General features: G+C 68.5%; 45 protein-coding genes and 3 riboswitches (2 of these 48 cut by a window edge). Of the genes, 25 read left to right on the forward strand and 20 right to left on the reverse strand.

Features of this window, described 5'->3' with window-relative positions:
* The 4 genes from ACFVT1_RS15295 to ACFVT1_RS15310 form a co-directional block, all read left to right on the forward strand.
* Positions 1-526, forward strand: the 3' portion of a protein-coding gene (locus ACFVT1_RS15295) for a hypothetical protein (protein WP_389795346.1). 182 nt of this gene lie to the left of the window's left edge; only the last 526 of its 708 coding nucleotides appear in the window; the start codon falls outside the window, past its left edge; it ends in the stop codon at positions 524-526.
* 149 nt (positions 527-675) lie between these two features.
* The gene (locus ACFVT1_RS15300; protein ID WP_389795348.1) at positions 676-1,302 is read left to right on the forward strand and encodes a hypothetical protein; all 627 of its coding nucleotides are present in this window, start codon (positions 676-678) and stop codon (positions 1,300-1,302) included.
* Between the two features lie 282 nt (positions 1,303-1,584).
* On the forward strand, positions 1,585-3,378 hold the full coding sequence (locus ACFVT1_RS15305) for an ABC transporter ATP-binding protein (protein ID WP_389795499.1): 1,794 nt from the start codon (positions 1,585-1,587) through the stop codon (positions 3,376-3,378).
* Between the two features lie 32 nt (positions 3,379-3,410).
* The gene (locus ACFVT1_RS15310; protein WP_389795349.1) at positions 3,411-5,207 is read left to right on the forward strand and encodes an ATP-binding cassette domain-containing protein; all 1,797 of its coding nucleotides are present in this window, start codon (positions 3,411-3,413) and stop codon (positions 5,205-5,207) included.
* Here the strand turns inward: ACFVT1_RS15310 and ACFVT1_RS15315 are convergent.
* Positions 5,192-7,261: a hypothetical protein gene (locus ACFVT1_RS15315; RefSeq protein WP_389795351.1), complete on the reverse strand. Its 2,070-nt coding sequence runs from the start codon at positions 7,259-7,261 to the stop codon at positions 5,192-5,194. The two genes, ACFVT1_RS15310 and ACFVT1_RS15315, sit on opposite strands and share 16 nt — an antisense overlap.
* 299 nt (positions 7,262-7,560) lie before the next feature.
* On the opposite strand from ACFVT1_RS15315, the gene ACFVT1_RS15320 reads away from it, so the two are divergent.
* The 12 genes from ACFVT1_RS15320 (at position 7,561) to ACFVT1_RS15375 (ending at position 21,774) form a co-directional block, all read left to right on the forward strand.
* Positions 7,561-8,592 carry a glycosyltransferase gene (locus ACFVT1_RS15320; protein ID WP_389795353.1) on the forward strand — a complete coding sequence of 344 codons (1,032 nt, stop codon included), beginning with the start codon at positions 7,561-7,563 and terminating at the stop codon, positions 8,590-8,592.
* Positions 8,593-8,785: 193 nt separating this feature from the next.
* On the forward strand, positions 8,786-9,628 hold the full coding sequence (locus tag ACFVT1_RS15325; RefSeq protein WP_389795355.1) for a TauD/TfdA family dioxygenase: 843 nt from the start codon (positions 8,786-8,788) through the stop codon (positions 9,626-9,628).
* Positions 9,629-9,662: 34 nt separating this feature from the next.
* Complete coding sequence (locus ACFVT1_RS15330; RefSeq protein WP_389795357.1) at positions 9,663-10,943, forward strand: hypothetical protein; 1,281 nt, start codon at positions 9,663-9,665, stop codon at positions 10,941-10,943.
* Positions 10,944-11,077: 134 nt separating this feature from the next.
* On the forward strand, positions 11,078-12,232 hold the full coding sequence (locus ACFVT1_RS15335) for a hypothetical protein (protein ID WP_389795359.1): 1,155 nt from the start codon (positions 11,078-11,080) through the stop codon (positions 12,230-12,232).
* 117 nt (positions 12,233-12,349) lie between these two features.
* On the forward strand, positions 12,350-13,468 hold the full coding sequence (locus ACFVT1_RS15340; RefSeq protein WP_389795361.1) for a hypothetical protein: 1,119 nt from the start codon (positions 12,350-12,352) through the stop codon (positions 13,466-13,468).
* Between the two features lie 91 nt (positions 13,469-13,559).
* On the forward strand, positions 13,560-14,495 hold the full coding sequence (locus ACFVT1_RS15345) for an NAD-dependent epimerase/dehydratase family protein (protein WP_389795362.1): 936 nt from the start codon (positions 13,560-13,562) through the stop codon (positions 14,493-14,495).
* A gap of 55 nt (positions 14,496-14,550) precedes the next feature.
* Complete coding sequence (locus ACFVT1_RS15350; RefSeq protein ID WP_389795364.1) at positions 14,551-15,936, forward strand: NDP-hexose 2,3-dehydratase family protein; 1,386 nt, start codon at positions 14,551-14,553, stop codon at positions 15,934-15,936.
* A gap of 102 nt (positions 15,937-16,038) precedes the next feature.
* Positions 16,039-17,019 carry a clavaminate synthase Cs1 gene (cs1, locus tag ACFVT1_RS15355; RefSeq protein ID WP_389795366.1) on the forward strand — a complete coding sequence of 327 codons (981 nt, stop codon included), beginning with the start codon at positions 16,039-16,041 and terminating at the stop codon, positions 17,017-17,019.
* 324 nt (positions 17,020-17,343) lie between these two features.
* Positions 17,344-18,336, forward strand: coding sequence for a clavaminate synthase Cs1 (gene cs1, locus ACFVT1_RS15360; RefSeq protein WP_389795368.1), 993 nt, complete (start codon positions 17,344-17,346; stop codon positions 18,334-18,336).
* A gap of 107 nt (positions 18,337-18,443) precedes the next feature.
* A complete protein-coding gene (locus tag ACFVT1_RS15365; protein ID WP_389795370.1) occupies positions 18,444-19,382 on the forward strand; it encodes a Gfo/Idh/MocA family protein in 939 nt (312 codons plus the stop codon).
* Positions 19,383-19,464: 82 nt separating this feature from the next.
* Positions 19,465-20,355: an aminoglycoside phosphotransferase family protein gene (locus ACFVT1_RS15370; RefSeq protein ID WP_389795371.1), complete on the forward strand. Its 891-nt coding sequence runs from the start codon at positions 19,465-19,467 to the stop codon at positions 20,353-20,355.
* A 375-nt stretch (positions 20,356-20,730) separates the two neighbouring features.
* Positions 20,731-21,774 (forward strand): LacI family DNA-binding transcriptional regulator, encoded by a 1,044-nt coding sequence (locus ACFVT1_RS15375; protein WP_389795373.1) that lies wholly within the window; start codon positions 20,731-20,733, stop codon positions 21,772-21,774.
* Between the two features lie 400 nt (positions 21,775-22,174).
* On the opposite strand, the gene ACFVT1_RS15380 is transcribed toward ACFVT1_RS15375, so the two are convergent.
* The 3 genes from ACFVT1_RS15380 to ACFVT1_RS15390 all read right to left on the reverse strand — a co-directional run bounded on the left by ACFVT1_RS15380 (position 22,175) and on the right by ACFVT1_RS15390 (position 23,593).
* A complete protein-coding gene (locus ACFVT1_RS15380; RefSeq protein WP_389795375.1) occupies positions 22,175-22,375 on the reverse strand; it encodes a hypothetical protein in 201 nt (66 codons plus the stop codon).
* Positions 22,376-22,378: 3 nt separating this feature from the next.
* Positions 22,379-22,834: a hypothetical protein gene (locus tag ACFVT1_RS15385; protein ID WP_389795377.1), complete on the reverse strand. Its 456-nt coding sequence runs from the start codon at positions 22,832-22,834 to the stop codon at positions 22,379-22,381.
* 126 nt (positions 22,835-22,960) lie between these two features.
* Positions 22,961-23,593 (reverse strand): TetR/AcrR family transcriptional regulator, encoded by a 633-nt coding sequence (locus tag ACFVT1_RS15390; RefSeq protein ID WP_389795379.1) that lies wholly within the window; start codon positions 23,591-23,593, stop codon positions 22,961-22,963.
* Between the two features lie 54 nt (positions 23,594-23,647).
* Between ACFVT1_RS15390 and ACFVT1_RS15395 the strand changes: the two genes are divergently transcribed.
* Positions 23,648-24,607 carry a GNAT family N-acetyltransferase gene (locus ACFVT1_RS15395; protein WP_389795380.1) on the forward strand — a complete coding sequence of 320 codons (960 nt, stop codon included), beginning with the start codon at positions 23,648-23,650 and terminating at the stop codon, positions 24,605-24,607.
* Between the two features lie 465 nt (positions 24,608-25,072).
* Here the strand turns inward: ACFVT1_RS15395 and ACFVT1_RS15400 are convergent, their stop codons facing one another.
* The 3 genes from ACFVT1_RS15400 to ACFVT1_RS15410 all read right to left on the reverse strand — a co-directional run bounded on the left by ACFVT1_RS15400 (position 25,073) and on the right by ACFVT1_RS15410 (position 27,945).
* A complete protein-coding gene (locus tag ACFVT1_RS15400) occupies positions 25,073-25,405 on the reverse strand; it encodes a zf-HC2 domain-containing protein (protein WP_389795382.1) in 333 nt (110 codons plus the stop codon).
* Between the two features lie 634 nt (positions 25,406-26,039).
* Positions 26,040-26,735 (reverse strand): response regulator, encoded by a 696-nt coding sequence (locus tag ACFVT1_RS15405; RefSeq protein ID WP_389795384.1) that lies wholly within the window; start codon positions 26,733-26,735, stop codon positions 26,040-26,042.
* Complete coding sequence (locus tag ACFVT1_RS15410) at positions 26,707-27,945, reverse strand: sensor histidine kinase (protein WP_389795386.1); 1,239 nt, start codon at positions 27,943-27,945, stop codon at positions 26,707-26,709. The genes ACFVT1_RS15405 and ACFVT1_RS15410 overlap by 29 nt, the downstream gene beginning before the upstream one ends.
* Before the next feature lie 306 nt (positions 27,946-28,251).
* Positions 28,252-28,434, forward strand: a riboswitch (cobalamin riboswitch).
* 29 nt (positions 28,435-28,463) lie between these two features.
* Here ACFVT1_RS15410 and ACFVT1_RS15415 point away from each other — a divergent pair.
* From ACFVT1_RS15415 to ACFVT1_RS15425, 3 genes are read left to right on the forward strand one after another with little or no spacing between them, the layout of a single operon-like run.
* Positions 28,464-29,507 carry an ABC transporter substrate-binding protein gene (locus ACFVT1_RS15415; RefSeq protein WP_389795388.1) on the forward strand — a complete coding sequence of 348 codons (1,044 nt, stop codon included), beginning with the start codon at positions 28,464-28,466 and terminating at the stop codon, positions 29,505-29,507.
* A gap of 53 nt (positions 29,508-29,560) precedes the next feature.
* Entirely contained in the window at positions 29,561-30,616 is a 1,056-nt protein-coding gene (locus tag ACFVT1_RS15420; RefSeq protein ID WP_389795501.1) for a FecCD family ABC transporter permease, read from the forward strand.
* Positions 30,613-31,434 carry an ABC transporter ATP-binding protein gene (locus ACFVT1_RS15425; protein ID WP_389795390.1) on the forward strand — a complete coding sequence of 274 codons (822 nt, stop codon included), beginning with the start codon at positions 30,613-30,615 and terminating at the stop codon, positions 31,432-31,434. The genes ACFVT1_RS15420 and ACFVT1_RS15425 overlap by 4 nt, the downstream gene beginning before the upstream one ends.
* An 84-nt stretch (positions 31,435-31,518) precedes the next feature.
* Here the strand turns inward: ACFVT1_RS15425 and ACFVT1_RS15430 are convergent, their stop codons facing one another.
* From ACFVT1_RS15430 to ACFVT1_RS15460, 7 genes are all read right to left on the reverse strand, one after another.
* Positions 31,519-32,763, reverse strand: coding sequence for an MFS transporter (locus tag ACFVT1_RS15430; protein ID WP_389795392.1), 1,245 nt, complete (start codon positions 32,761-32,763; stop codon positions 31,519-31,521).
* Between the two features lie 9 nt (positions 32,764-32,772).
* Entirely contained in the window at positions 32,773-33,573 is an 801-nt protein-coding gene (locus tag ACFVT1_RS15435) for a GntR family transcriptional regulator (RefSeq protein WP_389795394.1), read from the reverse strand.
* 210 nt (positions 33,574-33,783) lie between these two features.
* Positions 33,784-34,608: an ECF transporter S component gene (locus ACFVT1_RS15440; RefSeq protein ID WP_389795396.1), complete on the reverse strand. Its 825-nt coding sequence runs from the start codon at positions 34,606-34,608 to the stop codon at positions 33,784-33,786.
* Positions 34,605-36,278, reverse strand: a complete 1,674-nt coding sequence (locus ACFVT1_RS15445) for an ABC transporter ATP-binding protein (protein ID WP_389795398.1) — start codon at positions 36,276-36,278, stop codon at positions 34,605-34,607. The genes ACFVT1_RS15440 and ACFVT1_RS15445 overlap by 4 nt, the downstream gene beginning before the upstream one ends.
* Positions 36,275-37,453, reverse strand: a complete 1,179-nt coding sequence (locus ACFVT1_RS15450) for a CbiQ family ECF transporter T component (RefSeq protein WP_389795400.1) — start codon at positions 37,451-37,453, stop codon at positions 36,275-36,277. The genes ACFVT1_RS15445 and ACFVT1_RS15450 overlap by 4 nt, the downstream gene beginning before the upstream one ends.
* A gap of 4 nt (positions 37,454-37,457) precedes the next feature.
* Positions 37,458-38,384: a hypothetical protein gene (locus ACFVT1_RS15455; RefSeq protein WP_389795402.1), complete on the reverse strand. Its 927-nt coding sequence runs from the start codon at positions 38,382-38,384 to the stop codon at positions 37,458-37,460.
* The gene (locus ACFVT1_RS15460; protein ID WP_389795503.1) at positions 38,381-41,062 is read right to left on the reverse strand and encodes a prenyltransferase/squalene oxidase repeat-containing protein; all 2,682 of its coding nucleotides are present in this window, start codon (positions 41,060-41,062) and stop codon (positions 38,381-38,383) included. Before ACFVT1_RS15460 ends, ACFVT1_RS15455 begins: the two co-directional genes overlap by 4 nt.
* Before the next feature lie 181 nt (positions 41,063-41,243).
* Positions 41,244-41,388: riboswitch (cobalamin riboswitch) on the reverse strand.
* 87 nt (positions 41,389-41,475) lie between these two features.
* A riboswitch (cobalamin riboswitch) is annotated at positions 41,476-41,549 on the forward strand.
* Between the two features lie 116 nt (positions 41,550-41,665).
* On the opposite strand from ACFVT1_RS15460, the gene ACFVT1_RS15465 reads away from it, so the two are divergent.
* A complete protein-coding gene (locus ACFVT1_RS15465) occupies positions 41,666-43,078 on the forward strand; it encodes a hypothetical protein (protein ID WP_389795403.1) in 1,413 nt (470 codons plus the stop codon).
* Positions 43,079-43,296: 218 nt separating this feature from the next.
* Here ACFVT1_RS15465 and car read toward each other — a convergent pair whose 3' ends face one another.
* The 3 genes from car to ACFVT1_RS15480 form a co-directional block, all read right to left on the reverse strand.
* Complete coding sequence (car, locus tag ACFVT1_RS15470; protein ID WP_389795405.1) at positions 43,297-46,698, reverse strand: carboxylic acid reductase; 3,402 nt, start codon at positions 46,696-46,698, stop codon at positions 43,297-43,299.
* A gap of 350 nt (positions 46,699-47,048) precedes the next feature.
* On the reverse strand, positions 47,049-48,245 hold the full coding sequence (locus tag ACFVT1_RS15475; RefSeq protein ID WP_389795407.1) for a cytochrome P450: 1,197 nt from the start codon (positions 48,243-48,245) through the stop codon (positions 47,049-47,051).
* A gap of 285 nt (positions 48,246-48,530) precedes the next feature.
* The gene (locus ACFVT1_RS15480) at positions 48,531-49,304 is read right to left on the reverse strand and encodes an SDR family oxidoreductase (RefSeq protein WP_389795408.1); all 774 of its coding nucleotides are present in this window, start codon (positions 49,302-49,304) and stop codon (positions 48,531-48,533) included.
* Positions 49,305-49,695: 391 nt separating this feature from the next.
* On the opposite strand from ACFVT1_RS15480, the gene ACFVT1_RS15485 reads away from it, so the two are divergent.
* Positions 49,696-50,784, forward strand: a complete 1,089-nt coding sequence (locus ACFVT1_RS15485; RefSeq protein WP_389795410.1) for an NADH:flavin oxidoreductase — start codon at positions 49,696-49,698, stop codon at positions 50,782-50,784.
* A 337-nt stretch (positions 50,785-51,121) separates the two neighbouring features.
* Positions 51,122-51,997, forward strand: a complete 876-nt coding sequence (locus tag ACFVT1_RS15490) for a M4 family metallopeptidase (RefSeq protein ID WP_389795412.1) — start codon at positions 51,122-51,124, stop codon at positions 51,995-51,997.
* A 747-nt stretch (positions 51,998-52,744) separates the two neighbouring features.
* On the opposite strand, the gene ACFVT1_RS15495 is transcribed toward ACFVT1_RS15490, so the two are convergent.
* On the reverse strand, positions 52,745-53,674 hold the full coding sequence (locus ACFVT1_RS15495) for a LysR family transcriptional regulator (protein ID WP_389795413.1): 930 nt from the start codon (positions 53,672-53,674) through the stop codon (positions 52,745-52,747).
* Positions 53,675-54,549: 875 nt separating this feature from the next.
* On the opposite strand from ACFVT1_RS15495, the gene ACFVT1_RS15500 reads away from it, so the two are divergent.
* Together ACFVT1_RS15500 and ACFVT1_RS15505 are read left to right on the forward strand one after the other, a co-directional pair.
* Positions 54,550-55,110: a DinB family protein gene (locus tag ACFVT1_RS15500; protein ID WP_389795415.1), complete on the forward strand. Its 561-nt coding sequence runs from the start codon at positions 54,550-54,552 to the stop codon at positions 55,108-55,110.
* 180 nt (positions 55,111-55,290) lie between these two features.
* Positions 55,291-55,413, forward strand: coding sequence for a hypothetical protein (locus ACFVT1_RS15505; RefSeq protein WP_389795417.1), 123 nt, complete (start codon positions 55,291-55,293; stop codon positions 55,411-55,413).
* Positions 55,414-55,809: 396 nt separating this feature from the next.
* Here the strand turns inward: ACFVT1_RS15505 and ACFVT1_RS15510 are convergent, their stop codons facing one another.
* Positions 55,810-56,268: a hypothetical protein gene (locus tag ACFVT1_RS15510; protein WP_389795419.1), complete on the reverse strand. Its 459-nt coding sequence runs from the start codon at positions 56,266-56,268 to the stop codon at positions 55,810-55,812.
* A 612-nt stretch (positions 56,269-56,880) separates the two neighbouring features.
* Positions 56,881-57,671 carry the 3' portion of a CehA/McbA family metallohydrolase gene (locus ACFVT1_RS15515; protein WP_389795420.1) on the reverse strand. It continues 199 nt past the right edge of the window, so only the last 791 of its 990 coding nucleotides appear in the window; its start codon lies beyond the right edge, outside the window; the stop codon is at positions 56,881-56,883.

A 57,671-nucleotide genomic window follows, 5' to 3' on the forward strand; every position in this document is an offset into this window, starting at 1 on the left:
CCGCGCGCATCCCTCGTCGACGCACACGTCGATGAGGGATGACGCAGATAATTTCCATACCCAGCCAACGCTCATCCCCGGCAGGTCACCTGTGGAACTCCATGCCATTCGGCTCACGACACCGCGGCGGCGGGGAGTTCGGCCGCACCCCGAGCAGGGCGGACTACCGGGGCACCCCTCACCCGCGTCCGCCGACAGCACCGCCATGCGCCCGGAGCACGAGAGGGCCGACACCGAGTACGGGGCAGCCGACGCCGAGTACAGGGCAGCCGACGCCCTCGACGGCATGAACGAACGATGCGGAGACTCATTCGACGGCACTCCCATCACCCGCCTGAGCATGGGCTTCCGGACCCTGGCGTCTGCGGGCGCCCACCAGTGGCCAGAACGCCTCGGCGGCACCGCCGAGGCCGCGCCGGCCGCACCGAGGCAACCTCGACGAGAGAGCCCGATGTGCCCGCCCGGCCCGGTGCGCGTATCGGGTCATTACTACTGGATCTATTCTTCGCACACCACACAGGCATAAACCCATGCCTTCGATGTAAGCGCATACGTACTTATGGGAACCACTCGATATCTCCATACTTCAGCCATGCTCGGAACCGAGAACAGAGCCAGCCGCCTGCGCCCTCCGCCTCACAGTTACCGGCGCTCGCTCCAACGTGGAGAAGATAAGTGTTCTTCCAATCCCTGAATCCGACACAGGTCCACGCAGCAATAAACAGTGCGCGCCGGGAGGTCATTCTCACCCTTCCGGGCGAATTCACCTGGGACGATAATTCGGAGGATTTTGCAGCCGCCTGTTCCGCAGGAAAATCCGAGCTTCGTGTACGCGTCTTCGCCGCACCCGCCACAAAGACCTCCAGGACGTCTCCGGAAAAAGAAATCGCCCGCCTCGGGAGGACCGGCGTCGAATTTTTACGCATTCCGGAGTCCGTCACACGCATGGCAGTCATCGATCGACGGACGCTCGTTGTCGCCCGTAACAAGTGCGACTACTCAGAGGGCGCATTGATTGGCCAGAACCTGCCATTTGCGCCGCTGATCGCCACCTCACTCGTGAGCCGGCTTCCCCCGCCGAGCGATGCCACCGCCCCTTCGCGGGAGAACCCCCTGCGGGAACCCCGCGTGCAGGACGTCCTGCAACAACTCGCCCAAGGGGCCACGGACGAGGCCGCCGCCCGGGAACTGGGCATGGCGCTGCGGACCTACCGACGGGTCGTGTCCCGCCTGATGACACAGCTTCAGGCGCGGAGCCGTTTCCAGGCCGGCCTGATCGCAGCGCAACGCAACTGGCTGTGAGCGCAGGGCCTTGACCGTGCCCCGCAGCGCTACGGCATCCGACCCCGTCCACCGCGGCAGCCTCCTGCCACTTCACCGCCCGCACGGCCCCGGTCGGCCGGTTGCGCGGCACACTGCTCCAGGATTCGTTCCCACGACTTCTTGGAGACACGGCATGACCTGCTCCCGTCCGAGAACAACCGGCCCCTGTCGGCTGCCGTCGGTACTGAGGCCGGGCCCTTGATCCCAGTCGGACGGCGGGCGGCCGGGTTCCTGAGGGACAGGCTGCTGTTGGTGAACGCCATGCGCGCGGCGCGAGGACCTCTCCTCCTCGCGCTCGCAGGAGCACTCCTGGCGAGCGCGATGGCACCGACCGGTATCGCACTGGCCACCGGCCTGCTGGTGGGCAGCCTCCTCGATGTACCGCGTGATGACGTACTGGCCGCCTGCGTCGTACCACTAACGGCCTTCGCCGCAGTCGTCTTCGTCGGCCGGTCCGCCCGCAGCGTCGCCGATACGCTCCGCCATCTGGCTGTCCAGCGCATCGACGGCACCCACCGCTCGGCCCTGATCCGGCTCGCGGCCGGCACCCGGTCCATCGACGTACTGGAACGCCCGCGCGTCCAGAAGCTGCTGCGGATCGCCCAGGCCGACCGCCAGTCACGCGTGGAGCGCACCCCCGGTCTCGGGGCCACGGCCCAACTCGACCTGCTCATCCGCTTCCTGGGAGCAGCCGCGTCCTGCACCCTGCTCGCCGGCTACGCCTGGTGGCTGGTCCCCGCGCTGCTCGGGCCTGCCCTGGCCAGCCGCGCCTTCGCGCGCCATCAATGTGTCCGCCACATCGCGGTGCAGCAGAAAGGGGTGATGGAGGGGATCCGCGCCGATCACTGGAGCAGGCTGGCCACGGAGTGGACGGGTGGCAAGGAGGTCCGCACCTTCGGTCTCGCCGACTGGGCCGTCGACCGGTCCCGGGCGCACGCTCTGGCGATGTTCCGGCCCCGTTGGGCGGCCGAGGCCCGCAACAACCGTGAACAGTGGATCACGGCTGTGATCATCGGTCCCCCGCTCGCCACGGCGTACCTGCTGGTGGTGTCGAGCGCCGCACGCGGTGATTTCCCGGTGGCCGGTCTCACGACGGTACTGATGGCCGGCTGGGCGCTGCTGCAGACGCTCGTCCCCACCGACGTCTTCGACGTCGAGGGAGGGCTCGTGGGACTGCGGGCCTACGAGAGACTGCGCGCCGAACTCTCCGCCGACTGCGACAAGGCCCCCGACAGCTTGCCGGTCGGTCCCGGATCCCCCCTGGTCCGCTTCGAACGGGTCTCCTTCACCTACCCCGGCACCGAGCGGCAGATCCTCAAGGAGTTGGACCTTGAGATCCGACCCGGCGAACTGCTCGCGATCGTCGGCTTCAACGGGGCGGGCAAGTCCACCCTGATCAAGCTGCTGTCGGGGCTGTACCGGCCCACGTCCGGCCGGATCACCGCCGACGGGACGGACATCGCCCGGGTCGCTGCAGCCGAGTGGCACAGGCAACTGTCCGTGGTGTTCCAGGATTTCGTGCGCTACCGGTTCTCCGCGGCGGAGAACGTTTCGCTGGGCCGTGCCGGACGCCCGGCGGACCGGGCCACCGTCGAAGCGGCGGCCGGGGAGGCCGGGCTCCGTGAAGTCCTCAGCCGGCTGCCGCACGGCTGGGACACTCCGCTCTCCCGCTCCTGCGCAGGCGGGGTCGACCTCTCCGGTGGTCAGTGGCAGCAGGTCGTCCTGGCGCGCGCCCTGTACGCGGTCCGCAGCGGCGCTCGCGTCCTGGTTCTCGACGAGCCCACGGCGCATCTGGACGTACGTACGGAGTTCGAGGTCTTCAAGCGACTGGCCGCGCACCGGGACGACGCGAGCGTCGTTCTCATCTCGCACCGACTGTCCACGGTCCGGCAGGCCGACCGCATCGTGCTCCTCGACGGCGGCCGCGTCACCGAGTGCGGCACCCATGACGAGCTCATGGCCCTCGGAGGAACATACGCGGACCTGTTCCTCACACAGGCGTCACGGTTCCGCGAAGGCTTCGACCAGCTGATCCAGGAAGGCGAAGTCCGGTGAATCCGGTGAATCCGGTGAATCCGGTGAATCCGGTGAATCAGCACATCAGGTCCACGGTCGCGATGCTGCGCCTGTCCTGGCAAACCACTCCTGTCCTGACCTGCGGGTTGTTCCTGCTCGACATCGCTCTGCTGGTCTCGTCCGCAGGGCTCCCCCTCGCGCTGCGCGCCGCCGTCGACGCCACGACCCGCGGTGTGGTCGGAACAGCCGTCGCGGCGGCCGCAGCGGCCGCAGCGATCTGCACACTGACCGCCGTCGTCAATTCGCTCCACATCAGCATGCGCAATCGCGTCATCGACCAGGTCGCCGAGACACGGCTCAAGCCGCGCATCGCGCGGGACATCGCCACGCTGGACGGTATCGAGCACTTGGAGCGCAGCGACTATCTGGACCGTGTGACACTGCTGCGCGGGTCGGCCTGGGGGGTCGTCGAAGGTGCCTGGGCCGCGATCACCGCCGTCTTCACCGCCCTGCGACTGGGTCTCGTGCTGCTGCTGATGGGTACGGTGAGTCCCTGGCTGATCGGCCTCGTCGTCTTCGCCGTCGTCCCCCTGTGGTGCAACAGACGGGGCCGCACCCTGGTGAACCAGGCGGAGATCGACAGCGCGGAGGCCTTCCGACTGCAACGGCACCTCTTCGACCTCACGACCTCCGCCGAGGCGGGCAAGGAAATCCGTGTGGCCCGAGCCGGGGACGAACTGGCCCGCAGGCACGCCGCGGCCTGGGACGATGTGATGGCCGTCCGCTCCCGTGCCCGGTTGCGTGCGACCTGCTGGCGCCTGGTCGGCTGGGCCGCCTTCGCCCTCGGGTTCGCCGGCGCACTGACCGTGGTGGTCCATTCCTACGCACGGGGTTCCGCCTCCGCCGGAGACCTGATCCTGGCCGTGTCCGTGGCGGCGACCCTGGAGTCGGCCGTCCAGGCCGCGGTCAACTCGGCCGGGGAAGCACTCGAAGCGGAGAGGCTGATGCACGCGTACACGTGGTTGCGCGGCTACGCGGCAGCCGAGCGGTCCCGCGCCGCCGGTAAGCGACCCCCGCCCGCGGTTCTGCGGACGGGCATCTCTCTGAAGAACGTCGGCTACGCCCACCCCGGCAGCCGCAGACCGGCCCTGGAAGCCCTGGACCTCACCCTTCCGGCCGGTTCCGTTGTCGCCGTCGTGGGCGAGTTCGGCTCGGGCAAGTCCACGCTGGGAAAGCTGCTGTGCAAGTTCTACCGCCCCACCACGGGCACCATCGAGGTCGACGGCACCGACCTCACGGAGCTGGACACCGCGCTGTGGCGCGCCCGCACCAGTGCGGCCTTCCAGGACTTCGGCCGCTACCCGCAGACGACACTGCGGGAATCCGTGGGGCTGGGGGATCTCCCTCACCTGGGGGACGGCTCCAGGGTGGAGCGGGCCATCCGTGCCGCTGATGCCGAAGCCCTGGTCGCAGCCCTGCCCCAAGGCCTGGAAACCCCGTTGGGGCAGACCTTCGGGGGCGTCGATCTGTCGGAGGGGCAGTGGCAGAAAGCGGCTCTCGCCCGGGCCGGCATGCGCAGCGATCCCTTGCTGTTCCTTCTGGACGAGCCCACGGCGTCACTCGACGCCCCGAGCGAACACGCCATCTTCGAGCACTACATGCGCCATGCCTCCGCGCTGGCCCGCCGGACGGGCGGCATCACCGTCATCATCTCGCACCGCTTCTCCACCGTGGCAGGCGCCGACCTCATCCTGGTGCTCGGGGACGGCAGGCTCGTCGAGCAGGGTACGCACGAGGAGTTGATGGAGCTCGGTGGCACCTACAGCGGTCTGTACGACATCCAGGCGCGGGCCTACAGCCTCGACTGACCGGGGGTGACCGGCACAGCCAGCGCGGCGGCGAGCCAGGGAGCGACACACCAGCTGAGCAGGAAGGGCGCGGCGATCAGGACATGCCCCGGCTCGACGGCCGCGACGGCGGCCAGCAGACACAGCGAAAGGGCGGGCGCGGCCGCCATCATGCGCCACTGACGGGCGGGTCCCAGAGCGGCGACGGTCCGGGAGTCGCTCGCCGAAGCGGTCCACTCCAGGACCTTCCGTCGGCTGACGAAGGAGCGGTACAGAGACCGGAGGACCGCATCGGCGTTGGAAAGGCTGTAGTCGCAGAGAAACACCAGCCACAGGCCCCGGCGGACCGCTTCCCGGGCGAAGCCTGCCCGAGCGGTTCGCATGCGCGTGTGCCACCGGGTCCCACCGACGCGTGACACCGTGTCCGCGCGCGGAGCATCCGGCCCCGGCAGTTCCAGCAGCGCGACGGCGGAACGCAGCAGGACGGTCGCGTTCAACGCGAGAAGCACGATCAGGGTCACCGCCGTCGCCGGGCCGGTGAGCCACCCCACGGCCAGGAGGGCGATCGCGGCGCTGCCGCGCAGATGCTCCATCAGGTCGTTGAGGAGGTGCCATCTGTTCAATGCTCCGAGGGCGCAGTGCTTCCCCCGGCCCGTAGCGAGGATCCAGGGGAGCAGATGGAAGTCACCGCGCACCCATCGGTGATGGCGTCGGCGATGTGTCAGGTAATCCTGCGGTGGGCACTCCAGATAGACCACGTCCGGGACGTACCCGACACGGGTGTGCATTCCTTCCAGCTTGTCATGGCTGAGTACGGAATTCTCGGGAATTCTGCCGTCCAGGGCCGCCATGAATGTGCGTACGTGGTACACGCCGAGTCCCAGGAACAGATCTCGACCCATGTAGTCCTGATACGTCGCCGGCCGGGAGCCGGTACAGGTGTGGTTGTGCGAGGCATCGTAGAGTCCGCTCGGACGCCCTGCGGTGGCCAACTGGAAGCGCGTGAGCCCGCCCGATTCCCCGTATTCCGAACCGGGGCGCAGAATGACGTATGAGTTCAGCGGATGGGCGAGCGTCCCCACCAGTTTGCGGACACCGCCCTGCTGAAGACGGGCATCCGCGTCGAGCGTCAGGACATAGGTGACGGTGCGAAAGGTTTCGACGGTCTGCTCATCGAGGATGAAGCTGGTGCTCCGCCATGCTCCGGAAATGATGCGATTGAACTCCTCAAGTTTTCCGCGCTTGCGCTCCCAGCCCATCCAGACCCGCTCTCTGGCATTCCAGAGACGACGCCGGACCAGCACGTGGAAAGTCGTACTACCGACGCTCTGATTCATCTCGTGGACGGTGCGCTCCGCGAATTCGACGAGTGCGGAATCGGCGTCCGTCCACTCGGTGTCGGAGTCCGGGAGATCCATCAGCAGCGCGTAGACGATGTTCGGCCCGCTGTTGCCCCGCTGATTGCGTTCCACGGTCTCCAGAGCCGACGCGATGTCCCGCTCGCTCTGCACGATGACGGGGCTCGCCACGCAGGTGAAGCACTCCGCGGGCACCCCGTCCCGCCACTCCAGCCTAGGGAGCGGCCGCACGGGCAGGGGTGCGATCTGCAGCAATGACATGAGCAGCGACTTACTCAACGGAATCATCAGGGGCACCAGGAGAAGCACACTGACGAAGCCCCACACCGAGCTCGGCGCGGGGACGACGAACCGGGCCGCTGCCCAGACGAGAGCTGCGGACAGCGCAAGTTGAACACCCAGATAAACTCTGGACCTGATCTTCTCGGAACCGGAGATCAGAATGTCGCGCCAGGTAAGTCGGCAGCCTATGGCTGTCAGGAACTCGGGCCGCCCCGCACCGATCAGCGCCCAACCGATGTGAGCGTCCTCTGTTTCCCTCTCCTCCCCTTGCATGGGACGCCGGGAACAGAACTTCACGGCGGCACGAGCCGTATCCGGAACGGACTTTCCAGATCTGTTCGCCAGCTCCAGAATGACGTGCTCGTAGAGACGTCGGGTCGGCTCATCACAGTGGTCGTAGAGTCCGGCCGGATCGTTGTGCAAGACTTCGGCCATCTTGTCCGCACCATCTCTGTTCGACATCCCTCACGGCTCCCCACCCGATTCACCGTCGCCCGTCGGTCTCGAAGCGAATCCAACTGTGGGCGTCGAGCGCGGGTCAAGGAACATGGCAGCTTCTGGCCGGGCCATTGCCTCCGGGCTCGCTGATCTGGTCCTGTAGGGAACATCCCCCAGCCGAACGAGGGACATCCATGAGAATCCTCTTCGCCGGAGCACCCGGAATCGGACATGTGATACCGCTCGTAGCGCTGTTGAATGAATTTCGCGGAGCGGGCCACCACACGGCTCTGGCCGTGAGCGACGCTTTGCCGCAGGAGATCTTTCCACCCGGTGTGCCCCGCTACTCCAAGGGGGCGGAATCCTTTCCGGTGGACCCGCCGGCGCCCGGCCCTGCCCGGGTGCGATGGTGGGACGAGCACAACCGGAGGATGGCCCGGATCAGCTACCGGGACACCGCGCGCATCATCGGGGAGTTCCAACCGGACCTGGTCGTACGTGACTTCGCGGAGCGCGGTGCCCTGCTGGCCGCGGAGTCCGCCGGAGTCCGCCATGTGACGATGCTGACGGACTCCACCACCGCGCTGGAGCGCCAGCTCACACGGGAGGGGGCCCTGATGGCCCCCCTGCGTACCGCGCTGGGGCTGCCGGCGGACCGGAGCGGCGCGAACCAAGTGCCCCTCATGGGTGTGTCGTTGATGCATCCCGACTTCTACGGCGCGAACGCCCGGCTCATCCCCAACGCACGGTTCTTCCGCCCACCCACCCCGCACACACCGGCCGAACCCGTCGGCCCGGCCGCCGGTCGCGCCCCGCGCATCCTGATCACCATGGGGACCACGACGACGGTTCCCCATCTCGACTTCCTGAGTGTCGCGCTCAGCGGATTGCGCGGCTGCGGCGCCGAGGTCGTGGTGGCCGCCCCGGACGGACTCGCGGACCGACTGGCTTCCAGGTTCTCGTACGCCACCGTCCTGGGGTTCGTCCCGCTCGAACCGCTCATGGACGGGGCCGATCTCGTCGTAGGGCACGGCGGATTCTCCACCATGACCGCGGCGCTGAGCCGGGGCATCCCCCTCCACCTCACCCCGTTCCACAGCGACCAGTTCTTCAACGCCGAACGGACCCGGTCCTGCGGATTCGGCACGGCGCTGCGCTGGGAGGACTGCTCGCCGGAAAACCTCGCCGAAAGCCTGCTCGCCGCCGTGCACTCCCCAGCGATCAGAACGGCCGCCAGGGAGTTCGCCCGGCGCATGCGGGCACTTCCCCCACTGGCGAAATGCACCGAACTGCTGACGGAACCACTGAGGAGAACGGAGATCCTGTGATGGTCCGGATCGACGGGGCCTTCGGCAGCAGCACGACCACTCGGGTCGCCGAGTCCTGCCGACGCCCCCCACAGGCTCCGACGTTCGCCCCCGAAGCCGTCCGTCCCGACGAGGCCGGGCCCACTGCTCGGCTCTCCGGCGAGGTCCTGGCCGGGGCCGGAACCCGCCCGCTGCCAGGAGAAGGGTGAGGATCATGCGTCAGTTGCTGGCCGACTTCAGGGACACACAGTGCGCGCGGCGCGTGGACTTCGCGGCGGACAAGGCGCCGGACCTCCTCGTGAGAGCCCTTCGGGAGCGGGGATTCGCCCTCGTCACGATGGAGGGATCCGGAGAGGCCGACCTCGCGCTCAAGACCCTGTCCGCCGCGCTGCACCTGGGAGATCCGTACGTTCCCGCCCTCTACCAGTACGCGGAGGCACGGGAGTACTCCGCCTCCTACAGTGACATCCGCAGCGATGCCGGGGACCGGCATCCGGGCTTCAGTACGACCGCGGGGCAGGGCTGGCACGTCGACGGCCTCCTCGATGCCATCGGCGTCATCAAGACCACCGTTCTCTACTGCGTCCGGGCCGCCCACCGGGGCGGCGAGACACTGCTCTTCAATTCGCCCGCCGCCTTCGCCGAACTCCGCAGGACGGACCCGGCGGCAGCGAAGGCACTTCTCACGCCCGACGTCCTCACGCGCCGGGCCACCCTTCCGGGCGTCGACGCGAGCGCCACGGGCCCCGCTTTCTCCACCGCGCCGAACGGTGACCTCATGACCCGCTACACGGACAACGAGACCTGTGAATGGGCCTTCTCGGCCGGGCCGCCCGGCGCACTCCACCGGGCGCTGGCCTTTCTCCGTGCGGCATCCGAAGAACCGCGGTACCGGCTGTCGGTGCGTCTGGCAGCGGGCGAAGCTCTCGTCTTCCGCAACGACCGGCTCTCGCACGGCCGGCAACCGTACGAGGACGCCCCGGCCGCACGCCGGCACCTCGTCAGGGCTCTCTATACGAGGGCCCCCGCGGCAATCGGCCGCACCGGCCCCCACTGACCGCGCCGCCCCGATTCCCGACGAAGGAGAGACGGTGGAGACAACGCACCGACACGGCACGGCGCCCGCTGCCGAGGCGGGCAGCACCGCGCACATCCAGCAGGTCCTCACCCGGTTCCGCCGGCACGAGAGGGCCGCCGTCGATGCCGTGAACCTCGTACCCAGCGAGAACCGGATGTCACCGCTCGCGCACCTTCCGCTGCGCGGCGACTACTACAACCGGTACTTCTTCAACGACCGGCTCGACCCCGCCTTCTGGCAGTTCCGCGGCGGCCAGGAGGCCGCCGAGCTGGAAACGGATCTGGCCCTCAACAGCCTCGCCCACCTGGCCCGGGCGCCTCATGTCAACGTACGGCCCATCTCCGGGATGTCGGCCATGATGATCGCCATGGCCGGCCTCGCAGGCCCGCCCGGCGCGACGGTGGTGTCCATCGACGCCTCGTCCGGAGGGCACTACGCGACGTCCGACGTCGCCGCGCGGCTCGGTTTCTCCTCGCGTACCGTGCCGGTCACCCGGGGCGTCGTCGATCCGGAACGGCTTGGGTGTGTCCTGCGCGAGGAGCAGCCGCGACTGGTCTACCTCGACCTGCAGAACAGCCTCCATGAGCTGGATGTGCCCGGCGTCGTCCGCCTCATCGAGGAGCACTCCCCCAGCACGCTGCTGCATGTGGACTGCAGCCACACCCTGGGGTTGGTCCTCGGCGGGGCGATGGCCAACCCCCTCGACGAGGGCGCGGACAGCACGGGCGGCTCGACCCACAAGACCTTCCCCGGTCCGCACAAGGGCGTCCTCATCACCCGGGACGCCGAGCTGCGGGACCGTCTGCGGGACGCGCAGTTCAGGATGGTCAGCAGCCACCATTTCGCGGAGACCCTCGCCCTGGGTTTCGCCGCGGCCGAGTTCTGCCACTTCGGTGCCGGGTACGCGGCACAGGTGCTCGCCAACGGCCGGCTGTTCGGCGCCCTCCTCGGGGAGGCCGGGTTCAATGTCGTGGTCGACGACCACGGGCATGCCACCAGCACCCACCAGGTGTGGGTGCAGATCGGCTCCGCCGCGGACACCGACCGCTTCTCGCAGGCGCTGTACGACCTCGGAATCCGGGTCAACGTCCAGGTCGACCTGCCCGGAGCGCCGGGGCCCGTACTCCGGCTGGGGGTAGGTGAGTTGTCCTTCGTCGGCGGCGGTTCGGAGGCTGTCACCGCCCTCGTCGACGAGTTCAGGAACGCGCGGGACGGCCTCCACCAGGACGGCAAGGGCGGCCGACGTGTCCTTGAGGTCTGCGGAGACCCGCACTACTTCACAGATCTGGGCTAAGGGCTGTCCCGTAATCCCTGGCGGGCGTGCGCCGACAGCTACAGCACCGCACGCTGATCCACCAGGGACTGCGTGACAACCCTTGAGGACCACTCCGCCTCGACGAGGGGCACGCGCCCCGGATGGAAAGCCACATGCCGAAGAAGCCTGCCCTTGTCATCGACTCGGGTTCCTACTCCCTTTCCGAAACATCGATCGCCGGCATGGGCCAGCGTCTTGCCGAAATCACCCAAGTGCTGAGTTCGCGATTCGACGTGCGCGTGATCACTCCGTCGGACACCGACAACGTGTACCTGGGCGAGGCGGAGACAGTCGCAGCGGGTGAGGACGCCGAGCGGGCCGTCTCCACGGCGCAAGCCGTCATGTTCTTCGACACCCCGGACCGCGATCGCATCGAACTGGCAGCTTCCCAACGGAAGTTGATCATTGGTGAATGCCGGGCTCCTATCGAGCACATGGACTTTCCGTCCTTGCTGGCCGATGGTGACGCGACGGGCAGGCACCAGCGCTTCGTAGCCACCTACCACCGCCAGTTGCAGGTGACACATCACTTCATCTGCCGCTCTCAGGGCGAGCGGGCAGCCTTGTTGTCGACCCTCTGCGCATTGGGTCGTATCAGGCCGGCCGACGTGGCCCGCTCCCGCACGTTGAGCCATATGATCAGCACCGTACCCATCGGCTTCACGGAAAACAGTCTCGAAGTCGCGGACGCCGCAGTGCCGCACCACATGGCCGACTTCCTGTGGACCGGCGGCATATGGGCCCTCTACGAGCCGCTCATGCTGGTGGAGGCGGTGCACATCCTGCGCGAGCGCGGTGTGAACGCCAGCGCAGCCTTCCTCTACGCGATTCCGATCGAAGACACCCGGTCCACCATCGGGGAGATCCGCAAGAGGATCGACGACCTGGGGCTTGCCGACCGCGTGCTCATGAACACGACCCCGCTTCCGCTCTCCGAGCGCGACCGATACGTCAAGGCCGCCCAGGCGTATGTGTGTGTCGCAAAGCCCGGCGCTGAGAACGAGACCGCGGTACGTCTGCGGCTCCGCGACACCTGGCTGCACGGGATTCCGACCATCATCGATCCCTTCGGACTCTCCGGTGACCTGGTCGCCCGGGAGGGCCTCGGGATCGTTCTGGACCAGCCCGACGCCCACAGCCTGGCGGACGCCATGCAACAGGTGAAATCGGGCGGCCTCGACCTGCCCGGCCGGCGTATGGAGCGCCTCTATGAAGTCACCTTGAGCGGCTTCATGGACTGGCTGGCCACCGAGCTGCGTACGGGGTGAGCCGCGTCCCCTGTGCGCGACCGACGAGTGCGCGACCGACGAGTGCGGGACTGTGCAGCACGCCCTGTCCGTATGCCGATTCGCATCCAACAGACCGCTAGCCAATGGAGTGAGATCATGGAGTATCGGGACATTGGAATCCGACCTGTAGTGACCGCGCAGGCCAACTCGACCCCGCTCGGGGGCTGCACTCTCAGCGAGGGCGTGGTCGCGGCGATGGGCAACGCCGCGAAGTGCCACGTGAACATGGATGAACTCTGGCAGGCCGCCGGTGACTTCATGGCCGAGGTGACAGGGACCGAGGGCGCATGCCCCATCACGGGCGCAGCCGCGGGAATGGCCATTTCCGTTGCCGCGTGTATCGCGGGTACCGATGCCCTGAGTATCCAGCGCCTGCCCGATGCCGGCGGGCTGCCCAACGAGATCGTGCTGCAGAAGGGTCATTCCATCAGCTACGGCGGGGCTCCGATCACCCAGATGATCGCACTCGGCGGCGGGCGTGCCGTAGAAGTGGGCGCCGTCAATGAAACACCGGCCAGCCACATCGCCGGCGCCATCACGGAACGGACAGCGGCGCTGGTATACGTCACCTCTCACACCCACGCTGTCCACCGCAAGGGGGTGTCCCTCGATGAGATGATCGCTGTCGGCCGGGAGCACGGCGTCCCCGTCATCGTCGACGCCGCGGGCGAGGAGGACCTGCGCCGCTGGCCGGCGTCGGGCGCCGACCTGGTGATCTACAGCGGCCCCAAGGCGCTGGGCGCCCCCACTTCTGGTTTCGTGTGTGGGCGCGCGGACCTGATCGCAGCCTGCCGGGCGCAGTACCACGGTATTGCCCGGCCCATGAAGGTCGGCAAAGAGAACCTGCTGGGCCTGCTCCAGGCCATCCGGGAATACACGTCCGTCACGGCGGACGAGAGGGCCGAGGCCCAGCGAGTCAGGATGGCGCGGCTCTCGGACCGACTGGACAGGATCTCCGGCCTCTCCACCCGGGTGATCCGGGACGAATCCGGGAGAGGTATCTACCGGGTGCTGCTGACCATCGATCCGATGACGGCCGGCCGGAACGCCACGACCCTCGCGAGGGAGATGGTCGATGGTACGCCGTCCGTCTACCTGCGCGATTTCAAGATGCATCTGGGCCAGTTGGAGGTCGACCCCCGCGGACTCACTGCGGACGGTGAAGAGGCGGTTGTTCGCCGACTGGAGGAACTGCTGCGGGGAAAGACGTCATGATCGCCTTCGGCGAGGGGCCTGCCGCCACCGGCCGGCCGGACCGGAACAAATCGACCCGCCGGCAGTCCCCGGTGAAGCGGGAGGCGCGATCATGACCCGGATTGCCCTTGTGGGAGCTGGGTTCCTGGGAAGTGCTCTCGCCGTTGGCGCGGGACGCCGCGGTTGGGACGTCACCGTGATAGGGCGGTCCGATCCGTTCTCCTTGCGAGACCGGCACGCCGCACCCGGTCACGTCCGGCTGATTCTCGGCAGCGGAACCGATCACCTTCCGGAGGTTCTTCTGGATGGTGCAGACGTCGTCGTCATCGCTGCTGGTGGCCGTTTCCCCGTCCCCTCGGTCGACGAGCCGGCAGCCGACGCGGTCGGCACTCTCTCCCTGCTGATCAGCGTCTGCGAAACAGTGCGGTCGTTGAGCCCCGGGACCGAAGTGGTCTTCCTGTCTTCAGCCGGAGGCGTGTATGCGCCCGGAGCACAGCTCAAGACCGAATCGGAAGCCGCGGAGCCGACTTCCCCCTACGGGATGTCGCGGCTGGTCGGTGAACAGTACCTCGAATTCTACCGACGAGTGCATGGACTATCCACCCGCTCACTCCGTTGCGCCAATATATATGGTCGACTCCTCCCGGAATCCCGTGGGCAAGGAGTGGTGTCAGCGGCATTCCGCTGCGCCCTGACCGGAAAACCGTTCCACCGACACGGCGACGGAGGGCAGACAAGAGATTTCCTCCATGTGGACGACTTCACGCGAGCGGCTCTTGATCTGATTTCAATCCGCCGACGCCTACCCGGAACGATTAACATCGGCTCCGGAATCGGGTACTCGATCACCGAGGTCATTGAAAGAGTTGCCCGCGCTACGGATTCTCCCATCTCCATCGTACAGGGGCAAAGCGCAGGAACTGATACCGGCAGCGTGGTGACAGACATATCACTGCTCCGGACGATTATCGATTTCGAACCGCTTGACCCCTCTGCCGGAATTGATCTCATGGCCCGCGAGCTGGGGTCGCTCAACACTCTCAAGTAGCCGCGATTACTACGGCTATAAGTGCGATTCGTGCACCAGTGAGGAGATGGACGGAATGTCGATTCTGGTGAGCGGTGCCGAAGGTTTCCTGGCATCCGCCATGACAGCAGGAACATCGGAGACCCCGGATCCCGAATCCTTTCTCAAGGAACGGGAGACCGCTTCTTCCTATCAAGTCGATCTGGTTCCGTTGAATTCCTTGAAGGAATGGCACCTCAGTGATCGACTGCGGCATTCATCCGGCCGCTTCTTCACCGTCGAAGGGCTGTCCGTACACACCAATTTCGGATCGACCCCCCAGTGGTGTCAGCCGGTCATCGTGCAGCCTGAAATCGGAATCCTGGGCATTCTGGTCAAGCGGATCAACGGCGTGTACCACTTCTTGATGCAGGCCAAGATGGAGCCGGGGAACAGCACCCTGCTCCAGTACGCCGCAACCGTGCAGGCAACCCCCAGCAACTACCAGCGGGTGCACGGGGGGAGGTCGACGCCCTACCTCACATACTTCCTGGAGCCCAGGCCACAGGACATCATCTTCGACCAAATCCTCTCCGAGCATTCCTCCTGGTATCTCCACAAGAGAAATCGCAATATGATCATCGAGATCCCTTCGGATGAATACATTCCGATGGAGGATGATTTCGCGTGGTTGACACTCGGGCAGCTACGGAAGCTGCTTGCGCAGGGGGATTGCGTCAACATGAACGCGCGGACCGTGCTGGCATGCATATCCTATGCCATGGCCGGCGGGTTGAATTCCGGCGACCGGATCGGCAGCGGATTTCATGCGAGCGTGGTCGAATCGCACAGTGTGCAGACATCTGACTCCGATGTCTCCTCCGCAATGACTTGGATCATCGATCAGAAAGTCAGGTTCAACCTCGACGTCAGGCGGATCAGCCTGCGGGACATGGACGCCTGGGTTTGTGACGATCTGGATATTCGACACAAAGACGGGCGTTATTTCCAAATCGTCGGCTTGTCCGTCGGGGCGGACAGCCGGGAGGTCGGCACTTGGTCGCAGCCGATGCTCCAGCCAAATCCTGGAAATGTCGTCGCTTTCATCTGTCAACGCCGTTCAGGAGTCCTTCAGTTCCTGGTGCAGGCAATGGCCCAGCCCGGCTCCACCGACCGGCTCGAACTCGCCGCCACAGTACAACTCACCCCCGGTGACTACTCGGGACCGCAGGACCTGCCGCCACTCGCGGAGTATTTGAGCTGCGATGACTCCTGGATTCGGGTCAATGCGGTGCAGTCGGAAGATGGCGGGAGGTTCCATCGAGCGGACACGGCACACCTCGTCATAAACATTCCCGAAGATCACTCGATCGAGGCGCCGGAGAACTACCGCTGGGTGACTCTCGGACTCCTCAATCGGCTCATGCGTTTCGGGTATTACGTAAATGTCGAAACTCGAAGCCTCATGGCCTGTCTCCTCTGACCGGAAACGCTCACGGCTGCGCTCGCCACCGGTGCACGCCATGCCGGGAGCGGCACGGTGCCACCTGCTTCTCACACCCACAAGAACGGGAGATACCACCTCATGGCTCCTCCGATCGTCGACTGCACTCCGTACCGGGACCAGCTCCGTGACCTCGCCTCGGAACTCCCGGACATTCCCCGCGCCGACATGTACGCCTTCCTGGCCACCGCCAAGAAACTCTCCCGCCAACTGCCCGAGGACATCACCACAGCACTCGACGACTTCCACACGAACGGCAACGCCGAGGGCTACCTCCTCCTACGCGGCCTCCCCGTCGAACCCGACGACGAACTGCCCCCCACACCCACCTCCACACCACCGCCGGCCGACCGCCCCCTCCTGACCATGGAAGCGATGCTCGGCATCATCGGCAGCCACCTGGGGCTCCATACAGGCTATGAGGAACACCGAGGCGGCGCGATCTACCATGACGTCTATCCGCGGCCCGGAGCCCACCACTTGTCTTCGGCGACGTCCGGCTCTCTGCTCGAATTCCATACGGAGATTGCGTATCACGCCCGTCAGCCGAACTATGTGATGCTCGCCTGCTCCCGCGCCGACCACGAGCGCCGGGCCGCGACTCTCATCGGCTCGATCCGCAAAGCACTCCCCCTGCTCGGCGACGAGACGAAAACCCACCTGTTCGACCGCAAGATGCCCCGTCATGTCGGCGGGGCGTCCGACGGCACTGCCCAGAGCCCGGATGCCGTCACGTACGTCAAGCCGCTGTACGGGGACAGGAGCGACCCGCACCTGTGTTACGACCGCGAACTCCTCTCTCCCGAGGACCCGATGGACCGCGAGGCGATCGCCGCCCTGTCCCGGGCCCTGGACGAGGCGGCCGAGCCGGTCCCTCTCGTCCCCGGCGACGTGCTGGCCTTCGACAACTTCCGGGTCACCCACGCACGTACACCATTCACCGCCCGCTGGGACGGCAAAGACCGATGGCTGCACCGCGTATACATCCGCACCGACCGCAACGGCCAACTGTCGGGCGGGGAACGCGCAGGAGACTTCGTGCCCTACACCCCCCGCGCCTGAAGGCTGTCCCGTAATCCCTGGTGGATCAGCGTGCGACGTCGGATGCGGTGCATCGCAAGGCGGAGGGACGCCCTCATGCTGGATGTATTCGGGCGTTCCGACAACGCAGCGAGGTGCCGTAACTGTCGTCGCACGCCCGCCAGGAATTACGGGACAGTCCTTGGCCACCTCCCGGTCAGCCTCCCTCGACACGCGACGCCAAGCCTCTGCACAGGCTCTCCGACCTGCCTCCGAAGCCCGCGCCGAGAACCGTTGATCGCGGTGACCGGGAGCGGCGCGGTGCCGCTTGCATCACACCCCCAGAAGGATGGGAGATACCACCTCATGGCTCCTCCGATCGTCGACTGCACTCCGTACCGGGACCAGCTCCGTGACCTCGCCTCGGAACTCCCGGACATTCCCCGCGCCGACATGTACGCCTTCCTGGCCGCCGCCAAGAAACTCTCCCGCCAACTGCCCGAGGACATCACCACAGCACTCGACGACTTCCACACGAACGGCAACGCCGAGGGCTACCTCCTCCTACGCGGCCTCCCCGTCGAACCCGACGACGAACTGCCCCCCACACCCGCCTCCACGCCCACGCCGGCCGACCGCCCCCTCCTGACCATGGAAGCGATGCTCGGCATCATCGGCAGCCGTCTCGGACTGCACACTTCCTATGACCAGGGCTACGGGAACCGCCGCTCGCGCACGATCCTCCACGAGTTGTTCCCGACGCCCCGGGCCCACCCGCTGTCCCAGGCGAACGCCAAGGCCAAGCTCGAGTTCCACTCGGACCTGTCCCACCACGCCCGTCAGCCGAACTATGTGATGCTCGCCTGCTCCCGCGCCGACCACGAGCGCCGGGCCGCGACTCTCATCGGCTCGATCCGCAAAGCGCTCCCCCTGCTCAGCGACGAGACGAAAACCCACCTGTTCGACCGCAAGATGCCCCGTCATGTCAACGACGTGCATGACGGCGCTACCGACGAACGCGCCGAAGTCACGCACGTCAAGCCACTGTACGGAAGCAAGGACGATCCGTACCTCTGCTACGACCGCTCGTTCCTGACGGCCGAGGACCCGATGGACCGCGAGGCGATCGCCGCCCTGTCCCGGGCCCTGGACGAGGCGGCCGAGCCGGTCCCTCTCGTCCCCGGCGACGTGCTGGCCTTCGACAACTTCCGGGTCACCCACGCACGTACACCATTCACCGCCCGCTGGGACGGCAAAGACCGATGGCTGCACCGCGTATACATCCGCACCGACCGCAACGGCCAACTGTCGGGCGGGGAACGCGCAGGAGACTTCGTGCCCTACACGCCCCGCACCTGAAGGCTGTCCCGTAGGCCGACTCCGAGAGGGACAGAAGATCCTTTCTTCGGAGGCCGTTCACGCGCGGCCCCCGAAGAAAGGAACGCCCATCGACACCCCTGAGAGCCATGGAACTGCTTCTGATCGGCATGTCAAGATTTGCGCGACGCCGGGTATTGCCTGCCGTTTCGTCCATGAGTGAAATCGACACCATAAATATTGCGAGCTCCCACGCGACGCCGGAGAGTGTGGGCCACCTCCCGAAAATCGGGCAGATATACGCTGACTGGCGGGAAGCCCTGGAGGTGACCCGGCCGGGCTTGATCTACATTTCTCTGGTGAATAGCGAACACGCCGCCGCCGTTCACCATGCTCTCGAACGAGGACATCACGTCGTCGTGGACAAGCCGGGCCTGTTGGACCTGAGCACGACCGAAGAAATGGTGGAACTGGCGAGAGCATCGTCTCTCGTCGTCGCGGAGGCCACGTGCTACGCCTTCCACCCCTTGTTCCCCTTCATGAGGAGCCTTGATCCGGATACCACCAAGATCGTGGCGGTTTTCACTCCCCCCGTCCCGGCGGGTGATTTCCGGCACGACCGCCGGAAAGGCGGGGGGGCACTTCTCGACACCGGCCCGTACATGGCGTCATTGGGACGGGTGCTCTGGGATGAGGAGCCCGAGCAGGTCGGGGTCGTCGTGGGGGATCGAACCGCTGACGGCCTGGAAATCTCCTACAGTGCTCTGGCGGGGTACCCCGGCGGAAAAACAATCGTGGGCCACTTCGGATTCACCACCACATATCAGAACACGTTGCGCATGATGAGCAAAAATGCCGTCATGGAGGTGGAGCGCCCCTTTTCCGTCCTGCCGGACATGGTGACCGGTATAAAAATCCAGAGCAATGGGAGAACACACGAGCGAAACGTACCCCCTGCCGACAGCATGAAGATCTTTCTGTATCGAGTCATAGAGGCAGTGAACAAGGGGTCCAGGGAATTCGATGAATTTCTACTCAGCGACGCCCGGACGCTCGACCGTCTGAGGCAAGAAGCTTCAAAGGCTTGACCGTCAGTTCACGGGAATCGCACGACGCACCGACCGAAACCCCCGCACCCATCGATTGCCACGGAGCAAGGAGGCTCCTTACATGGAAAACGTCGAGTTCGACGAGAGGCTGGTGCGATCCCTGCTGGAGGAACAGCATCCGGACCTGGCGGAACTGAAGCTCCATCAGACCGTCACCGGCTGGGACAATCAGCTCTGGCGACTGGGCGACAACTGGGCCGTTCGCCTACCGCGTACGGACCACGCCTCGTCTCTTCTCCGGAAGGAGATGACCTGGCTGCCAGTCCTTGCCCCACGCCTTCCCCTTCCGGTACCCACTCCTCTGCGCCTCGGTGAGCCCTCTGCCCGATTCCCCCGATCGTGGACCGTCGCGACTTGGGTGTCCGGAGAACCGGGCGACCGGGCACCCATCGGTCAGGGGCGTCGAGCGGCCGAGAGTCTGGCGGGGTTCCTGAGGGCTCTCCATGCGGAAGCGCCCGCCGAGGCACCTGCCCATGCGATGCGAGGCGTGCCTCTCCACACGCTCGCGCCACATTTTGAAAGACAGTTCCAGTCCGTCGCCTCCCGTGTTCCCGAAGCGGCCCGGGACGTGTGGGAGGAGGCTGTTTCGGCTCCCGGCCGGCAGGGTCCCCCGAGGTGGCTGCACGCCGACCTTCATCCGGCGAACGTCACCGTGTCGGACGGGGCACTCTCGGGCGTGATCGACTTCGGAGAGCTGTGTGCCGGCGATCCGGCAACGGATCTCGCAGCTGCCTGGGTCATCCTTCCGGCAGGCGCCGCTTCACACTTCTTCGAAGCGTATGGGGACGCGGACGATGCGACGATCCGGCGCGCACGAGGATGGGCTGTCCTGCATGCCCTGTCCCTCATCAGCATTGGCCAGGCATGGGAACAAGGCCTCCCGGGCGGTCAGAAGACATGGGGACCCGCAGGTCGGGCGGCGCTCGATCGCTGTCTGCTCCACAGCTGTTGACCAGAAGAACTCAGCTTGTTCTCGCCGCATCGGTGGGGGCACAGGCAGGACCGACGACTCCGCGAGTCGGACGTGTGATCGTGCGTACAGACGCCGAATTCGCTGGCGCCGACGACGATGCCGTGTCACGCGCTTGCCCCGTTGAATCAGTGTGCGACTCGCCAACTACCTTCCACCGCCGCACCCTCACCCGCACCCTGCCATCGACGCGCCGACCAGGGGCGTGAAGCCGGCTCCTTGCCCACCGCAGGGGCCCACGCCTAGGCTGAATGCGCTTTCATTGCAAGAGATACCCGGTACCCGACCACCGTGACACCGGGCAGCGCATCCCCACAACCACGCGCCACCAACCGGCAGAAGAGGCTGAGCATCAGTATGAGCACCCCCACGGTGTACGACGTCGCCGCACGGGCGGGCGTCTCCATCGCGACAGTGTCGCGCTTCTACCGGAATCCGGGGGCGGTGCGACCCGAAACCAGAGACCGAGTGCAGGCAGCGGTAGACGAGTTGGGCTATGTACCGAGCGGCACCGCACGTGGGCTCGCCAACCGCACCACCGGCGTTCTCGGCCTCTGTTTTCCCGACTTCCACGACGCCGGGGTGGCGAGCGCGGCACACGCCGACGACACCGAGCTGATGTTGTATTCCGACGAAGTCATCCGCGGCATGCAGCGTGCGGCGGGGCGTCACGGCTATGCGCTGTTGCTCACCAACTCACGCGAGGGTCACGCCGGCGAGCAACTGGCCGAGGCTGCGGGACGGATGGACGGGGTGGCCGTGCTTTCGACGACGGTCCCGTCCGAAACACTGGAGGTGGTGTCACGGCGATTACCCGTCGTGATGCTCGCCGGACAGCGGGACGATGCTCGTGATCAGGTCCAAGTGGCGAATTCCAAAGGCCAGTTGGAGCTGACACGGCATCTCATTGTCGATCACGGCCTGCGTCGGCTCACCTTCGTCGGTGGCCCGTCGGACTCCCCCGACTGCGAAGCCCGATTCCGGGGATTCCTGGCCGCCCACCGCGAAGCCGGGCTACCGCTTCCCGAGCAACCGCACCTTCGAGGCGACCTCACCCAGGCCGCCGGGCACCAGGCTGTCGCGGAGCTCCTGGACGGACGGGGCGAGCGTCCTCAGGGAATGGTCCTGGCAAACGATCAAATGGCAGTGGGTGCCTTGCGCGCCCTGGCGTCACGTGGCATCCGCGCTCCGGAAGAGATGGCCGTGACCGGCTTCGACGGGATCGCCCTGAGCCGGCTGGCACAACCGGCCCTGACAACTGTGCGGCAGCCCATGGCACGTCTCGGCAAGGAAGCCGTGGAGCTGCTCATCGCACGGCTCAAGGACCGGAAGCGGGCCACCGTGGCACGGCTGTTGCCGGTCAAGGTCGTGCGCCGGGCAAGCTGCGGCTGCGGCGCGTAGCAGACGCGCTTCCGGACGACCGGGCACATGAGGGGCCGCGCAGCAGCGGTCCCCGGTGGAGTGCGAGCCGTCGATGGCCCGGTGCCCCGGCACGGCGGCTGATGGAGACCGACGACGTATCTGAACAGTCCGGGACATGTCCCGGACAGCACAATCCGTGCGGCCGCCGGCGATGGGGCCGCAGCTCCGGCCTCATCGCCGAACGGCGGACGGCGGACGGCAGACGGCAGACGGCAGACGGTCGAGCCCGCTGAACGCGGGGCGGGGCCGGCCGGACATTCGCATCCGCTAGGACGACGTCGCGCCCACCAGGGCTTCGGCCCCGCGTACGGCGCGCATCACCGTGAGACAGCCCGCTGGTCGGCAGGCATGGCCGGCCGGCCCGGTGTCCCGTCCCGAGTCAGTGGACCTGGGGACTCCTGCGCTCCGGCTCTTCCAGGTATTCGGGGCAGTCGGGGTTGCGGCAGGGGGCCGGGCCCCGCACGGGCACGAAGACTCCGAGAGTCTTGTGCCGCCTCGTGATGGTGGTGTCCAGGGGGTGTTTGCAGACCGGGCACACAAGCGTCCCCTGGGGACCGGTCTCATGCTCGATCTTGCTCATGCTTCAACGATATGCCGTGTGACCCCCGGTCGTGCGAACAGGACCTGAGCCGGTTCCGCGCAGTGGCCGCGGCCGCCCGTTGCGGGCCCCGACACCACCGGGGGCTTCGCCGACCAGCAGGGCAACAAGTCGTCCGGCCTGGTTTCGGGGGTCCGGTGCGCCGGTCCGGCTGATCATCAGGAGGTGGTGGACGGTACCGGCGAGGGCGAGGGCGATCGAGGCGGCGTCGGTGGAGTCCGCGAGCCGACCGGGTCGGACTTCGGCGTCCGGACAGCCGTTGATCGAATCCTGGATCGCCGCGAAGCCGGGTGCGCCCGCCTCCAGCGCCTGGCGAATACGGAGAGAGGTGGCGGGGCGCGTCATGGCCAGGCCGACGACCGCGGGCTCCAGGGAATCGATCAGCGCCGCGGAGGCCGAAGCCGACGAATGGCTGCGGGCCCTCGCGGAGGTGCGCGGCATGCCGGCCCCCCGGGCCGATCCGCACCCCTGCGCGCCGGTTCTCAACCGACCCGCATGTAGCGGACGTTGCCGCTTCACCCGCAGACCCAGGCAGACCCGGCCCAGACTTGTCGCCCCTGATCCACCTTACTTGCCGGGGACCGGCCTGCCGACGCCGACGCCGGGCCGGGGCTTCGCGAGCGAGGCGAGGAAGTCGTCGAGCATGGCGATCTGTACCTCCTCGGGGAACCGGCCGGGGTCGAAGAGAGCCTGGACGACGAGTCCGTGGGTGAACGCGACGGCGGAGGCGGCGAGCTGCTCCGGGTCGGCGGTTGCGGGCAGCTCGCCCAGGTCGCGAGCGGCTTCGAGGTGCGGTCGGATCACCGAGCGCATCCGTGTGTAGCGGTCGGCCTGGTCCGTGCCGAGAGCATCGTCGGCGAGGGCCAGGTCCCAGGAGCTGACCCAGATGCGGTTACGGGCGATGTCGTCCGCGGTCAGCGGCAGGATGTCCAGCAGCATGGCTCCCAGGGCGGCGAGACCCGCGGTGGGGCGTTCACGCCGGGGGCGTTCCGCGGAGCGCTTCTCCAGCAGGTCCAGGGCATGGGCGACCAAGGCTCGTTTGGTCGGGAAGTAGTGCATGAGCATGCCGGTCGAGACGTCCATGGCGGAGGCGACGGCCCGTAGCGTCAGCCCGCCGAACCCCTTGTCGGCGAGTACGTGCCACACCGCCTGGGACACATCCTCACGGCGGGCTTCATGGTCTCCAGGTGCAGGGGGCATGCTGCTACCTTACATACCGAACGCTCGTTACGTATCTGACCTTGGAAGGTGCCCGTGTTTACCCTGTCACTCGGCGACAATGCACAGCTCCGCCCCCTGGAGCCCTGGCATGCGGAGGAGTTCCTCGCGCACATCGACCGCGCCCGGCCCTATGTGGACCCGTGGATACCCTGGGCGACGCTCAGCACCGACCTCGCCTCCGCCACGGCTGTCCTCCAGCGGTACGCCGACAGGCAGGCCGAGGACACCGCCCGGATCTACGGGATCCGGCTGGACGGCACGCTGGTCGGTGGCGTCATGTTCACGAAGTTCGACGCCGCTTCCGGGGTGTGCGAGATCGGCTGCTGGCTGGAGGCCGACGGGTCCGGCCGCGGACTGGTGAACCGGGCATGCCGGGCGCTGATCGACTGGGCCTTCGAGGAACGCGGGATGAGCCGGGTCGAGTGGTGGGTCGCGGCGGGCAACACCCGTAGCGTCGAGGCCGCGCGCCGGCTCGGTATGAGCCGCGACGGTGTGTTGCGCCAGCACTCTCCGTACCGGGGCATCCGGCACGACATCGAGGTCTGGTCGGTCCTCGCCGAGGAGTGGGGAGTGCCCGTGTCCGGCGTCAAGGCCGAGCTCGACGAGCTGATGCGCGCCTTCCTCGGCGCGTTCACCAACACCGGCGGCACCCGGCCGAACGTCGACGTGGTCCGTGAGGTGTTCATCCCCCAGGGAACGATCATCCAGAACGTCGGGGCCGAGCCGGTGATCTACGACCTCGACGCGTTCATCGAGCCCCGGCAGAAGAGCCTCACCGATGGAACGCTGACGGAGTTCTCCGAATGGGAGGTCACCGAGCGGACCGAAATCTTCGGTTCGGTCGCGCACCGGTTCAGCGAGTACCGCAAGTCCGGGTTCCTCGGCGGCGAGTGGTTCGAGGGCTCCGGCCGCAAGACCGTTCAGTTCGTCCGGACGCCCGCCGGTTGGAAGATGAGCTCGATGGCCTGGGACGACGCGCCGGGGACTTCCTGATCCGGCCCGGCGGCCGGGCCCGGACGGCCGTTCTCCATGTCCCGCCGCGGTACGCCCGAGCGGTCGCACGGAGGAGTACGCCGTCGGCCTCCACCCTCCACCGCCGGACCGCCGCGGCAACGGGCGACGGCCTGCTGAAGCGCATCCCCGGCCCTGCCTGCGCCCCGGCCTCGACCCGTACCGCCCGGTGAAGTCGCCTCGCCGTCCGCCGGTCGTGGACCAGAAGGTTCCGAGATCGCGGCACGCCCCTTGATCGTCGGCCCCGGTGAGCCATCGTTCTGCCGGTCCGACGGGCTGCGGTGCACCCTTCGGGCACCGGACGAGAGCGACGGCACGTACGTCATCGGCGGGGCGGCCATGCCTGCCCGGGACATTCGCCGATCGCGCGCAGGCCGGCCGCGATCGGCCGCGCGGCCCGGAAACCGGGTGCCGGGCCGCACGACCGGGATCGCTGTTGCTTTCACGTCAGCTCCCGTCCCCGATCCTGGCGGTCCTGCTGACCCACTGGGACAGGGTGAGCTGCGTGGCCCCGTTCGCGGCCGGACCGCGACGGCAGGGTGCCGCGTGGCGGTGTCCGGGAGTCCCCCGGTGCCGGCCGGTACTGGCGGCCAGGGCGTCGCGGAGAAGGAACAGGTGTACGGGCAGGGCTGCACCGCAGTCGTGCTCGTCCCGGCACGTGGGGCAGGTCTCCAGCTGGGTTCCCACCGTGCTCGCCTCGTCGGCCGCAGGGGCCTTGAGGCCGTGGTCTTCGGCCGGTCGTTCACCGATCGTGCGGTACTTCTCGGTTGCAGTGAGCATGGGAGGGTGTCCTTCCTGAGCTGGGATGCCGGTCACGCGGTCGTCGGGGCCAGGGGTTCGGGCGTGAGTGTCCCGGAGCAGGCGACGCCGGGTCGCCGGGCGGGTGCCGCGGCGTCGGGGCCGCCTTCAGCCCCGCGGTAGCCGTGGGGCGCCGGTGTGCCGCTGTGCCCTCGCGAGGCGCGACGCCCGGGATCCGGAGGAGCGGCGCTCCGCGCCGGGGGTGACCCCCGAATCGGCGGGGGCGTCCGCCCGCGACTGCCGCTTCCCTCCGGGAGCAGGCGTCGCGACGGTGAGAGACCGGGCGACGCCGCCCGGGGCGGGCGGCTGCATACGCAGCGCGAGCGACCGGCCTGCCCGAGGTGCCGTCGCCGGATCGGGGACGGCCACGAACAGAACCGTCCGGCCTCCGGAGAAAGCTGCGGCGCGGACCGCGGTCATCGATGTCGATTCGGCGTTGTACCGCTCAATCGGGCAGTGGGCTTCGATCATGGCGAAACCTCCGTTCGCCTTCCCACCTTCGCCCAGGAGCGGCCCCCGGCGCGTCGTCCCCCCGCACCGATTCCCGGCTACCACGGCTGCGGTATCCGCCACGACCGGCTACGACCGCGACGACAGGCGCATACCGCGCCGACGACTACAGGGGCGCCTGTGAGTCCCCGGATTCCGTTGCCGGACTGACCAGGCCGCACTGATAGGCGATGACTACGAGCTGGGCCCGGTCACGAGCCGCCAGCTTGGTCATGGCCCGGTTGACGTGGGTCTTGGCGGTCAGCGGGCTGACGAAGAGGCGTTCCGCGATCTCGTCGTTGGACAGCCCCAGTGCCGCCAGCCCCACGACGTCGCGCTCCCGCCGCGTCAGGCACTCCAGCCGCTCGTGCACGCCCGCCGGGCACGGGTCCGGCTGCGCGAGGAAGCGCTTGATCAGCGCACGCGTCGCCGACGGGGACAGCAGTGCCTCGCCGGCGGCGATCGTGCGGACGGCGTCGAGAAGCTCCTCGGGCCGGGCCCCCTTGCCGAGAAAGCCGCTCGCACCGGCGCGCAGGGCCTCGGCCACGTGCTCGTCGTCCTCGAAGGTGGTCAGGATGAGCACCTTCACCCCGGTGAGGTCCTCGGACTCGCTGATGAGGCGGGTGGCGTCGAGGCCGTCCATCTCCGGCATGCGGATGTCCATCAGGACCACATCGGGGCACTCCGTACGCGCCAGTTCCAGCGCTTCCTCCCCGTTGGACGCCTCCCCCACCGTCTCCATGTCATCGGTGGAATCGAAAAGCATCTTGAAGGTGCCCCGCAGCAGGGCCTGGTCATCGGCAAGCAGTACGCGAACCGTCATGCCCGTCTCTCCTCGGTGGTTTTCCCATCACCAGGCCGGGACGCAGCGGAAGTTCGGCCGTCACGGTGAAGCCGCCCTCCGGGCGCACTCCCGCGTGCAGCCAGCCCCCGACCGTGGCAGCGCGCTCACGCATCCCGATCAGTCCGTGCCCCGTCCCCGGACGGGCGTGGTCCCCTCCGGTTCGTCCGTCGTCCTCGACGGTGATCGTCAGCCGCTCGGGGCGGTAGTGCAGGAACAACCGGGCATGGTCGGCACCGGCATGCTTGTGCACGTTCGTCAGGGCCTCCTGGACGATGCGGTACGCGGCCAGGTCGACCGTCGGCGCCAGCGGTTCGGCGATGCCCCGCCGGGTATGGCTCACGGACAGACCGGCGCGCTCGAACGACGCCAGGAGCGCCGGTACGCGCGCGAGGCCCGGCATCGGATCACGCGGCGCCACGGGATCGCCGGACTGCCGCAGCAGCCCTACGGTCACGCGTAGTTCGTCCAGTGCGGACCGGCTGGTGTCCCGGATGTCCTCCAGGGCGGCCACGATCTGCTCCGGCCGCCGTTCCACCAGATGGACGGCCACGCCCGCCTGAGCGTTGATCAAGGCGATGTGGTGCGCGACGATGTCGTGCAGCTCGCGCGCGATCCGCACCCGTTCGGCCGCCACCCGTTGCTGCGCCTCCTGCTCACGCGTGCGCTCCGCGTGTTCCGCCCGCTCCTCCACGGCTGCCACATAGGCGCGACGGGAACGCACTCCGTCCCCGATGGCAGCCGGCAGCGCCGTCCACGCCAGCATCGCCGCGTTGTCGGGGGCCAGCCATGCGCGTGGGTCGCACACCACGGCGGCGCCCACCAGGACGGCGGCCGAGAAGGTTGCCGCGGTCCAGGCGGCACGGCGGTCGGTCAGCGCGGCCACGGTGTAGACCGACACCAAAACCGGGCTGATCACCAGAGGGCTCTCGCGGAATCCGAGCACCTGAAAGGCCACCCCGCAGCCAATGGCGACGGCCAGTACGCCGAAGGGGTGATGCCGCCGCCATACCAGCGCGGAGCAACCGATACCCGCCAGCACCACGGCGGGCCACCGCAAGGAGAACGTGTGCTGGTGCGGTACGACCGAGGAAGCCACGACCGCCAGCCCGAACAGCGCGGCCACGGCCAGTGCGTCCACCACACCGATCCGGGGCCGCGTCCACCGCCTCCAACCGCTGATCACCGCCATGTCACCACCGTAGGGTCAATGGCCGCATCGGGCATCGCCGCGCGGGGCAGGGGCGCCTCGGCCACCGGCCCCTGCGAGTCCGACGGGCCTTCGCCGGCGCACAGCCGTCCACGTCGTGCTGCCCGGCCTGCGGCTCCGCTGTCACGAGGACGGGCGGTGGGGGCCGGGCGGCGAGGAGTCCGAGCCGGATGCCGAGGGCGTCGGGCCCGAGGGCGTGGGCGCGGAGCCACCAGGGTCCCGGGAGACCCGAATCGGTCCGGCGACGTGCGATCACTCACACGAGCGCCCTTTGTGCGGCAGCCCCGAGGAAACGTAATATCGGCAGGTCATCGCCGCGACGGGAGACAGGAAGCCGGTGCGAATCCGGCACGGTCCCGCCACTGTGACCGGGGAGTACAACCCTTCGACATGCCACTGCGCCCGGCGCGGGAAGGCGGGGGGAGCGTCGATCCGGGAGTCAGGACACTGGCCTGTCGCGGGCCCGTTTTGAGGAGCGCGGACTCCCCAGGAGGCTCAACGTGTACTTCGGCATACCTCGCCGCCCCTGTTTCCCCCCTGCCCGGCCCCGTCGTGCCCTGCGCGCCGTCGCCGCGGCCGTCGCCCTGTCCACCACCCTGCTGATCGCGGGCTGCGGCACGGGTCACGGCTCCGCCGGGGACGCCAAGGCCACCGCCTCACCGGCCGAGGGCTTCCCGGTCAGCATCGACAACTGCGGCGTGAGGACGACGTACGTCGAACCGCCCTCGCGCGCGGTCACCATCCATCAGCACCCGGCGGAACTGATGCTCGCCCTGGGCCTGAAGGACCGTATGGTCGGCACCGCCTTCCCCGACTCGGCCGTCCTGCCCGAACTGAAGAAGGACTTCGAGGCGATACCCGAACTGGCGAGGAAGGAGCCGTCCTTCGAGACCGTCCTCGACGCGGAGCCGGACTTCGTCTACGGCGGCTACGGCAGCGCGTTCGCCGAGAACGAGGGCCGTTCCCGCAAGGCGTTCGCCGACGCCGGCATCGACACCTACCTCAACCGCGAGTACTGCGGCAAGAAGCAGGTGACGATGCGCGACACCTACGACGAGATCCGCACCGTCGGCAGCATCTTCGGCATACCGGGCCGCGCCGACAAGCTGGTGGCCGATCTCCAGGGACGCATCGACAAGGCCACCACGGCGGTCAAGAACGACGCCGAAGTCTCCGTCTTCGTGTACGACAGCGGCGACAAGACGGCCTTCACCGCGGGCGGCAAGGGCCTGGGCAGCGAGCTGATCCGGCTGGCCGGCGGCCGGAACGTCTTCGCAGACCTCGACGACGTCTTCGGCGACGTCTCCTGGGAGCAGGTCGTGGACCGCAAGCCGGAGGTCATCGCCATCTACGACTACGCGGGTTCCGGAAGCGTCCGGCAGAAGAAGGAGTTCCTGCTCTCGCAGCCCGCACTCGCCGATGTCCCCGCCGTCAAGAACAAACGGTTCGTGGTTCTGCCACTGACCGCGACCCTGGTCGGAATCCGGTCGGCGTACGCGGTCGACGGCCTGGCCCGCGGCCTGCATCCCGAGAGCTTCCGGTGACGGAGGCACCCGCGAAGGCCGGCGATGAGCCGACGACGCGGCGCCGGCGCCGCGTGAACCGGTCGGGTGACGCCGCCCTCGCGCTCACGCTGGGCGTCCTCGCGCTGCTGCTGGTGCTCTCCGCCACGGCCGGCCTGGCCATCGGCTCGGTGCACGTGCCGCCCGGCCAGGTGTGGGGCATCGTGACACACGCCCTGGGCGCCGACTGGACGGATCCCGACTGGTCCCGGGCCCGGGAGACGATCGTCCTCGACGTGCGCGCACCGCGCGTGCTGCTCGGGGCCGTGACCGGGGCCGGACTCGCGGTGGTGGGCACCGCCATGCAGGCCCTGATCCGCAACCCGCTCGCCGAGCCGTACCTGCTGGGCGTCTCCTCCGGAGCCTCCCTCGGCGCGGTATCGGTGATCGTCTTCGGCGTGAGTGTGTTCGGGCCGGTGTCGCTGTCGGCCGCCGCGTTCGCCGGTGCCCTGGGCTCGCTGCTGGTGGTGTACGCGACCGCCCGCACCGGCGGACGCATCACCTCGGTGCGGCTCGTGCTGTCCGGTGTGGCGACCGCGGCGGTGCTCACCGCGTTGATGGACCTGCTGCTGCTCACCACCGGCCGGGGCAACGAGGCCCGCGCGGTCCTCGCGTGGACCCTCGGCGGCCTCGGCGGTGTCGACTGGGGCACGTTGTGGCTGCCCAGCGCGGCCCTGCTGCTCGGCATCGCCGTCCTCCTGGTGCAGTCACGGCACCTGAACCTGCTGCTCGCCGGTGAAGAGGCGGCCACGACCATGGGACTGGACGTGGCCCGGTTCCGGACCCGCATGTTCGTCCTGCTGTCCCTCGTCACCGGCGTCCTGGTCGCGGCGGCCGGACCGATCGGCTTCGTCGGCCTGATGCTGCCGCACATCGTGCGCCTCTTCGTCGGCGGCGACCACCGCCGCGTGCTGCCGACGGCCGCACTGGGCGGAGCGGTCTTCCTGATCTGGGCCGACATCGCCGCACGCACCGTCGCCGCCCCCATGGAGATCCCCGTCGGGGTGCTCACGGCGTTGTGCGGTGGTCCCTTCTTCCTCTGGCTCATGCGCCGCGACGCCCGCCGGAACGCCGACCCAGGAGTGGCATGAGCGCGACCGAACTCGCCGTCGACGGCGTCACCCTGACCGCCGGGGCACGCCACCTCGTCCGGGACGTCTCACTGCGGGCCCGCCCCGGCGAGGTGGTCGGCCTGGTCGGCCCCAACGGCAGCGGCAAGTCCAGCCTCCTGCGCGCCGTCTACCGCGTCCTGCGCCCCGACGCCGGACAGGTACGGATCGACGGTACCGACGCCTGGTCCCTGCCCGTACGCAGGCTGGCACGGACCCTGGCCGCAGTGGTGCAGGAGCCCGCCGCCGGTTTCGACCTGACGGTACGGGAGGTCGTCGCCATGGGCCGCACCCCGCACAAGGGCCTGCTCGCGGGCGACACCGCCGAGGATGCCCGGCTGATCGAGTCGGCCCTTGCGGCCGTGGACGCCACCCTCCTGGCCGGCCGCCCCTTCGACCGGCTGTCCGGCGGCGAACGCCAGCGCGTACTCATCGCCCGTGCCCTCGCCCAGCAGCCCTCGCTGCTCGTCCTCGACGAACCCACCAACCACCTGGACATACGCCACCAGCTCGAAGTCCTCGGCATACTGCGCCAACTCCCCGCCACCGTCCTGGTCGCGCTCCACGACCTCAATCTGGCCGCGTACTACTGCGACCGCCTCTACGTCCTGTGCGACGGCGAGGTCATCGTGTCGGGACCGCCCGCCGAGGTACTCACCGTGGAACTACTGCACGAGGTGTACGGGGTGGCGGGAGAGGTGGTCGTTCATCCGCGCACCGGGGCACCCCACGTCACCTTCCTCCCCGCGGCGATCGGCCGGCCGACCCCGGCCGCCGCGACGGACCACTCCGCATCGTGAGCGGGCGGGCGCCTGGGCCATCGGCATCCTCAACACCCCTGTGGGCGCCGGTCGTTGCGGCCACGGCCTGCCCCTGCGAGGCGATCAGCCGTGCCGGGCCGTTCCGTCGGCGGCGTTCCGCCAGCGGTGAAGGAAGTACGGGAGGACGCTCGTTGTCATGCCGACGGCACCGATCCACAGTGCGGCTCTCGCTCCGAACAGAGAGCCCGAGACTCCTCCCAAGAGCCCGCCGAGCGGAATGCCGCCCCAGGACACGAACCGGGCCGTCGCGTTCATCCGGCCCAGGAGCCGGTCCGGTGTGAGGGTCTGCTGGAAGGACGATTGAGCCACAAAGCGGACGACTCCCCCCAGGGAAAGGCACGCGAGTCCGAGCGCAGCCGCGTACAGGCTCCAACCCGGGTGCGCCAGCGGCATCAGGGCGGTCAGCGGACAGGTGACAAGCGGTGCGAGCCAGATGACCGGGCCCTGGCCGACCCGCTGCGCGACCCTGGTCGCCGACAGCGCGCCCAGCAGGGCACCACAGCCCATTCCCGACAGGACGAGGCCGATGCCGAAGGACTCGAGGTTCATCTCCCTCTTCAAGAAGACCAGCAGCATGGTTTGGTACATGACCAGGAAGAGGTTGAATATCGCGTCTCCCAGGATGAGGGCACGCAGGACCGGATGCCTGAGAACGAACCTCAGCCCCTCTTTGACGTCTCGAAGCAGCTTCGGGTGCTCACTCGGCTCCGGCTTCGGCTCGTGGGTGCGGATACCGGTCGCGAGCAGACCCGACATCGCCATCCCGGCGGAGCTGACCAGAAGCGTCGCAGGAGCTCCGAGCCAGCCGACCAGCGGCCCTGCCATCCCTGGCCCACTGATACTGGTCACCGAGCGTATCGCCGAGAGTTTTGAGTTCCCTTCGACGAGATTGCCGCGTCCCACCAGGTGCGGCAGACAGCTGGCGTACGCCACATCGAAGAAGACCGTCAGCACTCCATGGACCGACGCGACCGCGTAGAGCCACCAGATCGTCAGAAGACCCGACCACCACGCCAGCGGTATCGTCGAAAGGGCCACCGCCCTCGCGAGATCGGTGCTGATCATCACCGACCGCTTCCGCATGCGGTCCACCCACGCGCCTGCCGGCAGCCCGACCAGGAGTGAGCCTGCCGTGGTCATCGCGGTCAGTGATCCGACCTGGAACTCGTCGGCGTCCAAGGCCACGATCGCGACCAGAGGCAGCGCCAGAAAAACAATGCGATCGCCCAGCTGGCCGAGCGCGGTGGCGGCGGACAACCGCCCGAAGTCCGGATCGCGGAAGAGTCCGAGCCGGGAGGGTGATGACATTCGAGTCACCTACTGTCGGCCTTCAGATTTCGCTGTACTGGCTTCAACGGGCTGCGGCCGGTCGACTCCGAACTCGTAGACCACTTCCCGGCGTACGTCCGGAATGACGATGTCGGCGGTCTCCACCGGCCGTCCGTCGGTGTCGTAGATGGTCCGCTCGATCTGGAGCACCAGGTCCCCGACGCTGATGCCCAGCAGGTTCGCCTGCGCCTGGGTGGCACGAGCCGGGCGCGGCAGCTCGACCACGGTCTCGATGTCCACGCCGATGGAGCGCATGCGCTCGACCACGCCCTTTCCCGCGAGGGGGCCCGTCTCGGGCAGCACGATGGGCGTTCCGTCCGTGAGGGCCATCGGCTCCCAGGATTCGGAGAGCTGGACGGGCTGCCCGTCGGCGAGGAATTCGTAGTGCGTGGTGACGCAGAGGTCTCCGGAGCTGATCGCGAGCCTCTCGGCGATTGCCGCAGGGGCGGGGACGCGCGCCTGGCTGTGCGAATCCCAGGCTCCGGCCCTGCCCCGCTCCGTCGCCCCGGCGAGGGAGCGGGAGCCGCCCCGGCGTTCGCGGTGCCGCGAACGCACCATCCGCAGGCGCTCACGCGGCATGCGGACATAGGTGCCCGAGCCCGCGCGTCCTTCGAGGAGGCCCTTGACGATCAGCCCGTCCACGGCCCTCTGCATGACGTTGCGTCCGACGCCGTACTCCTCGGCGAGCTGTGCCCGGGACGGCAGGCGTTCACCGATCTCCCACTCGCCCGCGAGAATCCGTGCGCACAGCGCGTCGGCCACTGCAAGGTACGGCGCCTCTCGGGGCATTGGGGACCCTCCGACTGTTCTGCTGCGCGGCAGCTGGTAATTCCAGCGGCGTTGGCAAGCTACTGCACCAGGTGAAAGCTACTGGAGTAGAAATACGCTCGGTGCCGGACCCGGCCCGGCCGGGCGGGACCACCCGTGCGCGTCCAGCACGTCGCCGGCGAGACCGCCGGCCTCCGGCAGTGCGTCACCAAGCCGTCCGGGCGGTGGCGTTCAGACCTTGCCGGCGTCCGTTGCATCCGGCGAGCGGAACCGGACCGGTGCCCGGAAGCGGGCGCGTCGCGCGGCTCTGCGGAAGGTGGTGAGCACCGCCGGCCCGGCGAGCGTGATGCAGACGAAGTTGGTGACGGCACGGCCGGTGTCCCAGCCGAGGGAGGTGGCGAGGTCGAAGGCGACGTAGCGGTGCCACTGTTCGGTGAAGGGCAGCCCGGGGAGGTAGGCGAGGGAGCTGCCCGGATCGAGGGAGAAGGGCCAGAAGGAGAGGTTGAGCAGGAATCCGAAGAGGTAGCCCGAGACGGATCCGTACACGGCGAGCAGAAGCACTTCCCGTCGGCCGGTCGCAGGGGGGAGGAAGCCGGCGAGCATGCCGACGAAGGCGCAGCCGAACATCTGGTAGGGCATCCAGGGTCCGACGCCACCGGTGATGAGGGCGGAGGTGAAGAGTGAGGTGCAGCCGAGGGTGAATCCGAAGCCGGGCCCGTAGACGCGGCCGGCCAGGACGAGGACGAAGAAGACGGTTTCGATGCCTGCGGTTCCCGCGCCGAGGGGGCGCAGGGCCGCGTTGACGGCGGACAGGACGCCGAGCATGGCGAGTGCTTTGGAGTTGATGCCGCCCTCGGCGATCTCGGAGAGCACCACGCACAGGACGAGGACGAGCAGCACGCCGAAGATCAGGGGTGGTGCGTAGCTGGAGCCGAGTTTTCCCGGGGCAACGACGAACGGCCAGAAGAACGCGACCAGTCCGACGAACGCGGCCAGGGCGATGACCACGCCTGCGCGTGGAGTCAGGCGAATGGCGGACGCGGTGCGGGTGGTCACGTGCCGGCCTCGCTTCCGGTGTGCGCGGTGGTCTCGGCGAGGGCCGAGGTGACCTGGTCGACGGTGAGGAACGGCAGTGGGGCCAGGATCTTGGCGGTCTGGGGCGCGAAGACGGGTGAGGCGACGATGACGTCGGTGGTGGGGCCGTCGGCGACGATGTCTCCTTCGGCCATGACGACGACCCGGTCGGCGGCGCGGGCGACGAACTCGACGTCGTGTGTGGCGATGACGACGGCCCGCCCCTCGGCGGCGAGGCTGTCCACGATGCCGATGAGTTCCGTCTTCGCCCGGTAGTCGAGGCCGCGGGTCGGTTCGTCGAGGAGGAGCACGCTCGGTGCGGCGGACAGCTGGATCGCCAGGACCAGTGCCAGTTTCTGGCCCTCGGACAGGTCGCGGGGGTGGGTGGTGCCGTCGATGCCGGGTGCGAGCCGGTCGAGGATCGACCGTGCGTCTTCGTTCTCCGGTCCGGCGAGGGCCGACTCCTTGTCGGCCTGGGCGAGTTCCTGTTCGACGCTTTCCAGGTAGAGGAGGTCGGCGGGTGTCTGCGGGACGAGTCCGATGGACCGGCGTGCTTCGGCCGGTGGCATCGCGTGGGGATCCCCCGACGCCCGTCCTTCCGGCCCGGTGGTGACCCGTACGGTTCCCGACGTGCGTGGGCCTGAGCCCTGGAGTGCCCAGAGGAGGGAGGACTTCCCTGATCCGTTGCGGCCCATCAGCGCGGTGATTTCGCCACCGCGCAGTTCGAGGCCGATCTCCCGGACGGCGGGGAAGCCGCGGTGGCTGACGGTGACGTCCCGCGCCTTCAGCAGCGTCGGCCGGCCGCCTGCCGGCCGGGGCCGGCCGGACACGGGCCGATGTGCGGCCAGGCGGGTGCGCAGGGGTGCCGCGGCGCGGCGGGCGTCGCGGATCGACAGGGGAAGCGGGGACCATCCGGCGGCCCGGCCGAGGTCCACGATCGGTGGCGCGATGGTTGACGTACGGAAAATCTCGGCCGGTGTGCCGTGGACCACGCGGCCGTCGCCGGGGAGGTGGACGACGCGGTCGGCGTACTGGACGACTCGCTCCAGGCGGTGCTCTGCCATGAGTACGGTGACCCCGAGGTCGTGGACGAGGCGGGTGACAGCCGCGAGGACCTCCTCTGCCGCGCTGGGGTCGAGTGCCGAGGTGGGTTCGTCGAGGACCAGGACGCGGGGGTGGGCGGTGAGGACCGATCCGATGGCGACGCGTTGCTGCTGTCCGCCGGAGAGTTCGTGCAGCGCGCGATGGCGCAGATCAGCGAGGCCCAGAAGGTCCAGCGTCTCCTCGACCCGCTTGCGCATGACGTGCGGGGCGATGGCCAACTGTTCCATCGCGTACGCCAGTTCCTCTTCGACGGTGTCGGTGACGAATCCGTCGAGCGGGTCCTGTCCGACCACGCCGACCACGTCCGCGAGCTCGCGGGGCGGGTGATCCGCGGTGTCTCGTCCGTCGACGGTGACACGGCCGAAGAGGGTGCCGCCGGTGAAGTGCGGGACCAGCCCGTTGACGGTGCCCAGGAGGGTGGATTTGCCGACGCCGGTGTGCCCGACGACCAGGCAGAGTTCGCCCTCCTCGACCGTGAGGTCGACCTCGCGCAGGGCAGGCTGGGCCGTGTCGTCGTACTGGACGGTGACCTGGTCGAAGATGATCACGTGGTCTCGGCTCTCTGGGTGCGCTGCGCGGGTACGACATGCTGCGGGACCGGTGGCGGAGCGAGGAATCCTGCGGTTCCGGCGAGCAGGATCGCGAGGGTCGGGACGAGCGGCAGGGAGGGCCAACTGAGCGGGTGGATCGAAGGATTGAGCTCCGCGGCGTCGTAGCCGATGTTGCTGAACAGCAGGATCGCCGAGAGGACCCCTGCCCCGGCGACGGTCCACTCGGGCACGCGCCAGGGATCGGGCCGGTAGGTGGTGCGGGTGACCCGGCGTCCTCCCAGGCGCAGTCCCGCGACGCACAGCAGTGCGCCGACCGCCGTGGCGGGCAGTCCGAGGAAAGTCGGTGCGGTGGCGTCGAGGAGGCCGTAGGCCCCGGCGCACAGGCCGCACATGCCGAGCAGCATCAGGGCCCCGGTCGTCCGGCGGGAGCGGCGGGTGGCGGTGCCGGCCCGTCCGTAGCCGCGCGAGTCCATGCCGGCGGCCAGGCGCAAGGAGCGTTCGAGCGCGTCCTCCAGGACGGGTACGACGATGCCGCGCAGTGCCTTCAGGCCCTTGCTGCGTCCGGCGCGCAGTCGGCGTGCCCTGGCCACGCGCTGCACGCTCTGCACGAGTTGGGGGGCGACGCTGATGGCGACGGTGACGGCGACGCCGAGTTCGTGGAGTGCGCCGGGCAGGACGCGTAGGGCTCGTTTGGGGTTGGCGAGTGTGTTGGCGGCTCCGATGCAGCACAGCATGCAGGCCAGCCGCAGTCCGTCGGTGGCGGCCGAGAGCAGGGCTTCCAGCGATACGGGTCCGCCGAGCTGGATGCCCGCATACCAGTCGGGGGTGGGGATGTGCGGGAGGGAGAAGAGGAAGTGGTCGTGGCGGGTGATGCCGGTGGCGAAGACGGTCCGGAAGAGGACGCGGACCGTGACGACGGTGAGGGCGAGGTAGAGGTAGTACTTGAATCCTCGGGCCCAGGGGGCTTCGGTACGGCGTGCGGTGACGACGTAGCCGAGGACGGCGAGCACGAGGAACAGCAGCAATGGGTTGTTGGTGCGGCTGACGGCCGTGGCCAGGGCGAGGGCCCAGATCCACCAGGCGACCGGATGCAGGATTCTGGGCAGCCGGCGGCCGCCCGCGTCCGGGGCGCGGCCGCGGGCGGGAGCCGTCTCAGGAGGGGTACGCGGCACGGCCCTACTCCGTACGGCGTCGGCGTCTGGCCGCGAACACGGCCGCCCCGCCGACCACCACGACCAGCGCACCGCCCGCCACCACGGGCGTCAGCGATCCCGCGTCGTGCTGCGCGTCGGCCGCCGGGGCGGCGTCGACGACCTTGGCACCGGCGCCGGACGCCGCTGCCGATTCCCGGCCGGTGCCGTCGGCCGACGGGCTGGAGGGCCCGGGGTGCGACGGGCTGGGCGACGGGCCCGTAGACGGCTTCGCGGAAGCGGAAGCAGACGGGGACTTGGACGGCTCGGGCTTCTTCTCCGCCGGGGCCGGACCGGTGTCCGTGCCCGGCGGCAGCGCGGGGGCGCGGTCCGTCGCTGCGGGCCTGCCCGCGCCGCCGCTCGGCTCGGTGTTGTGGGCGCGCAGTTGGTCGGGGGTGACCCGGGGGCGGCCCTCGGTGCCCTCGATGTCGGTGCCGCCGAAGATCCACAGGTCGACGCTGCCGGGCTTCGGCTTGTAGAGCATGGCGCCGAGTTGGCTGTACTCCCACGTGTTCGTACCCGGGGCGGCGTGCCAGTAGGACCAGTAGGCGGAGGCGGGCGGGGTCAGGACGCAGTCGTCCTGCTGCGGTGTCGGGTACTGCTTGCCGCTCTGGTAACCGCTGTAGCCGATACGGCAGATGAACGCCGGGCCGTCGTGTCCGGTGCCGGTGGTGCCCCAGCCGCCCTGGTTGAGCAGTTCGTACCCGGTGGTGGGTGTGGTGCCGCAGGAACGGTAGACGGGGCCGCCCCAGTGGCTGAAGTCGACGGCGAGGACGACCCCCGACGTGGTGGTGCACCGGCCCATGGGCTGCGGATCGGCCGCAGCGGTGGGCGCCGTCGCTGTCAGGGCCGCGACGGCCAGTCCGAGTGCGGCCGCGGCGTGTGCGGCCCGGTGCCTCAGGGGAACAGTCACCGCTGCTCCCCGGTGGCCCTGCGGCGGCGGGCGGCGACGACCGTGCCCCGGCCGGCAGCGATGAGCGCCGCTGCGCTCGCCGCGATCACGCCGGCCTGCGCGCCGGTGGAGGCGAGCGCTCCCCCGCCGGAGCCCCCGGTGCCGACGGTGCCGCCCGTGCCGCCCGCGGTGTCGCCAGGGGTGACGATGGCGGGTGTGGAGGAACTCGCACCGGGCGCGGGCCGGGGCGTGGTACCGGTCAGGCTGCGTTGCAGGACGCCGAACGAGATGCCGGTGGACCCGCCGACGGCCTGGGTGGACGCGCGCAGGTCGGAGCCGCGCTGGCCTTCCTTCGCGACGTTGAAGCCCCCGTCGTCGTTCTGCTGGGAGGCGAGGAACTTCCGTGCCTCGGCGATCTCGGCAGCGTACTTCCGCGCGTCGAGCGACAGTCCCTGGATCGCGAGGGCGGCGGAGTTGACGGAGTTGCCCGCCGCGCCGGGGAACCCGCCGCCGGGAAGCTGCTTGCCGGCGATCCAGGCGATCGCCTTGCTGACGGCCTTCTCGGCCCTGTCGCCGCCGGCCAGGTCCAGGGCCATGGCGGCGATGGCGGTGGAGTCGACGTCGGAGTCGTCGGTGGAGGGGATCAGGCTGGGCCAGGCGCCGTTGCCGTGTTGCAGGCTCTCCAGGTAGGCGATCGGCTCCTGCGCCGCCGTCTTCTCCCCGGCGCGCAGCTGAGCCGTGATCGCCAGGGACTGGGCGAAGACGGAAGGGGCGTAGGTGTAGGCCCCCTGGGCGGCGCAGCTGCGGTCAGGCGCCTTGCTCGGCGCCTTGCACACGGCCTGGCCGAGGGCGGCGATCATGTCCTTCCCGCCGAAGTTCCGCGGGTCGCGACCCACCGCCTCCGCCAGCAGTGCGGTCTTCCCGAGGGAGCCTCCGGCGGCGTACTTCGTACCCGCGCCGGTCCAGTCGTGCACGGTCCGGCCCTCGCCGTCCCTGCCGTTGCTGTCGAGGAAGTCGACGATGCCGCGCAGTTCGGCTTGGGCGAGGCCGGTGGCGGCAAGCGCGTAGGCACCGTCGATGGTGAGGCCGAAGTCCGCGCGGGTCGAGCCGGGACCGGCGGCGTAGTACCGGCCCTGCTGGAGATGGGACGGCCGGGTGAGGTAGGAGACACCCTTCTTGAGGTCGGGGCCCTCTCCTGCCGGTGTGGTGGGGTGCGTGGTGGGCGGCTCGGTCGTCGGTGGGCCGGTCGGGTCCGCCTTCTTCGCCGTCAGGTGCGCGAGGTCGGTGCCCGCTCCCGCGAGGACGGCCGGGGCCGTCGGATACGGGGCCGGTTCGGTGGCCCCCTCTTCGAAGCCGAAGCCGCCGCCGTCCAGTTGCCGGCGCGACAGCCACGAGACACCCGCGTCCGCCTGTGCGGTGTCCCCGACTGCGCGCAGCGCCTGTGCCGCGTAGGCGGTGGCCGTGACGCTGCCCGTTGTGGCACCGGTGTAGCCGGGGAACGAACCGTCCTCGCGCTGGGCCTTCTTCAGGTACGCCCGTGCCCTGGTCACGGCTGCCTCGTGGCCGCCCGCCCGGTGCAGGGCGAGGGTCACGACGCCCGTGGTCGCGGGGTCACCGTCGCAGTACTCCCCGGGGCGGATGAGGATGCTTGTGATCCCGCCGCCGTCGCACTGCACCTGGGTCAGCCGGTCCACGGCGGCGGCCGGGGGTTCGACGCCGGCCCGCAGAAGCGCCAGCACGGACAGCGCCTGGCCGTCGGTGTACGTGGCGTTGCGGAAGTCGCCCCTGGCGGTGCAGCCGGGGGTCGGACTGCCGGACTCGGGACCGGCGGCGCAGACGTTCCTGGTCAGGTCGCCGATCAGGTCGTGTCCCCCGAAGTGGTGCGGGTCGCCCTCGGTAATCTCGGCGAGCAGCGCGAGGCGCGCGGCGGCGGTCGCGTCGGGGGCCCGGTCCTTGCCCGCCGGGTAGGCATATCCGTCGGTGTGCGCGGCGAGAAAGGCGGTGACCTTGTCGAGAGTCGCGCTCCTGCCGTCCGCGGCGCCCAGCGCGTAGGCGGTTTCGGTGGTCAGGAGGTAGTTGGTGTCGGCGCCGTCGTCGACGATGCGTTCGCCGTCCTTCAGGGCACTTCTGAGCCACCGAGCGGCGGCCGGTACGTCGACCGAGCCGGGAGGGACGGTGGGTGTGCCGCCGGGGTCGGGTGTGGTGCTGCCGCCCCCGGCACGGACCTCGTCGGGGGTGAAGGCCGGCTTGCCGGTGGTGCCGCCGACGTCGGTGCCGCCGAACACCCAGGCGTCCACGTCGCCGTTCTTGGGCTTGCGGTCCATGGCGCCGTACTGGCTGTAGGTCCATGTGTCCTGGCCGGGCGAGGCGGTCCAGTAGGACCAGTAGGCGGTGGCGGGCGGGGTGAGGACGCAGGACTCCTTGTCCTCGGTCGGCTGCTGGGCACCGGCGCCGAAACCGATGCGGCAGATGAAGGCCGGCCCGTCGTGCTGGGTGCCCGTGGTGGTGAAGCCACCCTTGTGGAGGAGTTCGTAGCCGGTGGTCGGGGTGGTGTCGCAGCCGCGCTCGACCTTCCCGCCGAAGGGCCCGAAGTCGACGGCGACGACGGCGCCCTTGGTGGCGGTGCAGTCGTCGAGGGCATCGGCCGCAGCCGGGGTGACGGTGATGAACGTCACGCAGGCAGCGAACATGAGACCCATCGCCGCCAGCAGTGCCAGGGGGCCTGCGGCCGCGCCCTGTCCGCCTTTTCGTCTCTCGGTCCCCACCACGGCCCCCTCGTCCGGTGTCCGCACGAACGGAAACGTGGCTGAAGGGCCTCCACCGCATGGCGTGCCGCGCGACAGGGCTGGTCGACCACGCCGTAGTCCGCGACGGCGTTTCTCGCTGAAAACCACGCTCCAGGCATTCCGGCTCGCCCGGCAGGAACCGGGCCTACGGTTGCGGGTCAGCGCCGGGTTTCGACCGGCTTCCCCTGGAACTCAGTGCATATCAGGCGGATTTGAGCACGGAGTGGCAGAGGCCGTCAAGGTACGGCCATGAGACGGAGAGGTTCGGCCTGCCCCGCGTCTGGCGGGAGTTGTGAGCCTCGGGTAGCGTCCTGGGCTGCCACGTGGGGGAATCCGGTGAGAATCCGGGGCTGACGCGCAGCGGTATGGCACGACGGAGTCGTGCCAAGCCCGAATGCCCATGCGGCGGTGCATTACAGGAAGCCGGTCCACGCGTTCGGGCGGCGGCCCTGCCTGCTGCCTCCGCACGGTGAGGACACGGGTCCGGTCGGCGCCCCTCACTCTCAGGAGCAGGCCATGTCCCGCCTTACGTCCTTCCGCCCCCTGGCGTTCACCGCGTCCGCCACCATCGGCGCGTTCTGCCTGACTGTGCTGCCCGCGGCCGCCACCGCATCGCCCGCGCAGATCACGACATCGAAGACCAACGGTGTCGCGTACCTCAAGTCCCTGCAGGCCGCCGATGGTTCGTACGCCGGCTCCGGGCTGTCGAACGAGTGGGCGTTCAGCGCACTCGCCGCCGCGGGCACGGCCGCGGTGGACGTCACACCGGGCGGGGATACAACGAAGAACGCGAGAACCGTCTACCGCAGCCTCCTGTCCACGGCCGGCTGGCCGTCCGCGACGCCGGTGGTCACCGACTACGAGCGTGCCGCGCTCAACGCCTACGCCGCCGGCATCGATCCGGCCCGTGTCTCGGCTTCCCGCAATCTGGTCGCCGACATCTACAGCCACTGGCAGAACGCCGAGCCCGGCTACTTCGGCCCGTCCGCCAATTTCAACGGCACCGTCTTCGCCGCGCTGGCCCTCGGCGGGGCCAAGACGCAGGCAGGGGCGCAGCGCATACCGCAGGCCCTGCGGGACTCCCTGGTCACCCGCATCCGGGCCAACCAGCACAACGACGGCGGCTGGAACTTCAGCAAGGCCGAGGGCGACCCGGGGCAGCTCGGCGCCACGAGCGACATCGACATGACCGGTGCCGCGATGGCCGCGCTGTGCGTCTCCGGCGTCCCGAGCACCGACTCGGGAATCACCCGGGCCAAGGCGTTCCTCAAGGGCAAGTTGGTGACCGGCACCGGTGCGTTCAATGCCATGTTCGGTGTCAACACCGACTCCAACGGCTGGGCCGTGTCCGGGCTGAACGCCTGCGGCATCAACCCGCAGACCGGGGACTTCCTCACTTCCGCCGGCAAGACCCCCGTCGACTTCCTCATAGCCCAGCAATTCAACCCGGGCGGCGGCTTCAAGTACCTGCCGAGCGACACCACGCCCTCCGCCTACGCATCCGTCGACGGGCTGCGCGCCGTCGCGGGTGGCGGCTTCACCGCCACTCCCCCGCTACCGGTCACCAGCGGCGCACCCCAGTGGGTGGCCCAGACCACCTTCACCGCCGGCACGGCCGCACGGCTGGCTCTCACCGTGGACGACGGTGCCGGAAACGTGAAGGTGTGCTCCGTCTCCGTCACCCCGACCGGGACCACGACCACGCTGGGATCCGTACTCGACGCCGCCACGAGCGCCGCCACCCCGTCCGGCTGCGTGACCGCGGTGATGCCGCCGTCCGGAACAGGCGGCATCACGGCGCTCAACGGCAAGGCCAACAGCGGCTCCAACACCTGGAAGGTCAGCACCGACGGCTCCGCGTTCACCAGTGCCACCCGGGGCACGGCCGTCAACGCGGGTGACACCATCGCACTGCGCTGGGGGGCCTGACCCGCGTCCGGCGCCGGGCTCCCCTCGCGCTGCGGACCGGTCCCCGCCGAACGACCGGTCCGCACCAGGGCACCGCCCGGCGCCGGGAGCACGCGCGCCGCACCCCCGCTCCCGCCGCGACCGGCATCGTGGCCGAACGCCGTCCGGCCGGACAACTGGCCGGACACACTCACGCACGCGGTCGGCGGCCCGAGGCAGTGAGGTCTGTCCTCGGACCCTCAGAGCAGATCGAGCCGGCGCAGGTCGGTGACGTACTTGCGAATGAGGGCTGCCGACAGATGGGGGATGTCCTTGCCGGGGCCGGCCTCCGCGGCTTGCACGGCGGCGTGGAACCGCTCGGCGGGAAACGCCGAACCAGGGACACCTTCCTCGGGTTGCGCGAAGGCGTGCAGCAGGGGCAGCAGTGAGTGCCGGCGCTGCTTCTCCGGCAGGGCGCGGGCCGCGGCCGTGATGCGGGCGAGCCATGCGCCGTAGTCGTCGATCCGCCGGATCGGGTGGCCGGCCTCGGTGAGCCAGTCGACGAAGGTGTCCAGCGAGATGCCGTCGTCGTGCGGGTTCAGCACGTTGAAGGTCCGGTGGCCCTCGGTGGCCTGCGCGCCCAGCGAGGTGATGGCCCCGGCGGTGAAGTCGACCGGCAGTCCGTCGTAGTGCGCGCGTGCGCCGGTCCGATAGAACGAGCCCGGCGCGATGCCGGTGGCGACCAGGCTGAGCAGCAGACGGGTGAACACGTCGGGCACATTCAACTGCCCCTGGTACCTGCTGTGCGCGAGGATCATGTCCGACCGGAAGGTGGCGACCGGCAGACCGCACAGGTCGTGTGCCTCCCGGAGGAGAACCTCGCCGGCCCACTTGCTGGTCGCGTACCCATGGGCGTAGCTCTGATCGATGTACCGCACCGGGCTGGTGGCGCGGATGTCGGCGTCCTCGTCGAGAGCCGCAGCCGCGCCTCCGACCTGCACGGCGACGGTGGACACATAGGTGACGGGCTTCATCCGCGTGGTGAGCGCCAGCCGGATCAGTTCGGCCGTGCCGACGACGTTGGGTCCGAACAACTGGCTGTAGGGCAGCACGTGGTTGACCAGGGCGGCCGGGTGGACGATCAGGTCCACGGTGTCGGCCAGCCTGTGCCACGTGTCCTCGTCCAGGCCCAGGTGCGGCTCGCCGATGTCGCCCGGGAGCACTTCCAGGGTCCCTTCGGCCAGTTCCCGGTACCGAAGGAGCAGTTCGGCGTCGCCGCTGTCGAAGGCGTCCTCAAGCCGTTTCGCCGCTACGGCTGCGTCGCTTCCGCGTACGACGCAGATCAGCCTGCCGCCCGAGGGTGCCAGCCGCTCCAGCCATTCCAGGCACAGGAACCGGCCGAGGTAGCCGTTGGCCCCGGTCAGCAGGACGGCCCGCACGGCACCGTCGGGGCGGGGCAGCGTCGCGGCGGCGGCGAGCGTCGGCGCGTCGACGAACTTCTCCAGGGTGAGGTCACTGGCGCGGACCTCGGAGCTGTTCTCGCCGTGTACGGAGGCGAACGTGGGCCGCTTCGCCCCGGACGCGCGTTCCGCCTCGATGTACCTCGCCACCTGTGCCAGGTCGTTGGCCGGGCTGATGACCACCCCGACCGGAACATCGATGCGGAAGATCTCCTTCATGAGGTGGGAGAAGGACAGCGCGGAGAGCGAATCCCCACCCAGGTCGGTGAAGTGCGCCTCGGCGCTCAGGTCGGTGTCCGGGCAGCCCAGCAATGCCTGGGCGGCCCGGCCGACCGTTTCCAGGACCGGCTGGTCCGGCCCGGCCTGCCGCAGCTCGCGCAACCGCTCGACCTGCCCGTCGGCGAGTTCCGTGTACCTCTGTTCAAGCGCTTCGCCGTAGCGTTCCTTGAGCCTGGGACGGAGCAGTTTGTGGCTCTCGGAGAGCAGGCCGTTCTCGGGGCTGAAAGGTTCCGCCTCGATCAGGAAGTCACGCGGGATCTCGTACGAGTTGAGCTCGGCTTCCTTGGCGATCTGCTGGAGCGACTCGCTGAGCAGCGGCTTGAGCGACTCGACGTCCTCGCCGCATCTGGCCAGCACGTCCGGGGCCGGCACCACCACCGCGAGCAGATGGGCACGCTCGCTGTTGCCGTGCACGAAGATCTGCCGGACGAGGGGGCTGCCGACGAAGACGGTCTCCAGGCGGGAGACGGCCACGAACTCGCCCTGGGACAGTTTCAGGGTGTCCTTGGTGCGGTCGACGTAGACCAACCGGTCGGGTCCGACCTCGGCCATGATGTCGCCGGTCCGGTAGTAACCGTCCTCGTCGAAGATCTCGGCGGTGACCTCGGGCCGCTTGTAGTACCCGGGAATGATGGTGTCCGTCTTGAGCAGCAGTTCCCCGCGCGGATACGGCAAGTCGGTCCGGAAATAGCCCAGTTCCGGGGCGTCGGCCAGCTTGTAGTCGATCACCGGCGGGCGCTGCACCACCGTGTCGAGCAGCACCCCGCCGGCTTCGGTGGACCCGTAGCCGGTGTACAGGTGGAGATTCAGGCAGGACTCGACGAAGGCCGCCACCTCGGCGGAGAGCGGCGCGGTCCCGCAGAAGGCCTTGGCGACGCGCCCGCCCAGAAAGTTCTCCCGCAGGTCCGTCTTGACCGCCGTCTCGACGTCGCCCGGCTCTCCGGCCCGGCGGTCCAGTTCGCTCTGGTACCGCTGGAAGAGCATGTCGCACAGGCGCGGAACCATGGTCAGCTCGGTGGGGCGGATCAGCGTGATGTCGTCGAGCAGCGTGGACAGGTCGCTCTTGGCGGTGAAGTAGCCGACACCGCCCCGGACGAGCGAGCCCATCAGCGAGTAGCGGCCGGCGAGGTGGCTCTGCGGCATGTAGAGGATGCCGGTCGGGGGCCCCTCCGCCGCCCCGTAGCTGAATCCGTACCACGCGGTGCCGACCAGCCGCTGGGTGTACATGGCCCCCTTGGGGGTCCCGGTGCTGCCGGACGTGTAGATGAGCAGGGACAACGGGTCCTCGCCCGCTTCGGCGGTGAACAGAGGAGCGGGCGGCAGGTCGGTCCCGCGTTCGATCACCTCGGCCAGCGGGCCGACGACCACCGGACTGCCTGCTTCGGCCAGGCGCCGCCGGGCGGACTCGAACGCCTCGCGCTGCGCCGCGACCTCGGGCCGGTAGTCGAACACGATCACGCGCTGGATCGACGGTCCCTCGACCACGGCTTCGACAGCGGTGTCCAGGCGTTCGATGCTCGCGGCGAGGACACGCGGCTCCGTCTCCGCGATGATCGGCATCAGTTGGGACAGCGGCGCGCTGGATTGCAGAGGCACGGACACGACGCCCGAGTGGATGCACGCGAGGTCGAGAGTCGCGTAGTCGGTGCTGGTGAAGCCCAGGATGCAGATCCGATCGCCCGCGCTCAGCGGATACTGCGGGTCGTGGTACCACGTGCCGGCGACCGCGCGGATGCGTGCCCACAACTCGCGGTAGCTGATGGTGTCGAACCTCGGGAGCAGACGCGCCGTCGACGGTTCCTTGGCGCGTTCGCCGAGCGCCGGCCGGTCCCCGTAGCCCTCCATGACGGCCGCCATGACCTCGGCAAGTCCCTTGTCCGGATCATTCACCGCCGCGGTGATCGACTCCAGTGGTTCGGCCATGACCAGCCCTCCGGTAGCGTCCCAGTGATCTCGGCGATGCCGATGATGTCGGCGATGTCTGCGCTTCGTGCAGGTGGTCGTCACCGAGCACTTGATTGCGTCTTTCGGCCAAGCGTGGAGTCCGCATGTCCCTGCTCACGGCGATGTGATGGGGACGCGCCCGGCGATGTGGACGGCCCCAGGAGACAGACGTGGGCCGTCGCGGACGGTACGCCCCCGGCGGTGACCGTGCGCGCGGACCTCTCAATCGCCGAGGCGCAGGGGTAGGGGGTGGGTGACGTCGTGGTGGATCCAGGGCAGGGTGCGCGGCCAACGCCGTCCTCGGGCGAGGATTCGGGCCGGCGAGGACCTCACCAGCTGACCGGCAGCGCGTCCACCCCGCGGATGAGGCGGTCGGTCCGCCAGGACATCTGGTCGGCCGGTACGGCCAGGCGCAGACCGGGCAGGCGGCGAATCAGGGACTCGAGCACGATTCGCAACTCCAGCCTGGCCAGTTGCGCACCGAGGCAGTGGTGCACGCCGTGCCCGAAGGTGACGTGCGGAATGTACCCGCGGTGGAAGTCGATCTCCTCGGGGTGGTCGAACACCTCGGGATCCCGGTTGGCCATGCCCAATTCGGCGACCACCGCGTCACCGGCGCGAACGGTCTGCCCGCCCAGTTCCACATCTTCGGTGGCGATACGGGTGAAGCCGGCGGAGGCGCTGATCGGGATGATCCGGGAGAGTTCCTCGACCGCATCGGGTACCAGACCGGGGTCGGCGACGAGTTCCTGCCAGAGATCGGGATTGGTCAGCAGCGTGTAGACGAAGTTGCCGAGCTGGTTGGCGGTGGCCTCCTGGCCGGCGGACAGCAGGCTGACCCCGAGGCTGACCAGTTCCTCCTCGCCGAGCCGGTCCTCCTCGTCCTGTACGGCGACCAGTTCGCCGAGCAGGTCGTCGGTGGGTGCGGTGCGGCGAAGTGCGACCAGACCGGCGAGGTAGTCGTTGAGGTGTCCGCGGGCCTGCGCGGCCTGGTCCGGATCGGACAGCATCAGCAAGCCGTCCACCCAGACGTTGAACCGGTCGCGGTCGGCAACGGGCACACCGAGCAGTTCGCAGATCACCGTGATGGGCAGCGGCCAGGTCAGCGCCTTGGTCAGGTCGGCGGACGGTCCTGCGGCAATCATGGTGTCGAGCAGGCCGTCCACCATCTGCTGAACGCGCGGGCGCAGCGCTTCAACCCGGCGCAGGGTGAACGAGTTGGCGACCCGGCGCCGCAGTCGGCTGTGCTCCGGCGGATCCATGCTCAGCATGGAGGTGCTGGGCAGTCCGACAGCGACCGTGCGGGGCACGTCCTCGCCCACGGCGGCGGCACGGCTGAACCGGGGATCGGCCAGCACGGTCTTGACGTCCGCGTGCCGTGTGACCAGCCAGGCGTCGCCACCGTAGGGCAGGCTCACGCGCAGCACCGGCTGTTCGCCGCAGATCTCGGCCAGCCTCGGGTCCACGTTGAGCCGGTCGACCGGGCCAAACGGATAGGCCCGGACCCCTTCCCCTGTCGCGGTCATCGTGTCAGTCCTTCCAGTCCTGGCAGCGGATACCCATGAACGCTCGGTTACTGGTCCCACAAAGGTTCGTGATCTGCACTGTTCGCGGATGTGTTGTCGCCGACAACGGTCCTGCCGGGCCCGGTGTCGCTGTCGTCGGCGTCTGTGCGGACGCTGCCCGGGACATGTGTGACCCACTCCGCCCGGTGAATGACCGACGAGGCGGACACGTGCCGAATCTGGTCGAGGGTCGACGGAAGGCGTCGGTGTGGCGTCCACGCGAGCGGGCGCCCGCCATGCCGCAGGTCACAGGGATGCGCTCCGCCCGCCGTCGATGACGAGAGTGCTGCCCGTGATCCACGCGGCGCGTGGGGAGACCAGAAAACCGACCGCCTCGGCGATGTCCTGTGACTGGCCGAGGCGCCCGAGTGGAATTTCGTCGGCCCATTCTTCCGAATCGCTGCCGAGATAATCAACGATCTTCTCGCGCGCCTCGTCCGCCCCCGGTGTCATCACATTCCCGAGAGAGACAGCGACGACGCGGATACCCTGCGGCGCCAACTCGGCCGCGAGTCCCTTGCTGTATGTCTCGAGTGCGGCCTTGGCGGCGGCATAGTGCAGAATCATCGGGTAGGACGAAATCGTGGCAATGGACGAGACGTGCACAACAACTCCGCCGCCACTCGCGCGCATGGACGGCACAAGTACGGAATTGACCCGGACGGCGGCGAGGAAGTTGATGTCCACTGTGTACTGCCAGTCGTTCTCGATGTCCAGCGCACTCTGAAAAGCTCGGCATCCACCCGCATTGTTGACGACAATGTCCACTCCGCCGAGATTGTCCAGCGCGGCATCAGCGAACTTGCGCACACCGTCAGGCGTACTGAGGTCCGCTCTCACGAACTTGGCCGCGGACGGAGTGTGCTCGGTCGAGCTACGGGCAGAAGTGACAACGGTAGCGCCGGCGTCGAGCAAGTTCTGCACAATCGCGGCGCCAATACCGCGACTGCCGCCGGTGACCACGGCCCGCTTGCCTTCCAGCTCGTTGGGGATCTTTGCAGTAAAGCGATTCTGACTCACCCTGGATTCCACCCCCTTTGCTGTCTCAACAACCCTGCCCACAACACAGATCGGTCATGGAAATACATTCTCCAGTTGTGATTCAAAACGAGAGTTTCATCCCAGCCGATCACAGTGCAGCGGAATCGCTGGAACCACTATCAATGATCTCATTGATACGGTCAAGATGATTATTCCGATGTACTGGATCGCATCGTGCGATCCAACGTTCCGACGACACTTGTACGCCATCATTGCCAACTGGACGTTGCGATCAGCACGGCTGATAATCGTGCGATATCGATGTGCGGTCGCAGCAGTTTCCGCACAGCCTGGAAGCGCTTTGTCAGGCTGTGGAAACAGGCGTACGCGAAACGTCCGTGCAAGGAGTGCCGACAACTCGGGAGGAACAATGGCGAGCCTGGACGAGCCGTTCATCGTGGGCGATCTCATGGTGCCCAACCGGATCGTGATGGCCCCGATGACCAGGATGAAATCCCCCGGCGGCGTGCCGGGCCAGGACGTGGCGGAGTACTACGCCCGCCGGGCGGCCAACCAGGTCGGGCTGATCATCACCGAGGGCACCTACGTCAACCGCGCGGCTGCCGGCGCGTACGACGGCGTGCCCCACTTCTACGGCGAGCGGTCCCTCGCCGGCTGGGCCCACGTGGTGCGGCGGGTGCACGAGGCCGGCGGCAAGATCATTCCACAGCTGTGGCACACCGGGGTCGCGCGCACCGGGACCGAGCCGCCCGCCGAAGGCCCGTCCGGGCTCGGGCTGGACGGCACCCCGACCGGGAGAGCCATGACCCAGCAGGACATCGACGACACGGTGGCCGCCTTCGCGGAGGCCGCCGTGGCCGCCGAGCAACTCGGGTTCGACGGCATCGAGTTGCACGGCGCGCACGGCTACCTGATCGACGACTTCCTGTGGAGCGGCACCAACCGGCGTACCGACCGCTACGGCGGCGCCCCGGCCTCCCGCGCCCGATTCGGCGCCGAGATCGTGCAGGCCGTCCGCGCGGTCGTCGGTCCGGGATTCCCGGTCTTCTTCCGGCTCTCCCAGTGGAAGGTCAACAGGTACGAGGCCCGCATCGCGGAGACCCCGGACGAACTCGCGCAGATGCTGACGCCGCTGGCCGACGCCGGTGTCGACGCGTTCCATGCCTCCACCCGCCGCTACTGGCTGCCCGAATTCGACGGCAGCGAGCTCAATCTGGCCGGCTGGGTGCGCAAGCTCAGCGGCAGGGCCACGGTGACGGTCGGCTCAGTCGGCCTGGACCAGCAGTACGGCGTCGGCGACTTCGCCCAGGGCTTCACCCAACGGGCCGGCCTGACCGGCATCGACGAGCTGGTGGCCCGCCTGGAGCGCAACGAGTTCGACCTCGTCGCAGTGGGCAGGACGCTGCTGGCCAACCCGGACTGGGCGGCAAAGGCGTTGCGCGGCGATCTGGCCCAGACCGTCCCCTACGACCCGGCCGTGCTCAAGACCCTTGCCTGACAGCTGCCTCGACGGCTGCCCCTGCCCCTCAGTACGCGGGCAGGGACGGCCGTCGTTGCGGATCCGGAGCGGCGGCTGACAGGACGGGAGAAGCGCGGATACAGCCGGAGGGCCTGCGAAGGGGGGCTGGGAGCCGGTTGCTGACGGGTTGGGAAGACCTGCCCCAGCGAGAACAGGCTGCGGGAGTCCAACCGGGATATCCGATCCTCAGGTCTGGGTCACCGGCCCCGGCAAGGAACCCTGGAGGTCTACGTCGTTTATCACGAATACTCAGGACACGGCTCGGAACTACTGAAAGCGCGACAGCCGGGGGTGGCCGATGCCCACACTGGATTGCATGGATGCAGAAGACACTCCCGTGCCCCGCCGTGAGATCTCCGACGCAAGGAACAAAGAGAGCCTCCCAGGCACCCTGGTGCGCTCCGAGGGCGAGGCTGCGGGCAAGGATGACTTGGTCAACAGCGTCTACGATGCGCTCGGCACCACCTTCGACTTCTTCCTCACCGCGTACGGCAGGAACTCCCTCGACGGCGAGGGCGGCCCACTTCGGGCAACCGTTCACTACGGCGAGAAGTTCGCGAACGTGTTCTGGGAGGACGGGCGGCTGGTTCTCGGCGACGGCGACGGCGAGATCATCCAGCTGCGCCCACGCGACCTGCTCGACGTCGTCGCGGCCGGGGTGATCAGGCAGATCCCGAACCCGCAGCTCATGTACTTCGGTCAGTCGGGGGCGCTCTCCGAGTCCATCTGTGACGTCTTCGCCTCCCTCGTCAAGCAGTACTCGCTCGGCCAGAGCGCCGACCGGGCCGACTGGCTCCTCGGCGCCGGGATGCTCGCCCCGGGCCTCAAGGCCAAGGCCCTGCGCTCGCTGGCCTCACCCGGTACGGCCTACGATGCCCCCCGGCTGGGCAAAGACCCCCAGCCGGCCCACATGGGCGGCTACTTCGAGACCCAGCAGGACAACGGCGGGGTGCACGTCAACTCGGGTATCCCCAACCGCGCTTTCCACCTCACCGCCACCGCCATCGACGGCAACGCCTGGGAGAAGGCCGGCCGGATCTGGTACGACGCCGCGACCGGCGGCAAGCTCTCCGCCGATGCCACCTTCGCCGACTTCGCCAAACTGACCGCGATCATCGCCGAAGACCTCTACGGCACCGGGAAGGAACTGGACGCCGTCAACAACGCCTGGAAGTCCGTCGGCGTGCGCTGACCCCTTCCTCACCAACAGATCGTCTGGCAGGGCCCACCGATGGCCTCGCCCCCAGGGGGGCGAGGCCATCACGCTGTCCAGCGAAGACAGCCGATCGAGGCGGGACTTCAACACGCTGAACTCGACAGGGAACGGGGAGTACAAAGGGGCACACCCTCTACTGCGGGCTGCCCCTGGAGCGCTTCACCGACCGCCGCAAGGTCGCCCGGACCTCCGCCGCCGGCCGCACCTGCGCCCGCCCGGGACGACGCGACATCCGCCCTCGGGCTGCGCCCCGCCGATTTCGACCACCTCCTGCGCGCGGGCCTGCTGACCCACTCGGAGACCACCGTCTCCACCTGGCACAAGGGCGTCGTCGTCCGGCTGTACCGGCAGGCCGACATCGACCGGGTGCTGCGTTCGCCCCGGATCGACTGGGCCGCCGTCCGCGCGATGCCGAAGGGACGCCAGCCCCCCGCTCGCCAAGCTCCCCAGTGCGGGATGGCCGCCTTCAGCCGGACGGGCGACCATCATCGACAGGTCGGCCGGGGGCATTCACCGCTGACTAGGACAGACATCCGCCCACGCCGCTTCGGATCCACCCCTGCCGGAGCGGCGTCCTGCGGCCGGACCGGCCGGCGCGGCGGCGCTGAGGGCCGCAGGCCGATCGGAGCCGGCCTGCGGGGAGCCGTACGCCGGGGCCCGGCCACACGGGGGCCGTCGCTGCGACGTCACCCTGTGAGGTGCGCGGATCGGGCACTGCTCGGGTCACGCAACAGAACTCACTTCACGGCTGATCAAAACTGCCGACCTGAGCACTTCCAGGAAAGCCTTGCCGCGGCTGCTCATGGTGAGATCGGGCATCATGGCCACACCGAGAGAAACAGAAGGAGCATCTCCGGAAATCTCGACTGCTCGAACCCTCCCTCCATCCAAAGTCATCACATTCGAAGCGCGTTGATACATCAAAGCGAACCCGGAACCAGCAGCCACAAGACCACGCATTGTCTCAAGACTCGTTGTCGTGACCACTTGAGGCATCGGGACGCCGGCGTCCGCAAAAATCGCCTCGAAATGGCGGAGGACGGTCGGGATGTTCAAGGTGACAAGCGGTCGAGCGGCCAACTCATCCAAACCGATGCGACCGGCCTCGCCCATCGGGTCACCATCAGCCAATAGGGCGTAGGGAGACAATTCGATGAGGGAGTGGAATCTGGAATCGCCTGACAGGAAGTCATAGGTCACAATTAATTCACATCGACCGTCTTGCAGAAAATCCAAAAGTCGATCAGCAGAGGCCTCATGAACGTTCAATTGCAGCGTCGCATACCGCTCTTTAGCCATCCGGTAGACCGAGGGCACCAGAAACGGGGCGATTGAAAGAAAGAATCCGACGTCGAGCTGACCAGCAGTATCGCTCGCCAGGGCATCGCCCTGAGCTTTGAGGTTTCTGGCCTGCCCCAACAACGCGCGCGCCTCTCGCAGCAAGTGCCGACCGCTGGGAGTAAGGGTGACTCCACGGGCATGATGACGAAGGAGGAGCTGCACACCAAGTTGCCGTTCCAGCCTCATGACGGCCGCGGAAACCGTTGACTGTGATGCGCACAGCTTCTCTGCCGCCTCTGATATGTTGCCAAGCTCAGCAGATACAACAAAGTATCGCAATTGCGTAAGACTGAAGCCCAGGCGATCGGTCACCGTGCACGTCCGGAGACCTTTTCCCAGGGTCTGAACATTCGCTTTCCGCGTTCATCGGCGTGGTCGTCGGAGGGAACCCGGAAGTCGGTGGCGGACCGTAGGCAGTCTGCCTGTCGGTACAGGACCGGGCGTGCCAGAACGTGGTCCTTGGCGTCGATCGGAGTACGACTCGGCTGGTACTGCCGGAAGAACGCGAGCCTCTTCGCGAGGGAATACGATTCCATGGTGGACCCCGATCCCTCTGTGACAGCAGGGCCACAAGGGTAATATCCGGCGGCCGACCCCCGTCCCGGGCATCACTCCTGATCCTGCCCTTCACGCTAATGGAACCTCATCACCTTAGGGTGGTCGCGTTTGGGGACGTGCCCCACCATTTGGACAATCTTCAGGTGGCCAAAGGGATTCGTCGATGAGGACGGGCGAGGCTCCGCAGGGTGGCCGGCACGGGGCGCCGAGGAGAACGTTTCCCACGCGCCGACACCGTTTGCAGGGCGGCCTCACCACTAGCGTTGTCATCACTCCGGGAACAAACCTCGTTGTTTCACCCGGAATCCGTTCAGGTTCCGGTTGGGTGGTCGGCCGGGCCGCCGTCGGTGTCATTCCGGCCAGCCTTGCTCCGGGCCGACGGCAGGCCGGGTGTCCTGTATCCGCCCGGCGCCCAGCTCAGAGTTCGAACGAGGGATTGGGAGTGGGCTGGACTGGGCTGTGTGGAACGATCCGGATCGTCTTCGAACGGAAAAACCGTGAGCCCCCAGAGGTCTCGACGACCGGCCGAACCCGCCGGGCGGTCGTCGCCCCGCGGGGCACACCGGGCACACCGGGCACACCTCGATATTCGGTTGCCTGTCGGACCACTGCTCCGGATCATGAACGTAATGAGCGACATACCCGATCGGTGGAGCAGGGCCGACGTCTACCCCGACATGTGGGTGGACCCCGACGAGGACCCGCGCAACAGTGACGGAGTCAGCCCTGACGGCGAGTTGGCGACGCTCCGGGACTTCCTGACGGGCTATCGACTGACGCTGCGGATGAAGTGCGAGGGGTTGGATCCGGAGCAACTCGCGCGCCGGTCGGTGCCGCCGTCGACGATGTCTTTGCTGGGGCTGGTCCGCCATCTTGCCGAGGTCGAGCGGGACTGGCGCAACTGGATCCTGCCGGGAGACCCTGCACCGAAGCTCTACGGAGCGGACGATGGCGACTTCGAGGGAGCCCTGGCGGAACAGGAGCTGGTCGAGAGCGCATTCGCCGATCTTGCCCGCGAACAGGCCGCAACCGACGCGGCGCTGGCCGAGCATACGGACCTGGGTGCGCGGATGGGGCATGACGGCGACTCTGTCCGGGAGTTGTGGGTTCACCGGATCGAGGAGTACGCCCGCCACTGCGGGCACGCAGATCTGCTGCGCGAATGCACCGACGGCCGGGTGGGTCAATAGCGCACTCGTCCCACTGGAAACAGCAGTGACGCAAGGATTGAGGCCGGGCCCGGGGGCCAGGCGACTTCTTGGTGGCGGCGGTGGTGACCGCCACCACCGGAATGATCAGTCCCGTTGCGCTTCGCGAGACACCGGTTGACCGCTCCTGCGGAGCTACACAGACCTGATCGCCCACGTCCTGTGGCGCCACGCGGCGTTCTGCACCACTACCTCACCCGCCGCGTCGCCCTGGACGCCCTCACCCGTATCGAGACCGCGCCGGTCCTGTGCACCTACAGGGCCGCCGCCACCCTGCGCGACTGACGACCTGCTGCGTGCTGCGTGCTGCGTGCTGCGTGCTGCGTGCTGCGTGCTGCGTGCTGCGTGCTGCGTGCGATGACGTCAGCCGAGTGGTGTTCGTTCCGCTGAATCCGGGGTGCGGCGGCTTCGGGGTTCGCCTCTGCGACCGCGAGATGAGCGCGAAGCCGCCCTCCGTCGCGGGGAGCCCTGTAGACAACCGTGTACGGCCACTGCGCGAAGGCGCCCGGCACACGGGATGTGCTCCGACGCTCCCGGCCGTCCTGGTACAGCACGTTCACGCCGTCGGGTCGGCGCCGATCAAGAGCGAGCGGCCGGCCGGTGCCCCCGCCCGTGGACGGGAGTACCGGCCGACCGCGCCGGTGGCCCGGCCCGGCGCTTTGCCGGTGCCCGGCGATCGGCTCAGAACACGAACGGTCCGGGCGTCTGGGCGGAGGTCGCGTTGCATGTCACGGTGATGCCCATGACCACGACCTTGAGGGACTTGCCCTCAAGGCTGTCCCCCGAGGCGACGGTCCCACTGAGCGGGCCCGTGGACACAGGACTGCCGGCGGGAATGGCAGGGTTGGAGCTGCCGGTGAACGTCACCGTGCCCGCGCCCTTATTAGTAAGCGTGAGTGTTGATTTGACCGAGTTCGCCCCGACCGCGATGGGGGCGGTGATGGCTGACGTCGAGAGATTGATGGTCGCGGACGTGCCGTTCTGGGTCGCGGTGAGGGTCGCGGCGCCCGAGCCGTACAGGCCGCAGTCGAAGGAAATGGTGGCGGTGGTGGGGGTGACCGCGTCAGCTGTGGGTGCCAGCGCGAGCGTGCCCGCGGCAAGGATGGAGCAGACACCGATTCGCCGTATGCCATGCCTCATGGTGGTTGCCCTTCGTGGGGGGATTGCCGGCGCGTGAGTTCACGACGTCACGCCGGAACGACGCACTTCCCTGACGGACCGTCAAGGAAAGCTGCAGCCCCATTGAGGCATGACGCCCTGGAGACAACAAGACACATCACCATGATTCTTGACATGCTACGGCCAATTTCAGGACAACGGCCACCATGCTCCCAGAGTCCGGTGACAGAGAGCATGCCTGCGATTCCCATGGGGAGGAGGGAGGGGCACCGGTGCGCGCGAAGCCACACCCACCGCTCTCGTCCTGCGCGGAGGGAAGTCTCCTGCCGCACCGGGCGGCCCCACCGGTGTCCTCCCCGGGTGAACCGCCCGATCTTGTTCCGGACGAGCCGTCGGAACGCAGGGCCTCATTGCTGCCGGTTCGTCCTCCCAGATACCACCACCCTGGACGCCTGCCGCAGGCGGATCGGGTCACGCCGGCAGGCATCGCCCAGGTGCTTCCGTGACCCAGCCGACCCCGCTCATGGGCGCCGTCCCGTGCGTTCGCAGTCTGCGCGGCCCTTCACCAGAGCTTGCTCCCGTCTGCCTGTGGCCCCATCTGCATCTGCGCAGGACGGGTCGGCACGTAGAGGTTCAGGTCAGCGTGATCGGGTTGGTGAGCGCCGCCATGTGCCCCTGTGCGTGGCGGACTTCGATCCGCACGAACGCCGACTCCTCCGCGGTGGTGAACCACTCGGCGACGCCGGCACCGTGGTCGGGAAGTGATGCGCGGTGAACCCTGCCCCGGTCGGTATGGAAGCTGACGGCCGCCGACCGGACGCCGCGTACGTGGACCCGCACAGCGACCTGCTCCCCCCAGGTCTTGAGGTGCTCGCCCACCTCTGCGCTGCGTTCACCTGCCGTGGCAGTGAGCGACAGGTCGACGGTGGCTGATCCAGCGGTCCAACTCCGGCCCGCGCGAATGCCGGCAAGGATCGCCGGGGTGCTCAACTCCTCGGCGAACACAACGGTGTGCGGGATGCCGATCTGGCCCTCCAGATGGGTGTCGCTGTTGCCCATCATCGGCCGCCACCGGCCCGTGCGCGTGTCCGCAGTCAGGCCGCGTCCCCAGTCGGCCAAGGCCGCCTCGTTGTCGGCGTTCCACGGCCGGTCCGACGACCACAGCCCGTTCCACACCTCAACCACGTCAAAGCCCTGGTACGGGTACATGAAATCGCCTGACGGGTAAGGCGCGTGCGGGTGTGCCGCCACACACAGCCCACCGACTCCGTGCACCTCACCCAGATGCCGGTCGATCTGCCCGTCCTGCACCCGATACTCCCAGTCGACCACCTGCCCGGGTCCGATACCGAGAGCGAGCCAATGCCCGGTCTCGGTCGTCACCTCCTCACCAAGGACCACCAGAAGGTCAGAACCGGCGTGGG

Origin of the sequence: Streptomyces sp. NPDC057963 (assembly GCF_042887155.1) — a bacterium.
In the GTDB taxonomy this organism is placed as follows: domain Bacteria; phylum Actinomycetota; class Actinomycetes; order Streptomycetales; family Streptomycetaceae; genus Streptomyces.

Coding starts and splice junctions, on each gene's coding strand:
- ACFVT1_RS15365 (WP_389795370.1), top strand. CDS start 18,444: ATGGAACTGCTTCTGATCGGCATGTCAAGATTTGCGCGACGCCGGGTA.
- ACFVT1_RS15460 (WP_389795503.1), bottom strand. CDS start 41,062: ATGGGTCTCATGTTCGCTGCCTGCGTGACGTTCATCACCGTCACCCCG.
- ACFVT1_RS15350 (WP_389795364.1), top strand. CDS start 14,551: ATGTCGATTCTGGTGAGCGGTGCCGAAGGTTTCCTGGCATCCGCCATG.
- ACFVT1_RS15370 (WP_389795371.1), top strand. CDS start 19,465: ATGGAAAACGTCGAGTTCGACGAGAGGCTGGTGCGATCCCTGCTGGAG.
- ACFVT1_RS15490 (WP_389795412.1), top strand. CDS start 51,122: ATGGATGCAGAAGACACTCCCGTGCCCCGCCGTGAGATCTCCGACGCA.
- car (WP_389795405.1), bottom strand. CDS start 46,698: ATGGCCGAACCACTGGAGTCGATCACCGCGGCGGTGAATGATCCGGAC.
- ACFVT1_RS15430 (WP_389795392.1), bottom strand. CDS start 32,763: ATGTCATCACCCTCCCGGCTCGGACTCTTCCGCGATCCGGACTTCGGG.
- ACFVT1_RS15485 (WP_389795410.1), top strand. CDS start 49,696: ATGGCGAGCCTGGACGAGCCGTTCATCGTGGGCGATCTCATGGTGCCC.
- ACFVT1_RS15465 (WP_389795403.1), top strand. CDS start 41,666: ATGTCCCGCCTTACGTCCTTCCGCCCCCTGGCGTTCACCGCGTCCGCC.
- ACFVT1_RS15315 (WP_389795351.1), bottom strand. CDS start 7,261: ATGGCCGAAGTCTTGCACAACGATCCGGCCGGACTCTACGACCACTGT.
- ACFVT1_RS15410 (WP_389795386.1), bottom strand. CDS start 27,945: ATGGCGGTGATCAGCGGTTGGAGGCGGTGGACGCGGCCCCGGATCGGT.
- ACFVT1_RS15425 (WP_389795390.1), top strand. CDS start 30,613: ATGAGCGCGACCGAACTCGCCGTCGACGGCGTCACCCTGACCGCCGGG.
- ACFVT1_RS15325 (WP_389795355.1), top strand. CDS start 8,786: ATGCGTCAGTTGCTGGCCGACTTCAGGGACACACAGTGCGCGCGGCGC.
- ACFVT1_RS15435 (WP_389795394.1), bottom strand. CDS start 33,573: ATGCCCCGAGAGGCGCCGTACCTTGCAGTGGCCGACGCGCTGTGCGCA.
- ACFVT1_RS15380 (WP_389795375.1), bottom strand. CDS start 22,375: ATGAGCAAGATCGAGCATGAGACCGGTCCCCAGGGGACGCTTGTGTGC.
- ACFVT1_RS15510 (WP_389795419.1), bottom strand. CDS start 56,268: ATGAGGCATGGCATACGGCGAATCGGTGTCTGCTCCATCCTTGCCGCG.
- ACFVT1_RS15475 (WP_389795407.1), bottom strand. CDS start 48,245: ATGACCGCGACAGGGGAAGGGGTCCGGGCCTATCCGTTTGGCCCGGTC.
- ACFVT1_RS15405 (WP_389795384.1), bottom strand. CDS start 26,735: ATGACGGTTCGCGTACTGCTTGCCGATGACCAGGCCCTGCTGCGGGGC.
- ACFVT1_RS15335 (WP_389795359.1), top strand. CDS start 11,078: ATGCCGAAGAAGCCTGCCCTTGTCATCGACTCGGGTTCCTACTCCCTT.
- cs1 (WP_389795368.1), top strand. CDS start 17,344: ATGGCTCCTCCGATCGTCGACTGCACTCCGTACCGGGACCAGCTCCGT.
- ACFVT1_RS15385 (WP_389795377.1), bottom strand. CDS start 22,834: ATGCCGCGCACCTCCGCGAGGGCCCGCAGCCATTCGTCGGCTTCGGCC.
- ACFVT1_RS15305 (WP_389795499.1), top strand. CDS start 1,585: ATGCGCGCGGCGCGAGGACCTCTCCTCCTCGCGCTCGCAGGAGCACTC.
- ACFVT1_RS15500 (WP_389795415.1), top strand. CDS start 54,550: ATGAGCGACATACCCGATCGGTGGAGCAGGGCCGACGTCTACCCCGAC.
- cs1 (WP_389795366.1), top strand. CDS start 16,039: ATGGCTCCTCCGATCGTCGACTGCACTCCGTACCGGGACCAGCTCCGT.
- ACFVT1_RS15400 (WP_389795382.1), bottom strand. CDS start 25,405: ATGCTCACTGCAACCGAGAAGTACCGCACGATCGGTGAACGACCGGCC.
- ACFVT1_RS15340 (WP_389795361.1), top strand. CDS start 12,350: ATGGAGTATCGGGACATTGGAATCCGACCTGTAGTGACCGCGCAGGCC.
- ACFVT1_RS15375 (WP_389795373.1), top strand. CDS start 20,731: ATGAGCACCCCCACGGTGTACGACGTCGCCGCACGGGCGGGCGTCTCC.
- ACFVT1_RS15345 (WP_389795362.1), top strand. CDS start 13,560: ATGACCCGGATTGCCCTTGTGGGAGCTGGGTTCCTGGGAAGTGCTCTC.
- ACFVT1_RS15390 (WP_389795379.1), bottom strand. CDS start 23,593: ATGCCCCCTGCACCTGGAGACCATGAAGCCCGCCGTGAGGATGTGTCC.